Genomic DNA, 55,941 nt, shown 5'->3' with positions numbered 1-55,941 from the left:
CATGAAGATTGCTGCTTTTAACGGGGAGTAATTTACGTAATATGGTTTTGCATAAACAGATGCTTATTCGGTTTACGGAGCCAAGGTAGTGAGAGGGGTTGAACAACAGGAAGTCTTATCCACATTTTCAGTGACCAGCAAGCCTTAAAATAAGCGGAGATTTACCGGTTAGTTTGCTGAATATGGCACAGGTGGGTGTATATAAGCGGAAGATTTCCGGTTAAGCGGAGCGAAGCTGCCCATTTTCCTGTTTTTTGAATCATTAGCCGGAATTTCTCCGTCTATTTGGGCTATTTTTAGCGTTTTTTGAAATTAGAGGGAGTTTCTCCGCTTATTATTCAGCCTGTTACTGATTCCCTTTTCCGGTCTGGGTAGTTCTGCTCTTTTATGGCTGGGCGAGAAAGAAGAATGGACGGGCATGCTATTTGAATTTTGGCTAGCACAAGAAGCCTTGCCTCCCGAAAAGGATGACAAAATAGCAGCAATCTATGCAAAAAAAGAGCCCACTGAAAAAAGCTTCATAAGCATAAAAAAAGACCCCCAGACATAAGCCTGAGAGCCTTTGATAAAGCGAAGATTAACGCTTTGAGAACTGAGGAGCACGACGAGCACCTTTAAGACCGTATTTCTTACGCTCTTTCATACGTGCGTCACGAGTCAATAGTCCAGCGCGCTTTAATGTTGGACGGAATTCAGGGTCAGCTTGAAGCAATGCACGAGCGATGCCGTGACGGATTGCACCAGCTTGGCCAGTGTATCCACCGCCATTAACGTTTACCAGGATATCGTAGCTGTTTAGTGTTTCAGTAGCAACAAGCGGCTGCTTAACTACTTCACGCAAAGCTGCGAATGGGATGTAGCTTTCGATCTCACGACCATTGATGATGATTTTACCATCGCCAGGAACTAAACGAACACGGGCAACGGAGCTTTTACGACGACCAGTACCGATATATTGAACTTGTGCCAAGATAATAACCTCCCTTTAAAAATTATCCACGAAGTTCGTAAACTTCAGGTTGTTGTGCTTGGTGCGGATGTTCGCTGCCAGCATATACGTGTAATTTTTTGAACATTTGACGGCCAAGTGAATTCTTTGGAAGCATGCCTTTGATAGCAAGCTCAAGCATTTTCACAGGGTAGTTTGTACGCATCTCAAGAGCAGTTCTTGTTCTAAGACCGCCTGGGTGCATTGTGTGACGGTAATAGATCTTGTCAGTAAGCTTCTTACCTGTCAGTTCGATTTTCTCAGCGTTGATGATGATCACATTGTCACCAGTGTCAACGTGCGGTGTGAAAGTTGGTTTATTTTTGCCGCGCAGGACTGCTGCTACTTCACTTGCAAGGCGACCTAGAGTCTTGCCTTCAGCGTCAACAACATACCATTTACGCTCGATATTGTTTGCGTTAGCCATAAACGTACGCATGGATTTCCCTCCTAAATAATCAATCATATTCATGTTCTTTAATTTCGTATATTATCACACAGATAAGTTCCGGGGCTTATTTGTGGGGTTAAAATACATACCATATTATGATATATCCTATACAGTACAATGTCAAGGGAATGTTACGCCAGGTTTAGTTGTTTTGAAAAAAATAATTTTTTCCTTTTCCCTTTAATAGAATACCTTCCACAAATACAATCCCTCGGCGGGAGCTGTCTTGCCTGCCAGGCTCCTGTCCCTGCCTGATAAGATTTCCGGGAAGCTCCCCGGCTCCCTCGTTCCTGCCCCTGCTTCGAGGAGAGTGCCAGTCAGGATGCGGACCATATTATACAAAAAACCGCTGCCCGTAAAATGCAGCTCCAGCATCTCTCCAGCTTCTTCAACCCGAACCTTTCTGATCTCCCTTACTTTGTCCTCAACGTCTGTCCTGGAGGCGCAGAAGCTTGAGAAGTCATGGGTGCCGAGAAGATGTTCCGCAGCTTCCCTCATCGCTCCGATATCAAGGGAATGAGGATAGTGATAGCTATAGTGCCGTTCAAACGGGCTGCGGATTTTCCCTCTGTAAATAAAGTAGCGGTATTCCTTCCCGCATGCATCAAAGCGGGCATGAAAGCCTTCTGCGGCCTTCTCAGTGCTCTCCACAGCGATGTCCTTCGGAAGGAGGGAATTCAGGGCTGCCACCCATCTGTCCTCCGGGATGGCGAGCGGCGAGTCAAAGTGGATGACCTGCCCCCTCGCATGCACCCCGGCGTCTGTCCTGCCGGAGGCAAAGATCTTCACCGGGTTTCCTTTATGGATTTTGGCCAGTGCCCTTTCCACTTCCAGCTGCACCGTCCGCTTTCCCGGCTGCACCTGGTAGCCGGAGAACTGGGAGCCGTCATAGGCAATCTTGCATTTGAATCTTTGCATTTCTTCACCCCATTATGTGCGGAATACAGCAAGCAGTGCTGCAACAGCCAGGAGCAGGAGCAGCATGAGGGTGTCCCTTGTGCCCCAGTTCAGCTGCCGGTACTTCGTCCTGCCTTCCCCTCCGCGGTAGCCTCTTGCCTCCATTGCGGTGGCAAGCTCCTCAGCGCGTTTGAACGAGCTGACGAATAAAGGGATCAGCAGCGGAATGATCGACTTTACACGGTCCTTGATCGGCCCTCCTGAAAAATCGACTCCCCTGGCAGTCTGCGCCTTCATGATCTTATCTGTTTCCTGCATAAGGGTTGGTATGAAGCGAAGCGAGATCGACATCATCAGAGCCAGCTCATGGACAGGGAACTTCACCTTGTTCAAAGGCCCCAGCAGGCTTTCCAGCCCATCTGTAATTTCAATGGGCGTCGTCGTCAAGGTTAATAGCGATGTCATCATGATCAGCAGGAAAAAGCGCATAGAGATGAACAGACCCTGCTTCAGGCCTTCTTCATATATTTTCAGCCACCCAAGATCAAGGATAACGTCTCCGCCCTTTGTCATGAATACATGCAGCAGCAGAGTGAAAAGCACAAGCCACAGCACCGGCCGCAGCCCCATATAAATGAACCTCGCAGGCACCTTCGATGAACTGACCATCGTCAGCGTGTAGACAGTGAGGATGGCATAAGTCAGGACATTATTGGCTAAAAAGACGACACATACAAATAAAAAGATAATGGCAAGCTTGGAACGGGGATCCATCCGGTGAAGGACGGAGTCGGCCGGAACATAGCGGCCAAAAATCATTTTCTCCATCATTTTGCCTCACCCCGCTTCACTGCGCCTGCGATTGCTTCTGTCAGCTGCTCCATCGTCAGGCAGGTTCTTTCAAGCTTCAATCCGAATGCCTTCTCGAACTTCTGCTGAAATTTGACAACCTCCGGAACATCCAGGCCGAGCTCAAGCAGTCCTTCCGGATCCGCAAAGATTTCTATCGGTACGCCTTTTCTGTATACCTCGCCTTTATGCATGATCACAATCTGATCGGCGTAGGCGGCAGCGTCCTCCATGCTGTGGGTCACCAGGATAGTGGAAAGGCCTCTTTCCTTATGGAGCGAATAGAACATCTCCATGATCTCTTTCCGCCCGCGCGGGTCCAGGCCTGCTGTCGGTTCATCCAGAACGATTACATCGGGATTCATGGCAAGCACACCTGCAATGGCCACTCTCCGCATCTGCCCGCCGGATAGATCAAAAGGAGACTTCTCAAGAATGGACTCGGCCAGGCCTACCTGAATGATGGCCTTTCTTGCCCTTTCCTTGGCCTCGGCCTCACTGACGCCAAAATTCATCGGGCCGAAGCAGATATCCTTTTCGACTGTTTCTTCAAAAAGCTGGTGCTCAGGGAACTGAAAAACAATCCCGACCTTTTGGCGGACCGCCTTTAGGTTTTTTTCCTTTTTCCCTGCAGTGATTTCCCTGTCCCCTATCCTTACACTGCCTTTTGTCGGCTTTAACAGGGCATTCAAATGCTGAAGGACAGTAGACTTGCCTGAACCGGTATGGCCGATTAGGGCGAGATATGTGCCTGATGGGATATCAATTGATACATCCTGGATGGCCAGCCGCTCAAATGGTGTGTTTATCTGGTATCTATGCTCTACATTTTGGAGTGAGATGTCCATAGCTTTTCCACCAACTCTTCTTCTGTTAAATAAAATTTTGGGATGGCCAGCCCTTTTTCACGCAGTGCCTTGCTCATCTTCACAGGGAATGGGATGTCCAGGCCGAGCTTTACGAGCTCCTCGTCCATCTGGAAAATTTGCTCCGGTGTGCCTTCCCTGTATAATTGCCCCTGGTTCATAACGATGATCCGATCTGCCTTGGCCGCTTCTTCAAGATCATGGGTGATGGAGATGACCGTCATCCTGTGCTCGCTCTTTAACTCTCTTACCGTCTGCAGGACCTCTTCTCTTCCGCGGGGGTCCAGCATGCTTGTAGCTTCATCCAGTATGATCAGCGACGGACGCAGGGCAATAACCCCTGCAATGGCGACTCTTTGTTTCTGGCCGCCTGAAAGATGGTGCGGCTCTTGATCTAGAAATTTGCCCATATTGACCATCTCTAATGAGGAACTCACTCTTTCTTTCATCTCTTCCTGCGGGACTCCATTATTTTCTAAACCAAAAGCCACATCATCCTGCACCGTTGTTCCGACAAATTGGTTATCAGGATTCTGGAACACCATCCCTACAGCCCTTCTGACGTCCCAGACGGTCTCTTCTGTCAGTTCAGTCCCCTTCACCAGGATCCTGCCTTCCTGGGCATACTGCAGCCCATTTAAAAGCTTGGCCAATGTAGACTTGCCTGATCCGTTGTGGCCGACAATGGCAAGCCATTCCCCTTCCTGTATGTTAAAGGAAACGTTTCTTAAGGCATACTGGCTGCCGGCATCATATTGAAAAGAAATGTTTTCTAATTGAACAAGTGGATTTGACATAGGGATCCTCCTCTCTGCTCTTCTTGCAGCTGCATATACAGCCTTGACTTCAATGCTTCAGCGTCTGTCATTTGAAATGGGAAGAGGCATTGCATCATTATCTCCCGGAAATAAAAATAACTCGCCTTTTGGCGAGCCTGATTTGCAGAAGACATTGAATTATTAGCTGAAGTCAGATGGCTGCCGGCACATATGCGCTTGTGTCGTTAATTGCATCAAAGCTCAATAATCGCTTTAGCTGCCTCTCTAATCTGTGCTCTCTGCCAAAAAACCTGAAACTTATAAAAAAGCCTGCACCTCATTCCGGCTGCAGAATTTACATTCTGTGCGCATATAACAGTTCCGGAAGAGGTGCATGAGCTAGACGAGACAAGTCCGGGATGCGTATGCTGCATCCGTCAGTATAAAACTTGCACTGAGAGGCCAGAGATTCTGGCGCAGCGGAATCTTGCTCATCGTAACGCTCTTGTTTGGCTTGAATATAAGGCTTATGAAGAAAATGGAAGATAAGCCTTTTACAGAAAAAGGGCAAAGAACAAGTTCATGATAAACTGTCCAGCGCCCTTGTTGTCTGCTGCAGCAATTATACTAACTCGATGATAACCATTGGTGCTCCGTCTCCACGACGAGGCCCAAGCTTCATGATTCGAGTGTATCCACCTTGGCGCTCTTCATAACGAGTTGCGATGTCGCTGAATAACTTTTGTACTGCATCTTGGTTTGTCTCAGCATTAGCTACCTCATTGCGAATGAATGCAGCTGCTTGACGGCGAGCATGCAGGTCTCCGCGCTTGCCTAAAGTGATCATTTTCTCAACAACTGAACGCAGCTCTTTCGCACGAGCTTCAGTTGTTTCGATGCGCTCACTGATGATTAAGTCTGTAGCTAAGTCACGTAGCATAGCTTTACGTTGAGCACTAGTGCGTCCTAACTTTCTGTATCCCATGAAAGTTTCCCTCCTTTGTTGAAGTGATCAGTTGGTGATAGACCTAAGAGTGATAGATCCTAAGATCAGTCATCCTTGCGTAAGCCTAATCCCAGCTCTTCTAATTTATGTTTTACCTCTTCAAGAGATTTTCTGCCAAGGTTGCGGACTTTCATCATATCCTCTTCAGTCTTGTTGGCCAATTCCTGAACAGTATTGATGCCTGCGCGCTTTAAGCAGTTATATGAACGGACTGAAAGATCGAGTTCTTCAATAGTCATTTCAAGAACTTTTTCCTTTTGGTCCTCTTCTTTCTCAACCATGATTTCAGCATTTTGCGCTTCGTCAGTAAGGCCGACAAAGATATTCAAATGCTCAGTTAAAATCTTCGCTCCAAGAGCAACCGCATCTTGTGGACCAGTGCTTCCATCAGTCCATACATCGAATGTTAACTTATCATAGTTAGTCATTTGCCCGACGCGTGTATTTTCTACCTGGTAGGAAATACGCGATACTGGAGTGTAGATGGAATCGATAGGAATGACACCGATTGGTTGATCTTCTCGCTTGTTTTGATCAGCTGGTGTATAACCGCGTCCTCTTTTGGCAGTCAAGCGCATGCGCAAGTGCCCATTGGACCCAAGGGTAGCAATATGAAGATCCGGATTGAGGATCTCGACATCACTGTCATGCGTTACGTCAGCTGCAGTAACCGCACCTTCACCTTGAATATCAATCTCCAGCGTCTTTTCATCATCGGAATAGATTTTAAGAGCCAGTTTTTTAATATTTAAGATTACAGATGTTACATCTTCTACGACGCCTTCAATTGTTGAGAACTCATGAAGTACCCCATCAATTTGAATAGATGTGACAGCGGCACCAGGGAGTGAGGATAAAAGGATACGACGTAAGGAGTTACCCAAAGTAGTACCATACCCACGCTCAAGCGGCTCTACGACGAACTTTCCATACTTGGCATCATCGCTGATCTCAACCGTTTCGATTTTTGGTTTTTCTATTTCGATCATCAAAATATACCCTCCTTCAAAACGTCGAAACCCCGGCTAGCTTCTGCCTGCCGAAATTCCCCCATGTATACGTTCCCGTTTGTGCACAACAACTGGAATAAAGTTTCTGTATAACGGAAAATTGTATCATAACCCATTATAGACAAGGATACAAATTCTATACAGAAAAAATTATACGCGGCGACGTTTTGGCGGGCGGCATCCGTTATGAGGAACCGGAGTAACATCTCTGATAGCCGTTACTTCTAGACCAGCAGCCTGAAGGGCACGAATGGCAGCTTCACGTCCTGCACCAGGTCCTTTAACAGTAACTTCAAGAGTTTTCATACCATGTTCCATAGATGTCTTCGCTGCAGTTTCAGCAGCCATTTGAGCAGCAAATGGAGTAGATTTACGAGAACCTCTGAATCCAAGAGCTCCAGCACTTGACCAAGAAAGAGCGTTACCATGAACGTCTGTGATTGTTACGATAGTGTTATTGAATGTTGAACGGATGTGGGCGATACCACTTTCAATATTCTTTTTAACACGGCGTTTGCGTGTATTAGTTTTACGAGCCATTGTATATTACCTCCTTTACCGATTATTTCTTCTTGTTAGCTACAGTCTTACGAGGACCTTTACGTGTACGGGCATTGTTCTTAGTGTTCTGTCCGCGTACAGGAAGTCCACGGCGGTGACGAAGACCGCGGTAAGAACCGATTTCCATAAGACGCTTGATGTTGAGTGAAACTTCACGGCGAAGGTCACCTTCAACTTTGAGTCTGTCGATTACTTCACGGATTTTGTTAAGCTCATCTTCTGTAAGGTCGCGAACGCGAGTGTCTTCAGAAACACCAGCTTCAGCCAAAACCTTTTGAGCAGTATTTTTACCGATACCATAAATGTAAGTCAATGAGATTACTACACGTTTTTCACGTGGAATATCTACACCAGCAATACGTGCCATTCTATGCGCACCTCCTTGTTATTAGCCTTGTTTTTGTTTATGCTTAGGGTTTTCACAGATAACCATAACTTTACCACGTCTGCGGATAACTTTGCACTTTTCGCAGATCGGCTTAACTGATGGTCTTACTTTCATTATCCTAACCTCCTTGATATTACGGAGTGCAATCAGTCTATTTGAAGCGGTAAGTGATTCTTCCGCGAGTCAAGTCATATGGTGAAAGCTCAACTGTTACTTTATCTCCTGGCAGGATGCGGATGAAGTGCATGCGGATCTTGCCGGAAACATGAGCCAAAACAGTATGACCGTTTTCCAATTCTACCTTAAACATAGCATTTGGCAAAGTTTCAATAACTGTGCCTTCTATTTCGATTACATCGTCTTTCGCCATCGAACATGTCTCCCTTCTTCTTTTCAGAATCTCACCTATTCATACGCTGCTTACGCAAAACGTAATTTTCCCTTCATTGCACGGCCGGTTTCATTTTATGCTGCACTCGATTTCCGGAGAAACATAATCAGTCAGCTCCAGATGCCGGACGCTCTTCAGCAGTGGATTGCCTGACTTCCGTCTGGCCCCTTCGGCTATAGAGACAAACCGTCCATCTATCAACCTTATAATTATATCATATTCGCCGGCATCCCGCCCATTTTTAATCAAAACAATTTGACCAGAGATCAAATGATCTTGTCAGGGCCGCAGACCAGTTTCAGAATCAGCCTATGCAATCACCTGCACATCGAGCTTTAGTGAGGATCTCATAGCCTGTTTCAGTAATGGCAATGGTATGCTCAAAATGCGCACACATGCTGCCGTCCACTGTAACGACTGTCCAGTCATCAGCCAAGGTTCTTACATACCTGCTTCCGGCATTGACCATCGGCTCGATGCACAGTACCATCCCCGGCTTAAGCACCGGCCCTTTATTAGGCGGACCGTAGTGAGGGATTTGCGGTTCCTCATGTAAGTCTTGCCCGATTCCGTGGCCAACATACTCACGCACAATGGAAAAACCGTTTGCTTCCGCATACGTCTGAATCGCATGAGAGATGTTCGATAAACGTACATCCGGCTTTGACTCTTTAAGCCCTTCATACAATGACTGCTCTGTGACATCCAGCAGGTGCCGGACTTGTCTGTCAACAGTGCCTACAGGGTAGGTCCAGGCGGAATCGCCATGGTAGCCATTATATTCAGCACCTATATCGATGCTGATAATGTCGCCTTCGTTAAGCACCCGATCCCCGGGAATCCCGTGCACAAGTTCATTGTTCACAGATGCACAGATGCTGCCACGGAAACCATTATAACCTTTAAAAGATGGGATTGCATCATGTTTGCGTATAAACGCCTCGGCAATTGTATCCAGCTCTCCGGTTGTAATGCCCGGTGCAACATGCTTCTGCAGCTCCTGGTGAGTCAGGGCAACAATACGCCCGGCTTCACGCATGATTTCAATTTCACGCGGTGTTTTGCAGATGATCATTAAAGCAGGCCTCCGAGGAGTGAATCAAGATCAGTGAACACCTTGGAAATTTCCTGCTGCCCATCAATATTGCGCAGATACCCTTTTGTTTCATAGAAATCAAGAAGGGGCTTAGTCTGCTTAATGTTGACATCAAGTCGGTTTTTAACAGTTTCGGCGTTATCATCAGCACGCTGATAAAGTTCGCCGCCGCACCGGTCGCATTCGTCTGCCTTTGCAGGGGGATTGAATACCAGGTGGTAAGTTGCCCCGCAGTTCTTGCAGATGCGTCTGCCAGTCAGGCGCTCCATTAAAATGCTTTGGTCAACATCAATGTTGATGACATAATCAATCTTTTTATCCAGTTCTGAAAGAATGTCTTCAAGGGCATCAGCCTGGGCAACCGTTCTTGGGAAGCCATCAAGCAAAAAGCCTTTATTGCAATCTTCCTTGCTTAGCCTTTCGCGGACTATGCCGATTGTCACCTGGTCAGGGACAAGCTCGCCTTTATCCATGAAAGATTTAGCTTCTAAACCTAGTTCCGTGCCTTCTTTTATAGCTGCACGAAACATATCTCCTGTTGAGATATGAGGGATGCCGTACTTCTCGACAATTTTCTCGGCTTGCGTACCTTTGCCGGCACCTGGGAGCCCCATCAATACTAAATTCACAAGATTTCCCCCTCAGTCTCTAATAAGGTTAATGGGAACTAAAAGTTCCCAAAACCGAATTATTTTATGAAACCTTTATAGTGACGCTTAACCATTTGGGCTTCAAGCTGCTTCATTGTTTCGAGCGCAACACCCACAACAATCAGAAGGCTTGTTCCGCCAATCTGGGCTGATTGCGGCAGTCCGGCGAAATTAATGAAGAAAACCGGAAGGATCGCAATGGCAGTCAAGAAAAGCGCACCGACAAATGTCAAACGATATAAGACACGAGTCAGATATTCCTGAGTGTTTTTACCTGGGCGTATACCCGGGATATAGCCGCCTTGCTTTTTCAAGTTGTCGGCAACCTGCTCCGGATTCACCTGGATAAAAGCATAGAAATACGTAAAGGCAATGATCAATGCACTATACACGATCATACCAATTGGGTGGGTATAGTCGAACACTCTTTGAATCCACATCGTCACATCGTTCTGCTCGAAGAAAGAAGCAATCGTTCTAGGCGTTACGATGAACGAGACTGCAAAGATGACTGGAATAACTCCGGCAGCATTCACCTTTAAAGGCAAATGAGTTGATTGTCCGCCCGCAGGATTTCCTCCTGTGGCCATACGCTTAGCGTATTGGATCGGAATTTTCCTTAATGCCTGCTGGATGAAGATCGTTCCAACGATGATGGCAATGACTGCAACCAGGATCAGGACTACTGTAACAATGCTAAGGAAAAGCTGCTCACCTGCATCTTCAATCTTCTGGGCGTAAATCTGGTTGACCGTGGAAGGTATGGCCGCTACGATACCAGCAAAAATGATGATGGAAATGCCGTTTCCGACACCTTTTGATGTGATCTGCTCTCCAAGCCACATTAAGAAGGCTGTTCCTGCTGTCAGTACAGTGGCAATCAGAAGGTAAGTTCCGATGCCCGGATTTTCAATCAGCATGCCGCCAGCCATGTTATTAAAGCCGTAGGACATACCCAGCGCCTGGATGAAACCAAGCACGATTGTAAAGTAACGGGTGAATTGAGCCAGCTTACGGCGCCCCACTTCCCCTTGCTTTGACCATTCAGTAAACTTCGGGACAACGTCCATCTGCAAGAGCTGAATGATGATCGAAGCCGTGATATACGGCATGATCCCCATTGCAAGGATAGAGAAGTTGAGAAGCGCTCCTCCGCCGAATGTATTCAGGATCCCAAATACACTCAAGTCATCCTGTGCTTTTAACAGATCAGCATTCACATGCGGTACAGGAATGAATGTACCGATGCGGAATATGATCAGCATTAAAAGGGTGAATAGGATCTTTCGTCTTATATCACCCACGCGCATAAAATTGGAGATTGTCTGAAACATTAGATCACCTCTGTTTGACCGCCGGCAGCTTCAATAGCTTCCTTTGCAGCAGAGGAGAATTTATGAGCTTTAACAGTAAGCTTTTTCTCTACTTTGCCTTTAGCAAGAACTTTCACTCCTGCTTTTTCGTTGCTTACGACTCCTGTTTCGATAAGAAGTTCTGGTGTAACTTCTGTTCCGTCTTCAAAACGGTTAAGTGCATCAAGGTTAACAACTGCATATTCTTTGCGGTTGATGTTTGTGAAACCGCGCTTAGGCAAGCGTCGGAATAAAGGTGTTTGACCACCTTCGAAACCAAGACGTACACCGCCGCCTGAACGTGCGTTTTGACCTTTATGACCTTTACCAGCAGTTTTACCATTGCCTGAACCGATACCGCGACCTTTGCGCTTGCGTTCTTGACGAGAACCCTCTGCAGGTTTTAATTCATGAAGTTTCATTTTGGCACCTCCTTATTGAAAAAATCGAACTTATTTCTCAGAGACCTTTACAAGGTGAGCAACCTTGTTGATCATGCCGCGGATAGCAGCATTATCCTGGTGCTCAACTGTTTGGTTCATCTTACGTAATCCTAGAGCTTTAACTGTTTCGCGCTGGTCTTGAGGACGACCAATCACGCTGCGAGTGAGGGTAACTTCTAGTTTATTCGCCATTTGATTTCCCTCCTTATCCTAACAGTTCTTCTACTGATTTACCGCGTAACTTAGCTACGTCTTCAGCACGTTTTAAGTTATTTAGTCCTTCAAGAGTTGCACGAACCATGTTGATTGGTGTGTTTGTGCCTAATGACTTAGACAGGATATCAGCTACACCAGCCAATTCAAGAACCGCACGAACCGGACCACCAGCGATAACTCCAGTACCTTCAGAAGCAGGCTTCAAAAGGATTTCGCCAGCACCGAAATGACCGATGATTTGGTGTGGAATAGTTGTTCCAACCATAGGTACTTCGATAAGGTTTTTCTTAGCATCTTCAATTGCTTTGCGGATCGCGTCCGGAACTTCCTGTGCTTTACCAGTTCCAAAGCCTACATGTCCGTTCTTATCGCCTACTACTACAAGAGCAGTAAAACGGAAGCGGCGTCCACCTTTAACAACTTTCGCTACACGATTGATTGTAACTACGCGTTCTTCAAGTTCAAGTTTGTTTGGGTCAATACGAAGCATCTTTATGTGTCCCTCCTTCTATTAAAATTCTAAGCCGTTTTCACGAGCAGCATCTGCTAATGCTTTAACACGTCCGTGATACAGGTAGCCTCCGCGGTCAAAAACGACAGCTTTAACTCCTTTTTCAACAGCGCGCTTAGCAACTAGTTCTCCAACCTTAACAGCAGCATCTGTGTTTCCTGTAGCAGTCAGTTCAACTTCCTTATCAAGTGTCGAAGCACTTGCAACAGTCACTTTGTTCACATCATCGATCAGCTGAGCATAGATATGCTTGTTAGAGCGGAACACGTTTAAACGAGGACGAGCTTCAGTACCGCTAAGTTTAGAACGCACGCGGGCATGTCTTTTTTTGCGGCTTTGATTTTTATCAGCCTTCGTAATCATTTAGGTCACTCCTTTCGTTTGCCTATGCGGCATTACTTACCTGTTTTACCTTCTTTACGACGCACATATTCGCCTTCGTAGCGGATACCTTTACCTTTGTAAGGCTCTGGAGGACGAACGTCACGAATGTTAGCAGCAAGTGCACCAACACGTTCTTTGCTTGTGCCTTTTACGATAACCTTCGTGTTAGAAGGTACTTCGATCTCGATTCCTTCTTCAGGAACGATTTCAACAGGGTGAGAGTAGCCAACGTTCAGGATCAGATTCTTCCCCTGCTTCTGAGCACGGTAACCGACACCGATAAGCTCAAGGCCTCTTTCAAATCCTTTAGAAACACCTTCAACCATGTTTGCGATCAGGGCGCGAGTAGTTCCGTGCAGTGCGCGGTGCTCTTTCGCTTCTGATGGACGGGAAACATTAATGATGTTCTCTTCCACGCTGATTGCCATATCAGGGCTGAATGAATAAGACAATTCGCCTTTAGGGCCTTTAACTGTCACATTGTTATTATCTACAGTGATTGTAACACCACTTGGAATTTCAATTGGTTTTTTACCTACGCGAGACATTTATTGCACCTCCATTCTTGAGAAACTCTATTACCAAACGTATGCTAATACTTCTCCGCCAGCTTGCTTAGCGCGGGCTTCTTTATCTGTAAGAACTCCTTGAGAAGTAGATACTAATGCGATTCCTAGACCGTTTAACACGCGAGGAACTTCGTTTGATTTTGCATATACACGAAGACCAGGCTTACTGATGCGCTTAAGACCAGTGATTACGCGCTCATTGTTTGCACCGTATTTAAGGAAAATGCGGATGATGCCTTGTTTATTGTCTTCGATAAACTCAACATCACGTACGAAACCTTCACGCTTAAGGATTTCAGCGATTTCTTTCTTGATATTAGAAGCAGGAACCTCTAATTTTTCGTGACGTACCATATTCGCATTACGGATGCGTGTAAGCAAATCTGCAATTGGATCTGTCATGACCATTGTTTTTACCTCCTTCCCAGACTTTGGGTTTTACCAGCTAGCTTTTTTCACACCAGGAATTTGTCCTTTGTATGCTAATTCACGGAAACAGATACGGCAAAGCTTAAATTTACGGTATACAGAATGTGGACGCCCGCAGCGTTCGCAGCGAGTGTATTCTTGTACCGGATATTTAGGCGTGCGTTTTTGTTTCGCAATCATTGACTTTTTAGCCACGTTGTCGCCTCCCTCTATTTAGCGATTACTTTTGGAATGGCATTCCAAATTGAGTTAAAAGTTCACGAGCTTCTTCATCTGTGTTAGCTGTAGTAACGATAACGATATCCATACCACGAACTTTGCTTACTTTATCGTAATCAATCTCAGGGAAGATTAACTGTTCTTTCACACCAAGAGTGTAGTTGCCGCGGCCGTCAAAGGATTTCTTTGAGATCCCGCGGAAGTCACGTACACGTGGAAGAGATACAGATACTAATTTATCAAAAAACTCGTACATGCGCTCTCCGCGCAGAGTAACTTTAGCACCGATAGGCATGCCTTCACGAAGACGGAACCCAGCGATTGATTTTTTAGCACGGGTTACAACCGGCTTTTGGCCGCTGATAACCGCAAGCTCTTCAACAGCATTGTCAAGCGACTTTGCGTTTGCAACAGCATCGCCGACACCCATGTTGATAACGATTTTTTCAAGCTTTGGTACTTGCATGATTGATTCGTAGTTAAACTTGCTCATAAGAGCAGGTGTAATTTCATTTGAAAACTTCTCTTTTAGGCGGTTCATTCTTGTACCTCCCTTCTTCAGTTACTTATTTATCTAGAACTTCACCGGATTTTTTCGCAACGCGAACTTTCTTGCCATCAACCTCTTTGTAACCAACACGTGTCGGGTTACCTGACTTAGGGTCGATTGGCATCACGTTTGATACATGAATAGGTGCTTCTTGGCTGATGATTCCGCCTTGCGGATTCACTTGGGATGGCTTAGAGTGCTTCTTTACTACGTTCACACCTTCAACAAGCACACGGCTTTGTTTTGGGAAAGCAGCAAGGATCACACCTGATTTGCCTTTATCCTTACCAGAAATGACCATGACTTTGTCACCTTTTTTTACATGCATCTGTCGCACCTCCTTAAAGGCAATTTGTTTGAATTATAGTACTTCTGGAGCTAGTGATACGATTTTCATAAAGTTGCTGTCGCGCAATTCACGTGCAACTGGGCCAAAGATACGAGTTCCGCGTGGACCCTTATCGTCACGGATAATTACACATGCGTTTTCATCAAAACGGATGTAAGTACCGTCATCACGGCGGACACCGCGCTTAGTTCTAACGATAACTGCTTTAACGACGTCACCTTTTTTAACAACGCCACCTGGTGTTGCTTGTTTTACAGTACAAACGATAACATCACCGATATTAGCTGTTTTGCGGCCAGAGCCACCAAGGACTTTAATTGTCAGTACTTCACGAGCACCTGAGTTGTCAGCAACTTTCAAACGTGATTCTTGTTGAATCATGCGTGTAACCTCCCTTCGGGATGAAGCTTATTCCGAACCATTAGATTATAACTGCTTTTTCTACTACTTCTACAAGACGGAAGCGTTTAGTCGCAGAAAGTGGACGAGTTTCCATAATACGAACCACATCGCCAATTTTTGCTTCGTTTTGCTCGTCATGAGCTTTAAACTTTTTAGAGTACTTAACGCGCTTACCATAGAGCGTGTGCTTTTTGTATGTTTCTACAAGAACAGTGACTGTTTTGTCCATCTTGTCGGAAACAACGCGTCCAGTGTAAACCTTGCGTTGGTTGCGTTCACTCATTGTGCGAACCTCCTATCAATTATCGATTGTTAACGCCGATTTCTCTCTCACGAATTACAGTTTTCATGCGAGCAATCGCTTTGCGTACTTCACGAATGCGAGCTGTATTTTCAAGTTGTCCAGTCGCCAATTGAAAGCGCAGGTTGAATAGCTCTTCTTTTAAAGATTTTACTTTTTGTTCTATTTCAGCAGTGGTAAGGTCACGAATTTCATTAGCTTTCATTTGATTCACCACCAATTTCTTCTCGTTTTACAAACTTGCACTTTACAGGAAGTTTGTGTGATGCAAGACGTAATGCTTCACGAGCTACCTCTTCAGATACGCCGGCAATTTCAAACATGATTTTCCCTGGCTTAACTACTGCTACCCATCCTTCAGGAGCACCTTTACCAGAACCCATTCGGACTTCTAGAGGCTTTGCAGTGTAAGGCTTGTGAGGGAAGATGTTGATCCATACTTTACCGCCACGTTTCATGTAACGAGTCATCGCGATACGGGCAGATTCAATCTGACGGTTAGTGATCCAAGAAGCTTCAAGAGCTTGAAGGCCAAATTCACCGAAGTTCACTTCAGTACCGCCTTTTGATTGTCCACGCATTTTTCCGCGGTGTACACGGCGATACTTAACGCGTTTTGGCAATAACATATTATTTGCCTCCTTCCTCAGTTTTCTTCTTTGTAGGAAGCACCTCTCCACGATAGATCCATACTTTAACGCCTAATTTACCGTATGTTGTGTCTGCTTCTGCAGTAGCATAGTCGATATCAGCACGAAGTGTATGAAGTGGAACAGTACCTTCGCTGTAAGATTCAGAACGAGCGATATCAGCACCGCCAAGACGGCCAGATACCATTGTTTTGATACCTTTAGCGCCAGCGCGCATTGCACGTTGGATAACTTGCTTTTGAGCACGACGGAAAGATACACGGTTTTCCAATTGACGAGCAATGTTTTCCGCAACTAATTTCGCGTCGATGTCTGCTTTTTTGATTTCAAGAATGTTGATGTGAACACGTTTGCCAGTAAGTGAGTTAAGAGCTTTACGAAGAGCTTCAACTTCAGAACCGCCTTTACCGATAACCATACCAGGCTTAGCAGTGTGGATAGTGATGTTTAAACGGTTAGCTGCACGCTCGATCTCAACTTTAGAAAGTGATGCATCGCTTAAACGCTTCGTAATGTACTCACGCACTTTAAGGTCTTCGTGTAAAAGTTCAGCATAGTCTTTGCCTGCGAACCATTTTGACTCCCAATCACGGATGACACCGATTCGCAAACCGACTGGATTTACTTTTTGACCCACTGATTATCCCTCCTTCTTTTCTGATAAAACGATAGTAATATGACTAGTACGTTTGTTGATTGCACTTGCACGGCCCATAGCACGCGGACGGAAACGCTTCAAAGTTGGTCCCTCGTCAACGAATACTTGAGATACTACTAAATTGTTTACGTCCATTTCGTAGTTATGCTCAGCATTTGCCAATGCGGATTTCAATAATTTTTCAACGACAGGAGAAGCTGCTTTTGGCGTATGGTTTAAGATAGCCACCGCTTCACCTACTTGCTTACCTCGAATTAAATCTACGACTAAACGAGCTTTACGAGGAGCAATACGAACTGTTCTTGCAACAGCTTTAGCTTGCATCAGGATGCCCTCCTCTCATTAACGTCTTGTTTTCTTATCATCATTGCCATGGCCTTTGTAAGTACGAGATGGAGCGAATTCTCCAAGCTTGTGCCCTACCATGTCTTCTGTCACATATACAGGTACATGTTTACGACCATCATAAACTGCGATAGTGTGACCAATGAATTGCGGGAAGATCGTAGAACGGCGTGACCAAGTCTTTACCACTTGCTTGCCTTCGTTTTCATTTAGCTTTTCGATCTTTGTTATTAAATGCTCATCAACAAAAGGTCCTTTTTTTAAGCTGCGACCCATGATTGAACCTCCCTTCGTGATCGTTCTACGGTTCTCTTGTGGAACCGTAGCTCAATCCCGTTATTTTTTACGACGACGTACGATAAACTTGTCGGATTTGCTCTTCTTCTTACGTGTTTTAGCACCAAGAGTTGGTTTGCCCCATGGAGACATTGGTGATTTACGTCCGATAGGAGCGCGACCTTCACCACCACCGTGCGGGTGATCATTCGGGTTCATTACAGAACCACGGACAGTTGGGCGCTTGCCTAACCAGCGTGAACGACCGGCTTTACCGATGTTGATCAGTTCGTGCTGCTCGTTGCCCACTTGGCCTACTGTAGCGCGGCAAGTAGCAAGGATCATGCGAACTTCTCCAGAGTTTAAACGAACAAGAACATATTTGCCTTCTTTACCCAATACTTGAGCAGAAGTACCTGCTGAACGAACAAGCTGTCCGCCTTTGCCAGGTTTCAGTTCGATGTTGTGGATAACAGTACCCACTGGGATGTTTGCAAGTGGAAGTGCGTTACCCACTTTGATGTCAGCTTCAGGTCCAGACATTACTTCAGTGCCCACTGAAAGGTTCTTAGGAGCAAGGATGTAACGCTTTTCTCCATCCACGTAGTTGATTAGTGCGATGTTGGCTGAACGGTTTGGATCATATTCGATCGTAGCAACGCGTCCTGGAATGCCATCTTTATCACGTTTGAAATCGATGATACGATATTGACGTTTGTGTCCGCCGCCTTGGTGACGAACTGTTAACTTACCTTGGTTGTTACGGCCGCCTTTACGCTTTAAAGGAGCTAATAGTGACTTTTCCGGCTTGTCTGTAGTGATCTCAGCAAAGTCAGAAGTAGTCATGCCGCGACGACCGTTGGAGGTAGGTTTATACTTTTTAATCGCCATTTCGTTTCCCTCCTCTTCTAGTTATGGTTATTAGACTTCAAAGAATTCGATTTCTTTGCTGTCTGCAGTTAGTTTTACGATAGCTTTACGGCGTTTGTTCGTATAGCCGCCGAATTTACCCATGCGCTTGAACTTACCTTTGTAGTTCATGATGTTTACTTTCTCAACTTTTACGCCAAAGATTTCTTCGATAGAATCTTTAACTTGAGTTTTGTTAGCTCTAACATCAACATCAAAAGTATACTTCTTGTCAGCCATCAGGTCAGTAGAACGTTCAGTGATAACGGGGCGCTTAATGATATCGCGTGCATCCATTATGCAAGCACCTCCTCTACTTTTTCAACCGCTGCTTTAGTCATGATAAGCTTATCATGGCTTAGAACATCCAAAACATTGACGCCTGTTGCAGTTACAACAGTCACTCCAGGGATATTGCGCGCAGACAATGCTACGTTCTCATCAAGATCAGCTGTTACGATAAGAGCTTTCTTATCAACAGACAGTCCAGTAAGGACACCCTTGAAGTCTTTTGTTTTAGGAGTTTCTAAAGCAAGGTTTTCTAATACTAGAATGTTTTCTTCTGCCACTTTAGAAGATAGTGCAGATTTAATTGCTAAACGGCGTACCTTTTTAGGCAGCTTATAGCTGTAGCTGCGTGGAGTAGGACCGAATACTGTACCGCCTCCGCGCCATTGTGGTGAACGGATGGAACCTTGACGAGCGCGTCCAGTTCCTTTTTGGCGCCATGGCTTGCGTCCGCCGCCGGCTACTTCAGAACGAATTTTAGTTTTATGAGTTCCTTGACGTAAAGAAGCTCTTTGCATTACAACAGCTTCGAATAGTACGTGGTTGTTAGGCTCAATACCGAAGATGGTTTCATTTAGTTCGATTTCTCCAACTTGTGAACCAGCTTGGTTTAACAATGCTACTTTAGGCATTCTATTTCCTCCTTTCTGGCTGGATTAATTATGCTTTAACCGCAGTTTTGATTTTTAGAAGCGCTTTTTTCGCTCCAGGTACGTTTCCTTTGATCAGAAGCAGGTTGCGTTCTGCATCAATTTTAACGATTTCCAGGTTTTGAACAGTGATCTGGTCTCCGCCCATGCGTCCTGGCAATGCTTTACCTTTGAATACACGGTTAGGAGCTACAGGTCCCATTGAACCAGGGCGACGGTGGTAGCGTGAACCGTGTGACATAGGTCCGCGTGATTGTCCGTGGCGCTTGATAGAGCCTTGGAAACCTTTACCTTTAGAGATTCCTGTTACATCAACAGTATCGCCTTCTGCGAAAATATCTACTTTGACTTCTTGACCAACTTCATATGCTGCTAAGTCAACTCCGCGGAATTCGCGAACGAAGCGCTTAGGAGCAGTATCAGCTTTCGCGACATGTCCTTGTTCAGGTTTGTTGGAAAGCTTTTCGCGCTTATCTTCAAAGCCAAGCTGGATCGCTTCATATCCGTCTGTGTCGACAGATTTCACTTGAAGAACAACGTTTCCTGTAGCTTCTACAACAGTTACCGGGATAAGGTCGCCATTTTCAGCAAATACTTGAGTCATACCGATCTTTCTTCCTAAGATTCCTTTGGTCATTAGTCACACCTCCTGAGAATTTAATAATTTATTTCATTATAATTTGATTTCGATATCTACACCTGATGGCAGGTCTAAGCGCATCAGTGAATCAACTGTTTGTGGAGTTGGGTTGATGATGTCGATCAGACGCTTATGCGTACGCATTTCGAACTGCTCACGTGAATCTTTGTACTTATGGACCGCACGCAGGATTGTGTAAATTGACTTTTCAGTCGGCAATGGGATCGGGCCGGACACAGCCGCACCAGAACGCTTTGCAGTTTCAACAATCTTTTCAGCAGATTGATCAAGGATCCTGTGATCATACGCTTTTAAACGGATACGAATTTTTTGTTTTGCCATTATTTTCCCTCCTTTTCGCCTATATTGATATAGACATTCTCCGTGAAAATTTCCCACACACTCGCCATGGCAAAGCGGCCGGGTGTGTCAGCAACCTTTCACTTCATCGCAGTCAAAGACCAACATTGTCTATTATACAGAAACCATTTAAGAATTGCAACATGAAATGTTATATTCTTTTATGTTTCGCACACTTTTACTATTATAGCGGGTATATCGCTGGTTTTCAAGGGGATTGGAAGAAGTCTAACAATTCACTGTGCCTGATGTATTCTTATATATTGAAACTAAAAAAGACTGCGTCGCTCACGCTGAATCAGTTACTCTTTTGCTTCTCTGCTGAAGCAGCACAACCTGTTTCTTCTATAGTATAGAGCAGTATTGCTTCGGCTGACATTAACAGCTTCACCATTCAGCATACCGATAAGTAAACAATCAGTCCCCTGGTATTGTTATGGAACAGAATTAATTCTTGAAACGCACAGCTTATTTTACTATCCGCCGAGCCTGCTTCCACTGACGTCAGGTTGCAACCGAATTTTATGTATGACAGACCTTAGGTTAGTTTGGAGATAAAAGCAAAAAAGAAGCAGATGGAATTGATCCATCTGCTTCCTTATATATCAATCAAAGATTACTCAGTGATTGTAGCAACAACGCCAGCGCCTACAGTACGTCCACCCTCACGGATAGAGAACTTAGTACCTTCTTCGATAGCGATTGGAGCGATAAGCTCAACAGTCATTTCGATGTTGTCGCCAGGCATAACCATTTCTACACCTTCAGGAAGGTTGCAGATACCAGTTACATCAGTTGTACGGAAGTAGAACTGAGGGCGGTAGTTAGTGAAGAATGGAGTGTGACGTCCACCTTCTTCTTTAGATAGAACGTAAACTTCAGCTTTGAACTTTACGTGTGGAGTGATTGAGCCTGGCTTAGCCAAAACTTGACCACGTTGGATGTCTTCACGTGCTACACCACGAAGAAGGGCACCGATGTTGTCACCAGCTTCTGCGAAGTCAAGAAGTTTACGGAACATTTCAACACCTGTTACAGTTGTTGATTTTGGCTCTTCAGTAAGACCGATGATTTCGATTACGTCACCGACTTTAACCTGTCCACGCTCAACACGTCCTGTAGCAACAGTACCACGGCCAGTGATTGAGAATACATCCTCAACAGGCATCATGAATGGCTTGTCAGTGTCACGTGTTGGAGTTGGGATGTACTCGTCAACTGCAGCCATAAGCTCGTTGATTTTCTCTTCCCAAGCAGCGTCGCCTTCAAGAGCTTTAAGAGCAGAACCTTTGATTACAGGAATGTCATCGCCAGGGAACTCATACTCAGAAAGAAGGTCACGGATTTCCATTTCTACTAGTTCAAGAAGCTCTTCGTCGTCAACCATGTCACACTTGTTCATGAATACAACAAGGTATGGTACACCTACTTGACGGGAAAGAAGGATGTGCTCACGAGTTTGTGGCATTGGGCCGTCAGAAGCAGATACTACAAGGATACCGCCGTCCATTTGAGCAGCACCAGTGATCATGTTTTTAACATAGTCAGCGTGTCCTGGGCAGTCAACGTGTGCATAGTGACGGCTAGCAGTTTCATACTCAACGTGTGCAGTAGAGATTGTGATTCCACGCTCTCTTTCTTCTGGAGCACCGTCGATTTGATCGTAAGCGCGTGCTTCAGCTCCACCAGTCTTAGAAAGAACTGTAGTGATAGCAGCAGTTAGAGTTGTTTTTCCGTGGTCAACGTGACCAATTGTACCAATATTAACGTGGGGTTTTGAACGGTCGAATTTAGCTTTACCCATTAGGAAAATCCTCCTTTAATTTTAAAAAGTTAAGTATTTTAGAGCTGCTGACAGGCAAGCCGATCAGCAGCTTGGTTCTACAATAGTAGTTATACTTGATTATAAAGGTAAAATCAATTATTCACCTTTATTTTTTTTGATGATTTCTTCAGAAATCGACTTTGGTACTTCTTCATAGTGGTCAAAGTGCATGGAGAATACTCCACGGCCTTGTGTGCTTGAACGCAGGGAAGTTGCATATCCGAACATCTCAGACAGTGGAACCATTGCACGGACAACTTGAGCGTTGCCGCGGGCATCCATACCTTCTACACGTCCACGACGGGAAGTGACGTTACCCATGATATCTCCCAGATATTCTTCTGGAATGATAACTTCTATCCTCATGACTGGCTCAAGGATAACAGGGTTACATTTAGAAGCAGCGTTTTTCAGTGCCATTGAAGCGGCAATTTTGAACGCCATTTCTGATGAATCGACATCATGGTAAGATCCGTCGAACAGTCTTGCTTTAATATCAACTAGCGGATATCCGGCAAGAACACCTCTGTCAAGTGAATCTTCCAGTCCAGCTTGAACGGCCGGGATGTATTCACGAGGAACAACACCGCCGACGATGCCGTTTTCAAATTCAAAGCCTTTACCTTCTTCGTTTGGAGAGAATTCGATCCAAACGTGTCCGAATTGTCCGCGTCCACCAGATTGGCGTGCGAATTTACCTTCAACCTTAGCTGAAGCGCGGAAAGTTTCACGGTATGCAACCTGAGGTGCACCAACGTTTGCTTCCACTTTAAATTCACGTTTCATACGGTCAACAAGGATATCAAGGTGAAGTTCACCCATACCTGCGATGATAACCTGTCCAGTTTCCTGGTCAGTGTGCGCACGGAATGTAGGATCTTCTTCCTGAAGCTTTTGAAGAGCAGTTGTCATTTTGTCCTGGTCAGCCTTTGACTTAGGCTCGATGGACAATTGGATAACCGGCTCAGGGAATTCCATGGACTCAAGGATTACAAGGTTCTTCTCATCACAGAGAGTGTCACCAGTAGTAGTATCCTTAAGACCTACGGCAGCAGCAATGTCCCCTGCGTATACTTGAGAGATCTCTTCACGGGAGTTGGCGTGCATCTGCAGGATACGTCCTACACGCTCACGCTTGCCTTTAGTAGAGTTCTGTACATATGAACCTGAGCTCAATGTACCAGAGTATACACGGAAGAATGTAAGCTTACCGACATAAGGGTCAGTCATAACTTTAAATGCAAGAGCTGAGAATGGCTCATCGTCACTTGAAGGACGTGTAACTTCTTCTTCAGAATCCGGAAGAGTACCTTTGATCGCAGGTACATCCAGTGGAGACGGAAGGTAGTCGATTACTGCATCAAGCATTTTCTGAACACCTTTGTTTTTGAACGCTGATCCACAGATTACAGGATAGAATTCAACGTTTACAGTACCTTTACGAATAGCTGCTTTCAGCTCATCGTTAGTGATTTCTTCACCGCCAAGGTATTTCTCCATTAATTCTTCATCAAGCTCTGCTACCGCTTCAATCAGCTTTTCACGGTATTCTTCAGCTTGCGCCTTGTATTCTTCAGGGATTTCACGGTCTTCGATGTCTGTTCCAAGGTCGTTGCCGTAGAAAGTCGCTTTCATCTCGATCAGATCGATGATTCCTTCGAACTGGTCTTCAGCACCGATCGGCAGCTGGATAGCTGCTGCATTGGCTTGCAGACGATCGTGGAGTGTACCGAGTGAGTAAAGGAAATCTGCACCCAGCTTATCCATTTTGTTTACGAATACCACACGTGGTACACCGTAAGTAGTAGCCTGGCGCCAAACTGTTTCAGTCTGAGGCTCAACCCCTGATTGTGCATCAAGGACTGCTACTGCACCATCAAGTACACGAAGTGAACGCTCAACTTCAACTGTGAAGTCTACGTGTCCTGGTGTATCGATGATGTTTACACGGTGGCCCTTCCACTGTGCAGTTGTTGCTGCAGAAGTGATTGTGATACCGCGTTCCTGCTCCTGTTCCATCCAGTCCATCTGTGAAGCACCTTCATGTGTTTCACCGATTTTGTGGATACGGCCAGTGTAGTAAAGTACGCGCTCAGTCGTAGTTGTTTTACCGGCATCGATGTGGGCCATGATGCCGATATTACGAGTATTATCCAAGGAGAACTCTCTTGCCATTGGGTCTTTCTCCTTCCTAGTAAATGTAATAGTTTGTTTGTGGGTTCAATCCTACCAGCGGTAGTGAGCGAATGCTTTGTTGGCTTCAGCCATTTTATGAGTATCTTCACGCTTCTTCACAGAAGAACCTGTGTTGTTGGCAGCGTCAAGGATTTCATTAGCTAAACGCTCTTCCATTGTTTTCTCACCGCGAAGACGAGAATAGTTAACCAACCAGCGAAGACCAAGAGTCGTACGGCGGTCTGGGCGCACCTCAACTGGTACTTGATAGTTCGCACCACCTACACGGCGCGCTCTTACTTCAAGAACCGGCATGATGTTCTTAAGTGCTTGATCGAACACTTCCATTGGCTCTTTTCCGCTGCGCTCGCTGATGATATCAAATGCTGAATAAAGAATAGCTTGAGATTTACCTCTCTTGCCATCAACCATCATTTTGTTGATAAGACGGCTAACTAGCTTTGAATTGTAAATCGGATCTGGTAATACGTCTCTTTTTGCTACAGGACCTTTACGTGGCATGTAATTTCCTCCTTTCGAAAAAACTGAATATTATTTGTGGTCTATCATTATTTTTTAGCTGCTTTAGGACGCTTAGTACCGTATTTAGAACGGCCTTGCATACGGTTGTTAACACCGGCAGTGTCAAGCGCGCCGCGCACGATGTGGTAACGTACCCCAGGTAAGTCCTTTACACGTCCGCCGCGGATTAATACTACGCTGTGCTCTTGCAGGTTGTGTCCGATACCAGGAATGTAGGCAGTAACCTCGATTCCGTTAGTCAAGCGTACACGAGCATATTTACGCAACGCTGAGTTTGGTTTCTTCGGAGTCATTGTACCAACACGAGTACATACACCGCGTTTCTGTGGAGATGATACGTTAGTTTGTGCTTTTTTGAAGCTGTTGTAACCTTTGTTAAGCGCAGGTGATTTTGACTTTTCCTCTTTTGTCTTACGAGGCTTGCGCACTAATTGGTTAATTGTAGGCATGATTTTTCCTCCCTTCGTCTTTTGTGTAAGCCCACACATCCAGGTGGTTCATTTTGTTGCAAAAACAAAGTCCTTGCAGATCTTCATCTACAAAAACAGTTTTTAAATAAATATTGCAACAGCTGCCGCACCTACGTCGATTCCGCAGGCCTTTCCCAATGATTTCATCGAGCCGGCCCGGGTGACCGGAACTTTATATTCAAGCGCTGCATTGATCACTTTTTCAACAGCCCTATGGTCTGCATCTTCAGCGATCAGCACTTCGCTGATTGTTCCTGATTTCAGAGCTTTTACTGTTTGCTTTGTTCCTACTATAATATTTCTTGCCTGCAATACTTTATCATAAGACATGATATATCCTCCAAAGTATCCGGTAAATAGGAGCACCTTTGCTATAGTACCATCGCACAGGAATATTGTCAACAACACGGCTGATATTTTTTTAGAATCATGCATATTTCCAATCAGTCTATCTATGAACCTGCACCGATTCTCCTGCTATGGCTTTATTATAAAATGCGGTGCCCCCTTTTCGGCAGGCACCGCATTTCTTTTATTCCACTGTAACTGTTTCTTCGGATGCTTCTTCCGCAGTGAATGGTTCAGCCCTGCGGTAGCGCTGCATTCCAGTTCCGGCAGGGACCAGTTTACCGATGATGACATTCTCTTTAAGACCGAGCAATTCATCGCGCTTGCCTTTGATGGCAGCATCTGTAAGCACCCTTGTTGTTTCCTGGAAGGAAGCGGCTGACAGGAAGGAATCCGTCTCAAGTGAAGCTTTGGTGATACCGAGCAGCACCGGACGGCCGGTCGCAGGCATTTTGCCGTTTAACAGAGCCTTTTCATTGGCATCTGTGAACTGGTGGATATCAAGAAGCGAGCCAGGCAGCACTTCTGTTTCTCCTGCATCGATGACACGCACCTTGCGAAGCATCTGGCGGACCATTACCTCGATATGCTTATCGCCGATTTCAACACCCTGCATACGGTATACCTTCTGCACTTCGCGAAGCAGATACTCCTGTACAGCATTTACATCTCTTACTTTAATCAATTCTTTAGGGTCAATAGAACCTTCGGTCAATTCCTGTCCGCGGTCTACCCTGTCATCAACAGCCACTTTCAGGCGTGCGGTATATGGAGCAGTATATGTGCGGGATTCAACCTCGCCCTGCACCACAATTTCATGCTGGCGGTCACGGCCTTCATTGATGCCGACGACAACACCTTCAAGCTCTGAAATGACAGCCTGCCCTTTAGGGTTACGCGCTTCGAAAATTTCCTGGATACGCGGAAGACCTTGTGTAATATCGTCTCCTGCTACGCCTCCTGTATGGAAAGTACGCATAGTAAGCTGTGTTCCAGGCTCACCGATGGATTGTGCTGCGATGATTCCGACAGCTTCGCCCACTTCAACCTCCTGGCCTGTTGCCAGGTTGCGCCCGTAGCATTTCTTACATACGCCATGACGCGTGTTGCAGGTAAAGGCGGAACGGATCCATACAGTCTCAATGCCTGCTTCCACGATTTCAACAGACAAATCTTCTGTGATAAGATCATTTTCTTTTACGATTACAGCGTTTGTTTCAGGATGCTTGATATCTCTGCGCGCATAGCGGCCAATGAGGCGCTCATCCAGCGCTTCGATCACTTCTGTGCCATCCTTGAGGGCGCTGATCTGCAAGCCTCTGTCTGTTCCGCAATCATCATCGCGGACGATGACATCCTGCGCAACGTCAACAAGACGGCGTGTCAGATAGCCGGAGTCAGCTGTCTTAAGCGCTGTATCCGCCAGACCTTTACGCGCTCCGTGTGTGGAAATGAAGTACTCGAGTACTGTCAATCCTTCACGGAAGCTGGACTTGATCGGAAGTTCGATGATCCGGCCGGCCGGGTTGGCCATGAGTCCGCGCATACCGGCTAACTGTGTAAAGTTAGATGCGTTACCACGGGCACCGGAGTCACTCATCATAAAGATCGGATTGGATTTATCCAGGGATTTCATCAGCTTGGCCTGGATTATATCCTTAGCGGCACTCCAGATGGAGATGACACGGTCATAGCGCTCATCCTCAGTGATGAGACCGCGCCTGAACTGTTTAAGGACATTATCAACCTTGCCTTGTGCTTCAGAAATGATTTCCTGCTTTTCCTTAAGAACGACGATATCCGCCACACCGACTGTGATGCCGGCTTTAGTGGAATGTCTGAAACCGAGATCCTTCATGCGGTCGAGCATTTTGGATGTTTCAGTGATCTTAAAGCGCTTGAACACTTCCGCGATGATGTTTCCAAGGATTTTCTTCTTGAAAGGATCAACAAGCGGCATATTTTTAATAGCTTCTTTTACATCAGTTCCCCGTTCTACAAAGTAGCGGGCAGGCGTCTCTTCTTCAAGATTCGTCTTTGTCGGCTCATTGATGTACGGGAATGAAGTCGGCAGGATTTCGTTGAAAACGAGCTTTCCGACAGTCGTGATCAGAAGCTTTTTCCTTTGTTCCTCTGTGAACGTTTCATTGTTCAGTGTGCCTGCATTAACTGCTACGCGGGTATGGAGGTGGACATAGCCGTTCTGATAAGCAAGCAGTGCTTCGCTTGTATCGTTGAAGACCATTCCTTCTCCTACTGCCCCTTCTCTTTCCATAGTCAGGTAATAGTTACCAAGTACCATATCCTGGGAAGGTGTAACAACAGGTTTTCCATCCTTAGGGTTCAGGATGTTCTGAGCCGCAAGCATTAGAAGGCGTGCTTCTGCCTGTGCTTCAGATGACAGCGGTACGTGGACCGCCATTTGGTCACCGTCAAAGTCGGCATTGTATGCTGTACATACAAGCGGATGGAGACGGATTGCGCGCCCTTCAACCAATGTTGGTTCAAAGGCCTGGATTCCGAGCCTGTGAAGAGTAGGTGCACGGTTCAGCAGAACCGGGTGCTCTTTGATTACCTCTTCAAGCACATCCCATACTTCAGGCTGGACTCTTTCAATTTTGCGTTTTGCTGATTTGATATTGTGAGCCAGTCCTTTTTCCACCAATTCCTTCATGACGAAAGGCTTGAACAGCTCAAGCGCCATCTCCTTCGGCAGACCGCACTGGTACATTTTCAGGTTAGGGCCTACTACGATAACAGAACGTCCGGAGTAGTCAACACGCTTTCCAAGCAGGTTCTGACGGAAACGCCCCTGCTTCCCTTTCAGCATGTGTGAAAGAGACTTAAGCGGCCTGTTCCCGGGACCTGTTACAGGACGTCCGCGGCGGCCGTTGTCAATCAAGGCGTCAACAGCTTCCTGGAGCATACGCTTTTCGTTCTGGACGATGATGCTTGGAGCACCGAGATCCAGCAAGCGCTTCAGGCGGTTGTTCCGGTTGATGACACGGCGGTAAAGATCGTTCAGGTCAGAAGTAGCGAATCTTCCGCCGTCAAGCTGAACCATCGGACGAAGCTCAGGCGGAATGACAGGAAGTACATCCAGGATCATCCATGATGGTTCATTTCCAGATCCGCGGAAGGCTTCAAGTACCTCAAGGCGCTTGATGGCGCGAGTACGGCGCTGGCCCTGTGCAGTTGTCAGTTCTTCTTTAAGCGCGTCTACTTCTTTGTTCAGGTCGATATCGGAAAGCAGCTTCTTGATGGATTCTGCACCCATGGATGCCTGGAACTTATTGCCGTACTTTTCACGGTAAGCGCGGTATTCCTTCTCAGACAATAGCTGTTTTTTCTCTAATGCTGTATCGCCGGAATCAGTTACTACATATGAAGCAAAGTAGATGACTTCTTCAAGCGCACGCGGTGACATATCCAGAACAAGGCCCATGCGGCTCGGGATGCCCTTGAAATACCAGATATGCGATACAGGAGCAGCAAGCTCGATATGGCCCATTCTTTCGCGGCGAACCTTCGCACGGGTGACTTCCACTCCGCATCGGTCGCAGACTACGCCTTTATAGCGCACCCTTTTGTATTTTCCGCAATGGCATTCCCAGTCTTTCTGAGGTCCGAAAATACGCTCGCAGAATAAGCCGTCTTTTTCAGGCTTTAATGTACGATAGTTGATTGTTTCAGGTTTTTTGACTTCACCAAAAGACCAGGAACGGATCTTATCAGGTGAAGCAAGACCGATCTTCATATACTCAAAATTGTTTACATCCAGCAAGGGGCCTACCTCCCTTTCAATCTCGGGTTATACCCTTATTGCTAATCCGGCAATAATATGCCGCCCTCCGCCTTAGGCGGAGCGGCAGTCAAATTTATATAGTTATTCTATTTATTCTTTGCTAGCTACTTTTTCAGTGTTTGCTTCCTCTGTATCCGGCGCAATGGTCAGCGATTCAGCCTGCTGCACATCATCGTCGTCTTCAAGGTCGCGCATTTCAATTTCCTTTTCATCGCCTGACAGGATCTTAACATCCATACCCAAGCTCTGAAGCTCTTTCATCAATACGCGGAAGGATTCCGGCACTCCCGGCTCAGGTACATTCTCGCCTTTGACAATCGCTTCGTACGTTTTCACACGTCCGACTACGTCATCTGATTTAACTGTCAGGATTTCCTGCAATGTATAGGCTGCACCGTAAGCTTCAAGCGCCCAGACCTCCATCTCCCCGAAACGCTGTCCGCCGAACTGGGCTTTACCGCCAAGAGGCTGCTGCGTAACAAGTGAGTAAGGGCCGGTTGAACGGGCATGGAGCTTGTCATCAACCATGTGGGCCAGTTTGATCATGTACATGACGCCGACAGATACACGGTTGTCGAACGGTTCTCCCGAACGGCCGTCGTACAGGACTGTCTTAGCATCACGGGCCATGCCGGCTTCTTCAATTGTTGACCAGACATCTTCCTCGCGCGCTCCATCGAATACCGGTGAAGCAACGTGAATGCCGAGCGCCCTCGCAGCCATGCCGAGGTGAAGCTCAAGCACCTGCCCGATGTTCATACGGGAAGGAACCCCCAATGGGTTCAACATGATGTCGACAGGTGTGCCATCTGGAAGGTAAGGCATATCTTCTTCCGGAAGGATCCGGGAGATAACCCCTTTATTTCCGTGGCGTCCTGCCATTTTATCTCCCTCGGAGATCTTACGCTTCTGAACGATATAAACACGTACAAGCTGGTTCACGCCTGGAGGCAGCTCATCTCCATCTTCACGGTTGAAGACTTTGACATCAAGCACGATTCCGCCTCCTCCGTGAGGAACACGAAGGGAAGTATCACGCACTTCACGGGCTTTCTCGCCAAAGATGGCATGCAGAAGGCGTTCTTCGGCTGTCAGCTCTGTTACACCCTTAGGAGTAACCTTACCGACAAGCAGGTCGCCATCCTTTACTTCAGCACCCGTACGGATGATTCCGCGCTCATCAAGATTGCGGAGGGCATCTTCACCGACATTCGGGATGTCGCGGGTGATTTCTTCAGGCCCAAGCTTTGTATCTCTTGATTCTGATTCATATTCTTCAATGTGGATGGAAGTATAAACGTCGTCTTTTACAAGGCGTTCGCTCATGATGATCGCATCCTCATAGTTATAGCCGTCCCATGTCATGAAGGCAACAAGCACATTGCGGCCAAGCGCAAGCTCGCCAAGCTCCATGGAAGGTCCGTCAGCAAGGATCTCGCCTTTTGTCACACGGTTCCCGACAGCAACAATCGGACGCTGGTTATAGCATGTTCCCTGGTTGGAACGGATGAATTTCAGCATCCTGTATTTATCAAGGTCGCCTTTGACTTCCTGGCCATTGACCTCGGAAATGCGGCGCACCCAGACTTCACGAGCTTCAACATGCTCGACGATTCCTTCGTGCTTGCAGATGACAGCTGCACCGGAGTCTTTCCCGGACACATACTCCATTCCTGTACCTACACGAGGTGCTTCAGGCTGCAGCAATGGCACAGCCTGACGCTGCATGTTCGCTCCCATGAGGGCACGGTTGGAGTCATCGTTCTCAAGGAAAGGAATACAAGCTGTTGCAGCTGATACTACCTGTTTAGGAGAAACATCCATATAGTCGACGCGGTCTTTCGGCACAACTGTATTTTCCCCGCGGAAACGCGCAACGACTTCATCGTCAAGGAAAGTACCATCATCGCCAAGACGCGCATTCGCCTGTGCAACAACATAGTTATCTTCTTCATCAGCTGTCAGGTAATCGATTTGGTCTGTCACTCTGCCAGTCTCAGGGTTGATGCGGCGGTAAGGCGTTTCGATGAATCCGAAGCGGTTTACCTTTGCAAAGGATGACAGTGAGTTGATCAGACCGATATTCGGTCCCTCCGGCGTTTCAATCGGACACATACGGCCATAGTGTGAATAGTGAACGTCACGGACTTCAAAGCCGGCGCGCTCACGAGTCAGACCGCCAGGCCCCAATGCAGATAGACGGCGCTTATGCGTCAGCTCGGCAAGCGGGTTTGTCTGGTCCATGAACTGTGAAAGCTGTGAGCTGCCAAAGAACTCTTTGATAGAAGCGATCACAGGCCTGATGTTGATCAGCTGCTGCGGTGTAATTGTATTTGTATCCTGGATGGACATCCTCTCGCGGACAACACGTTCCATCCTGGAAAGTCCGATTCGGAACTGGTTCTGGAGCAGTTCGCCTACTGAACGAAGACGTCTGTTCCCCAGGTGGTCGATATCATCGGTATCGCCGACTCCATGAAGAAGGTTGAAGAAATAGCCAATGGACGCAATGATATCAGAAGGTGCGATATTCTTGACCGCTTCCTCGACATAAGCATTGCCGATGATATTGATCTCTTTCTCTCCGTCTTCATTAGGGGCATACACCTTGATGGATTGAAGAAGGACCTCGTCCTCCACCACTCCGCCTGAAGGAGCTGCTGTCCTGAAGCCGATATTGTTCTCGAGATTAGGGATGATGCGGTCCAGGTTGCGGCGGTCCAGCATAGTCCCTTTCTCAGCGATGATTTCGCCTGTTTCAGGATCAACCAGAGTCTCAGCAAGGCGCTGATTGAACAGTCTATTTTTAATATGAAGCTTCTTGTTGATCTTGTAGCGTCCAACATTCGCTAAATCATAGCGTTTTGGATCAAAGAATCTTGAAACGAGCAGGCTTTTTGCATTTTCTACAGTCGGCGGCTCGCCCGGACGAAGACGCTCATAGATTTCCAGAAGGGCTTTATCTGTACTTTCTGTGTTGTCTTTTTCCAGCGTATTGCGGATATATTCATTGTCTCCGATCAAATCAATGATTTCTTGATCAGAGCCGAACCCAAGTGCACGCAAAAGAACCGTAACGGGCAGTTTCCGAGTACGATCTATTCTAACGTATACGACATCCTTGGCATCTGTTTCATATTCAAGCCAGGCGCCGCGGTTCGGGATAACAGTAGCAGAGAAGCCTCTTTTCCCGTTTTTATCCAGCTTTCCGCTATAGTATACACTCGGTGAACGTACTAACTGAGAAACGATGACGCGTTCTGCTCCATTGATCACAAACGTACCTGTTTCTGTCATAAGCGGGAAGTCACCCATAAAGACATCCTGGTCTTTAACTTCGCCTGTTTCTTTGTTTACAAGACGCACTTTAACACGCAAAGGTGCCGAATATGTAACATCTCGTTCTTTCGATTCCTCAACGGAATACTTTGGATCGCCAAGGCTGTAATCAATAAATTCAAGCGATAAGTTACCAGTAAAGTCTTCAATTGGCGAAATGTCCTGGAACATTTCACGAAGACCCTCATCAAGAAACCATTGATAAGAAGAGGTTTGGATTTCAATTAGATTAGGCAAATCCAAAACTTCACTGATTCGTGCGTAACTTCTACGTTGGCGGTGTCGTCCATACTGAACTAGTTGACCTGTCAACTGATTCACCCCTCAAATCAAGCGTTATTTATCGAAAAGCGCAAGCACCCTGTCCAAAAGAGAAACCGGCATTGATACAAACCGGCATTGCCAATCCCCCTCGGGCGCAGACAGCTTTTACTTTTCATAAGACAAAAAGAAAAAGGGTTTTCAACTCAAAAACCACATTTTCACATTTCGACTATTATTTTATTAGCTTTCCCATTATAGCCAAATTTATACAGAACGACTGCAAAATAGCAAATAAATCGGAAAGTATTATGTTGGCATTTTACAATACTATCATAGAGAAAAAGTCAAGTCAACTTTTTTTCGCTTTTAAAATAAAGTAGCCTTTTTTCTTCTCTACGGTTTCCACATCTGAAAAAAGCGAGCCCAGTTTCTCGATCGCCGAAGGGGCACCCTGCTTTTTCTGGATGACAACCCAGAGCTCTCCGCCCGGCAGCAAGTGCTCAAAGCTTTGTTCAAAAATGTCATGGACAACCTGTTTTCCGGCACGTATGGGCGGATTTGTCAGGATGGCCGCAAACTTGCCCCCGCCAACACCGGTTAAGCGGTCACTTTCATAGATGGCAGCATTGCTGACTGAATTCCCGGCTGCATTTTCCTTTGCCAATTCGATCGCCCGGAGATTCACATCAACCATGTGGACCGTCCTTTCCGGAAAGCTTTTGGCGATGGACAAGCCGATCGGACCGTAGCCGCAGCCAACATCCAGAATATTTCCTTCCAGCTCCGGCAGTTCGAACGCTTCAACAAGAAGCCTTGAACCGAAGTCCACTTCTTTTTTTGAAAATACACCATTATCGGTTTTAAACCGGAAGGAATGCCCTCTTAGAGAAAAATCCCAATAAGCAGGGTCACTTTCCGTTTTTGATGTGCGGGAATAATAATGTTCGGTCATAGAATCACCTCCAACCTGAGGAAACACTTTGAGGATCATGCATCCTGTTCGGACGAATTATAAATCATACAAAAGAAAAAAGCAAAAAGCCCGCTAGGCAGCGGGCTTTTCAAAGTTGGCATTACTTAACTTCAACGCCAGCTCCAACTTCTTCAAGCTTAGCTTTGATTTCTTCAGCTTCTTCTTTAGAAGCGCCTTCTTTAACAGGCTTAGGAGTGTTGTCAACAAGTTCTTTCGCTTCTTTAAGACCAAGACCTGTGATTTCACGAACAACTTTGATAACTTTGATTTTTTGGTCGCCTGCAGATGCAAGAACAACGTCAAATTCAGTTTTCTCAGCTGCAGCATCTCCGCCAGCAGCGCCACCCATTACAGCTACAGGAGCTGCAGCAGTTACGCCAAACTCTTCTTCGATTGCTTTTACTAGGTCGTTAAGTTCTAGAACAGTCATGCTTTTGACTGCTTCAATGATTTGTTCTTTAGTCATGATAATATTTCCTCCTTATGATTGTTTGTTTTTTTATGAAAAGACTAGCTTACGCGCCTTGTTCTTCTTTTTGGTCTGCAACAGCTTTTGCAGCAAGAGCAAGATTGCGGATAGGTGCTTGAAGTACGCTGAGTAGCATAGACAGCAAGCCTTCGCGTGATGGAAGTTCAGCAAGAGCTTTAACTTCATCGACAGAAGCGATGTTGCCTTCGATTACACCAGCCTTGATTTCAAGAGCCTCATGTTTTTTAGCGAAATCGTTTAGGATTTTCGCAGGTGCAACTACATCTTCATTACTGAATGCAATTGCATTTGGACCTGTCAGTGCTTCGTTCAAGCCAGAAAGCTCAGTAGCATCTGCAGCACGGCGAGCCATGCTGTTTTTGTAAACCTTGAACTCGATGCCCGCTTCGCGAAGCTGCTTACGAAGTTCAGTTACTTCTGCAACAGTCAGTCCGCGGTAGTCAACTACAATCGTTGATTTGCTTGCTTTGAATTTATCGGCAATCTCATCAACGATCAATTTCTTTTGTTCAATAGCGCTGCTCATCCTTACACCTCCTGTAGATTTTTTCATTCATACCGTCCAAAGAAAAACCTCCACATCTTGCAGACATGGAGGAAGTATACAATAGCCGTTCAAGAGAAAATCTATCGTATGACCTCGGCAGGATATTAAGCTTGCGCACCTGCTGTCTACGGTACAAATGTTATTTTATTTTCACAACAGTTTAGATTATATGAAATAAACCAGCTGCTGTCAATTGGTATTATTTTACTGCAGCTGTAGAAGGATCAACTTTGACGCCAGGGCCCATAGTTGTTGTTACAGTAACAGATTTTACGTAAGTTCCTTTTGCAGCAGCAGGCTTAACCTTCAGCATAGTATCGTAGATCGTGTTGAAGTTTTCAGCAAGCTTCCCATCTTCGAATGAAGTCTTTCCGATTGGAACGTGGATGATCCCAGCTTTGTCCAGACGGTACTCAACTTTACCAGCTTTGATTTCGTTTACTGCTTTTTCTACGTCAAAAGTAACTGTTCCAGTTTTAGGGTTTGGCATTAAGCCTTTAGGACCTAATGTACGTCCAAGCTTACCAACTTCACCCATCATGTCTGGAGTAGCAACGATTACATCAAATTCGAACCAGCCTTGGCTGATTTTGTTGATGTACTCGGAATCGCCTACGTAGTCAGCTCCGGCAGCTTCAGCTTCCTTCGCTTTTTCACCTTTAGCGAATACTAATACACGCTGAGTTTTACCAGTTCCGTTTGGAAGCACGACTGCTCCGCGGATTTGCTGGTCAGCTTTCTTAGGGTCAACCCCAAGACGGAAAGCCACTTCAACAGTTGCATCGAATTTCGCATAGTTTGTTTTCTTAGCAAGCTCAATCGCCTCAGCGACTGGGTAAGCTTTAGAACGATCTACAAGCTTAGCAGCTTCTAAATACTTCTTACCTTTTTTAGCCATTATTATTTCCTCCTTGAATTGTGGTTTTAGCGGAATAACCTCCCACGTCCCAAAAGCAGGGGCGCCCTCCCTCGAAAAGGCCGGGCGCCCGGGCTTTACAGAACAAAGGTTGCGAGTGAATCCAATTCAGCCGCAACCCCGTTAGAACCTAATCTTCGAGCATGGATCAGTCTTCGATGACGATACCCATGCTGCGTGCAGTACCTTCTACCATGCGCATAGCGGATTCAACGCTAGCAGCATTTAAGTCAGGCATTTTAGTCTCAGCAATCTCGCGTACTTTATCACGCTTAACTGTTGCTACTTTATTACGGTTTGGTTCACCAGAACCAGACTCGATTCCAGCCGCTTTCTTAAGAAGAACGGCAGCAGGAGGAGTTTTCGTAATAAATGTAAATGAACGGTCTTCAAAAACCGAGATTTCAACAGGGATGATCAGTCCAGCCTGTTCAGCTGTACGAGCATTAAACTCTTTACAGAATCCCATGATGTTAACACCGGCTTGACCCAATGCAGGACCAACTGGCGGCGCTGGATTTGCTTTACCAGCAGGGATTTGCAACTTAACTACCTTGATAACTTTTTTAGCCACGAGACACACCTCCTTAAAGTCCGTGATGTGGTAATAGGGAATTTCCCTCCCACTCAACTTGTAGTCTTTATATTAAAAATAAAGAACATAATCAATTTGTCCAGCCTCGTTGTCCGAGACATACTGACCTATGAAATAGTAACATTTTTAAAAGCGGATTTCAAGTTTTTCAGGCTATAATTTTTCAATTTGTGTAAAATCGAGTTCAACTGGTGTTTCCCGGCCGAACATATTAACCAGAACTTTGATCTTCGCTTTGTCTTTATCGATCTCTTCGATCGAGCCTGTGAAGTTCGCAAAAGGACCTTCGTTCACCTTGACGGTTTCGCCGATTTCAAAGTCGATGTCCACGCGCTTTTCATCAACGCCCATGCGCTTAAGGATAACATTCACTTCCTCAGGGAGCAATGGCGTCGGCTTTGAGCCCGATCCTGCCGAACCGACGAATCCTGTGACGCCCGGCGTATTCCGGACTACATACCAGGAGTCGTCCGTCATGACGATCTCGACAAGCACATAACCTGGGAATACCTTTCGCTTCACCACTTTTTTCTTGCCGTTCTTAATATCTGTTTCTTCTTCTTCAGGCACAATCACGCGGAAGATCTTATCTTGCATCGCCATTGTTTCCACCCGTTTTTCCAGGTTGGCTTTTACTTTGTTTTCATAACCTGAATAAGTATGGACTACATACCAGTTTTTTTCCATTCAAGAGGACTGTTCGTCCTTCCCTCCCTGTCTAAATAAAATCAAACTTCCCTCTGTAGGTTTCCAATATACCTGTGAACACGGCCGGATCTCCTCCGGCTCCCTTAAAGAGTTCCGCTCTTCCCAGGCCAAAACAGGCGCGGATGCCTGTCTTTTTTTAAGCAAATGAAAAAACCCGTTTCCGGGCTTTGCAGAAGTTTCCTGTGTTATTCTCCATTATACCATGAGATTACAGGAGTTATTCAAGAATTAAACGAATCAATTCAGAAATACCTAAGTCAAGAACGGCGAAGAAAAGGGCGAAGAACGTTACTGTCACAAGGACTGTTATCGTATAGCTGGTGAGCTCCTTGCGCTTTGGCCAGCTGACCTTTCTCATTTCGCGTCCAATATCACGGAAAAAATTCACGGTTCGTAACCTCCAACTTTCAAGGGTTGCTTGCTGATCTATGAATGAGTGCTATTGCTATTTTGTTTCCCGGTGGACAGTATGAGCCTTGCATGTATCACAGAACTTTTTTAATTCCATACGCTCTGATTCTTTATTGCTCATGGTCGAATAGTTGCGGGACCCGCATTCTGCACAAGCCAGTACAACTTTTTTCCTCATATCGGCACCTTCTTATTGCTTGTCTGTTTCCTTACAAACTTTAACATGGCACCCCTATCATGTCAATAAGAGTCAGAATCATAGGAAATAAGGATCTATTTGTAATAATTGGCTTTACAATGAAAATTCGCGGACTTCAAGATATCTCTCGAGCTTCCTCTTGACCCGCTGCAGGGCGTTGTCGATCGACTTCACATGCCTGTTCAGCTCCTCGGAGATTTCCTGATAGGACTGCCCGTCAAGATAGAGGGCAAGGACTTTCCTTTCCAGATCGCTCAGGAGCTCGGACATTTTCACTTCAATGTTGTCGAATTCCTCCTGGTTGATGATCAGCTCTTCCGGGTCCATTACCTTGGCGCCGGAGATCACATCCATCAGCGTCCTGTCCGATTCTTCATCATAAATCGGCTTATCAAGCGAAACATAGGAATTGAGCGGTATATGCTTTTGCCGGGTGGCGGTTTTGATCGCTGTTATGATCTGCCGGGTGATGCACAGCTCGGCAAACGCCTTGAAGGAAGACAGCTTGTCCTCTTTGAAGTCCCTGATGGCCTTATAGAGGCCGATCATGCCTTCCTGGACGATGTCTTCTTTATCAGCGCCTATCAGGAAATAGGACCTTGCCTTGGCACGCACGAAATTCCGGTACTTTTGGATCAGATAATCCAAAGCCTCGCTCTCGCCCCTGTGAACCAATTCAATTATCTCTTCATCTTCGAGCTGAAGATAATTCTTTTCCTCTTCGTTGATCATCGTCTTGAAATCGGTACTCACACAGATCCCCCTGACCGCACAAACCACTGGATAGAAATATTATACAGCAGGAAAATTTTGAGCGTCAACCGCTCATTTCTGTCCCCTGCGCCATTTTTCAAAAATTTCTGCCACTTCATCAGTGAGCGGGATCTTTGAAACCGGCTTTTTTTCCTGGATTTTCTTCACCTTTTTTTCGATTCTTTTTTCCGTGCTCTCCATCTCGATCAGCAGCTCCCGCGCGGATATGCGCAGGGCGCCCTGTCCGAAAATGGCCCATTGCTCGGTATAATCGGACGTGGCGACATGGATTTGAGTTTTGATGTTGTTCAGGCTGATGGCGAGCTTTTCAATGCGTTCATCTGCTGACTCATTTTCTTTTGTAAAAACGACCTCGACTTTATAATTCTTGAACTTTTTCTCTGTCCCTTTGACATAATGGGCATCAAAGACGATGATGACCCGGTATCCTGAGTAACCCTGGAATTCCGCCATCTTTTCTACAAGCTTGTCCCTTGCTGCACCAAGATCCTTGTTCTTCAGCTCCCTGAGATCAGGCCAGGCGCCAATGATGTTATAGCCGTCCACTATAAGGATGTCCATCTTTTATCCCTCTAGCGGATGGCGTTTGCGGTATACCTCATACATTAAAAGTGCTGCTGCGACAGAAGCGTTCAGAGATGTTACATGCCCGGCCATCGGCAAATGGATCAGAAAATCGCACTTGTCGCGGATCAGGCGGCCCATCCCCTTTCCTTCACTGCCGATCACAAGGCCCAGCGGCATAGTCCCGTCAAAACGGCGGTAATCCTCGCTTCCCTTTGCATCCGTTCCGGCGATCCAGACACCTTTTTCCTTCAGCTCATCAATCGTCCTGGCCAAATTGGTCACTCTTGCGACGGGGATATGCTCGATTGCACCGGTCGATGCTTTCGCCACGGTGGCGGTCAGCCCCACTGCCCTTCTTTTCGGAATGATGATGCCATGTGCACCGACAGCATCTGCCGTCCTCATGATGGAGCCCAGGTTATGGGGGTCTTCAATCTCATCCAGCAGCAGGAAAAACGGAGCTTCATTCTTTTTCTCCGCTGCCGCGAAGAGATCATCCACCTCTGCGTACTCATAGGCCGCGACGGCTGCCACGACGCCCTGGTGAATTCCTTCTGCCATCTGGTCAAGCTTCTTCTTCGGCACAAACTGCACAAGCACCCCGTTTGTTTTGGCAAGGCCGATCACCTGCTGCATTTGCCCGCCCTGGGATCCTTCTGCTATAAAAATCTTGTTGATATCCCGCTCTGCCCTTAAGGCTTCCAGCACGGGGTTTTTCCCAATAATAAAATCCTGGCTCACTTTCCTTGCCCCCCTTTCCTTTCTTCGGCGTGAAGGAAGGCGGCAGAGATGATTTCCTCCAGCCGCTCCTCCGCTCCAGATAAATATAGATAGCCAATCAGCGCTTCAAATGCAGTGCTGTACCGGTATGTCTGCACATCAGTGTTTTTCGGGATGGTTCCGGACTTGGCGTTCCGCCCCCTCCTGACAACGGCAGCTTCCTCATCGTCCAGAAAATCCGCTTCAAGGAACTTATGGATCACATAGGACTGCGCCTTGGCGGATACATAAGCCGTCGCCTCTTTATGAAGGAAGTTCGGCCTCACGGTCCCCTTCTGGATCAAGTGATTCCGTACATACTGCTCAAATACAGCGTCGCCCATATAGGCAAGCGCAAGGCTGTTCAGCTGCTTTTCATTGACTTTATTTTCATAGCGGAGCATGACGTCAGCCTCTTTTCCATCTTGTGCCCTGGGCCGTATCTTCCAGAATGATGTTCATTTCCTTCAGCTGGTCGCGGATCTGGTCGGAAAGCTGGAAGTTCCGTTCTTTCCTCGCCTGGTTGCGCTTTTCAATCAGCGCATCGATCTCATCATCCAGCAGTTCTTCGCCGCCAAGCGACAGCCCGAGGACATCGAACAGAATTTCAAATTCTTTCATGAAGGCTTCGATTACTTCGACGCTCGTATTCTTTTCCAGCAGATAATAATTCGCCTGCCTTGAAAGCTCGAACAGGACGGAGATCCCGTTTGCTGTATTGAAGTCATCATCCATTTCCTTGATGAATTCCCCGTGGAGATCTTCAATCTTTTTCAGCCATTCGCTGTTGTTGTCTGTCAGCTCGGCGCTTGCTTCCTTCCGGTGCGCAAGGTTCTGATAAGAAGTTGTGATTCTTTCCAGCCCGCTGCGTGTATTTTCAAGCAGCTCGTCGCTGTAATTGATCGGGTGGCGGTAATGGACAGAAAGCATGAAGAATCTCAATACCTGCGGATCATGCTTTTTGATGATGTCATGCACAAGGACAAAGTTGCCAAGCGACTTGGACATCTTTTCATTATTGATATTAATATACCCGTTATGCATCCAATAGCGCGCAAATGTCTTTCCTGTCAGCGCTTCGGACTGGGCGATTTCATTTTCGTGGTGCGGGAACGAGAGATCCTGGCCGCCGGCATGGATATCAATCGTGTCGCCAAGATATTTCCTCGCCATGGCAGAGCACTCGATATGCCAGCCCGGACGTCCTTTGCCCCATGGGCTTTCCCAGGATATCTCCCCTTCTTTCGCCGTTTTCCAGAGTGCAAAGTCAAGGGCATCCTGCTTTTTCTCCCCTACAGCAATCCTGGCGCCGACACGGAGCTCATCAATGGATTGCTGTGACAGCTTGCCGTATTCATCGAATCTTCTGGTGTGGAAATACACATCCCCATTCGATTCATAGGCAAATCCTTTTTCAATCAGCGCCTCGATGAACTGAATGATAAGATCCATGCTCTCAGTTACGCGCGGGTGCACATCCGCCCGTTTGCATCCCAGCGCTGAAACATCCTCAAAGTAAGCATCGATGAAACGCTCGGCAATGGATGGAACATCCTCCCCAAGCTCTTTGGCAGCTCTGATCAGCTTATCATCCACGTCTGTAAAATTGGAGATATATTGTACATCATAGCCTCTGAACTCCAGATATCTTCTTACCGTATCAAAAACGATCGGCGGACGGGCATTTCCTATATGGATATAGTTATATACGGTCGGTCCGCATACATACATTTTGACTTTCCCTTCTTCAAGGGGAATAAACTCTTCCTTCTGCCTGGACATTGTATTATAGATAGCAATAGCCATTATTTAAGGCTCCTTTCTCTTCTCAAATCCTCCAGTTCAACCTGCATCTCCTGAAGCTTCATCTCCATCTCGACCAGCCTGTCGCTCACTGGATCGGGCAGATCGCTGTGGTTGAGATCCTTCTTAAGCTTCACACCGTCTTTGATGACGACCTTGCCCGGAATACCCACTGCCGTTGAATTGGGGGGAACATCCCTTAGGACGACCGATCCCGCTCCCACTTTCGAGTTCTCGCCGATGGTGATGGAACCCAAAACCTTCGCACCCGTGGCTATCAGGGCATTATCTTTAATGGTCGGGTGGCGCTTCCCTTTTTCCTTGCCGGTCCCGCCAAGGGTGACCCCCTGGAACACTGTCACATTATCACCGATTTCGCATGTCTCGCCGATCACTACGCCCATGCCGTGGTCAATGAAGAAACGCCGGCCGATTTTTGCACCAGGATGGATCTCGATACCGGTAAAAAATCGGCTGATCTGGGAAATAACCCGGGCCCAAAAATAGAATTTCCTTTTGAACAGGGCATGTGCCAGCCGATGTGCCCATATGGCATGGACTCCGGAATACGTAAGTATAACTTCAATATAGCTCCTGGCTGCAGGGTCCTGGTCAAAAACTACCTCTATATCCTCTTTAAGCCTTCGGAACATTTGTTCTCCCCTCCCTGTTTTTGCATATCTGATGGTTGAAATTTATCTTCCAGACAGCCAGCATCCTTCCGGGAAATCCTTTCCGGAGCGGCTCATATACGAGGGACCGGGCGCTGGAGCAGGCCTTAAGCTGTTTACTTCAAGCCCGGCAAACTTTTGATCCTTAACAACAAAAAAGCGCCCCTGTCATAATGACAGAGACGCTGAATGCGCGGTTCCACTCTGTTTAGGCACATGTAAAAAAGGCCTCAACTCTGCCCTGTTAACGGAAGGAAATCCGCCCAAATCTACTCTGCATTTTCGAAATGGGACTCAGAGGGGCACTTCAAAAAATGAGGGGCCTGAACCACTTTCAGCCGGTGATGGTTCTCTCTTTCAGCCTTATCCCGTTATGGGCCAGGCTATAAAGCATCATTTTTCTACTCTTCCTCTTCAACACTTTTGAATCATGAAATTTGAATTACTCTTACTATATTACATTTTTGCCAAGATGTTAATCATTAATGCTTGCCAAACGATTTTTTACCTTGTCTTTTCCTAAAAGAGCGATGGCCTTAGGAAGATCCGGTCCATGTGTCTGGCCTGTAATGGCTGCACGTACAGGCATGAACAGCTTCTTGCCTGTATGGCCTGTGCCTTTCTGGACTGCCTTCAGGGCTGCTTTGATTTCTTCCGCTGTAAAAGCTTCCAGGGAATCAATCTCGGTCAGGAAGGCAGAAAGCACTTCCGGCACCTGCTCTTCGCTCAGGACTTCTTTCGCTTCTCCATCATAGCTGACGTCCTCTGTGAAGAAGATGCCTGAAAGGTCAACGATTTCAGCGCCATAGCTCATTTGGTCCTGGTAAAGGGAAATAAGCCCGCGCACCCACTCTTCATCCGCGGCTGTCAGGTTTTCACTTACTTTTCCTGCCTTGATGAGATGAGGAAGTGAAATTTCCACCAGCTTATCGAGTTCTTCCTGCTTGATGTATTGGTTATTCATCCATGTCAGCTTCTGCTTATCAAACAGAGCCGGCGACTTTGAAAGCCGGTCCGCTTCAAAGATATTGATCAGCTCTTCCTTCGTGAAGATCTCCTCTTCTCCGGCAGGCGACCAGCCAAGCAGGGCGATGAAGTTGAATAATGCTTCCGGAAGATAGCCAAGGTCTTCGTACTGCTCGATGAACTGGATGATGGATTCATCCCGCTTGCTGAGCTTCTTGCGGCTTTCGTTGACGATGAGCGTCATATGGCCAAAGACAGGAGGCTCCCAGCCGAATGCCTCATAGATCATCAGCTGCTTCGGTGTATTTGAAATATGGTCGTCCCCGCGCAGTACGTGGGAAATTTTCATCATATGGTCATCGGCAGCCACCGCGAAATTATAAGTCGGAATTCCATCTTTCTTTACGATGACAAAATCGCCGAATCCGTCAGACTCAAAGGAAACCTCGTCCTTCACCATGTCATTGAATGCATAAACCTTCCCTTTCGGCACGATGAAACGGATGCTCGGCCTGCGGCCTTCAGCCTCCAGCTTTTCCCGGTCCTCCTGGCCCAAATGGCGGCATTTGCCGGAATATTGGGGGTTATCTCCCCTTGCCATCTGCTCTTCACGCTCTGCTTCGAGCTCTTCCTCTGTGCAATAGCATTTGTAAGCAAGACCCTTATCGAGCAGCTCCTGATACAGCTTTTGATAGATATCATTCCGCTCTGACTGGCGGTATGGGCCGTATCCTCCATCTTTATCGATGCTTTCATCCCAGTCGATACCTAGCCACTGCAGATACTTCAGCTGGCTTTCCTCTCCGCCTTCAATATTCCTTTTAAGGTCGGTATCCTCGATCCTGATGATGAATTTCCCGCCTTTTGAGCGCGCAAACAAATAGTTGAACAGCGCTGTGCGGGCATTGCCTATATGTAAATGTCCGGTTGGGCTTGGCGCATAGCGGACCCTGATTTCATTAGACATGAATAAGCCTCCTATTGTAGTCATTTTCCTTCTTCTTTGCTATATTCTAACACCGTGTTTTTGCCTTATAAAGCTAATTTTTCCGGGGGCTCAGTCCTTTTTCTGCAGCAGGACGGCAGCCTGTGAAGCGATCCCTTCGCCCCTGCCCGGAAAACCAAGCTTTTCTGTTGTGGTTGCCTTGACATTGATGCGGTCCGCATCTGCCTGCAGCAGCTCTGCAATCCGCTCTTTCATCTGACCGATATAAGGCGCCATTTTCGGCATTTGCGCAATGATGGTGCAATCGGCATTCACAAGCTTATATCCTTTCTCATCTACAATCTTCCATACATGCTCCAGCAGCTTGGCTGAATCAGCATCCTTGAATTCAGGATCTGTATCCGGAAAATGCCTGCCGATATCGCCTTCCCCTATTGCCCCGAGACACGCGTCTGCAATGGTATGAAGAAGCACATCCGCATCAGAATGGCCCAGCAGCCCCTTTTCATAGGGAATTTCAATACCGCCGATAATCAGCGGCCTTCCTTCGGTTAATTGATGTACATCAAAGCCCTGTCCAATACGAAACATAGTATATTCCCCTTTATGTCAGTTACTTCGAGCTTCACGTTTCCGGATAATCGCTTCTGCAAAATAAAGATCCTCCGGGGTTGTAAGCTTGATATTATCATAATTTCCTTCAACGATTTTTACAGGAATGCCGAGCCGTTCTGCCAGGCTGGCATCATCTGTGCCGAGGTAATCCTCCTCAGCCGCTTTCTGATGAATGTGCAGGAGGGTGGAAACACGAAAAGCCTGTGGGGTTTGGACTGCCCACAGACTTGATCGTTCAACTGTTTCCAGGATTTGATTGCCGTCAGCCTTTTTCACAGTATCCTTCACTGGCACGGCCAATACGGCGCTGCCATCCTGATCCGCAGCCTCCGTCAGCTCCCTGATCAGGTGCTGGTCGATGAAAGGGCGGGCCGCATCATGCACCATGGCAATGCCATCGCCCTGCAGCTCCTTCACCGCATTATAGACGCTGTATTGGCGTTCAGATCCCCCGGGAACGAGCCCAGTGACTTTCTTGATATCGTAAAAGGCAAGAAGCTCTTGGATCTCCGCTTTCTCGGAAGGATTGACCGCAAGCAGGATGCCGGTACAATCCGGATCGCTTTCAAACACTCTGAGCGTGTGTATGAATACCGGCACACCGCGGATCTCAAGCAAAAGCTTATTTTTGCCGGCACCCATCCTTTTCCCCTGGCCTGCAGCAGGAATAATTACCTGATAAGGCATAAACAGTCTCCCAACTCTCTTTTATAAAGCTTTTTCAAGCAGCTTAGGCTTTGCAAATATCATGCGGCCCGCAGAGGTCTGCAGCACGCTGGTGACAAGGACGTCGATGTGCTTGCCGATATAATCGCGGCCATCTTCGACGACAATCATTGTGCCGTCATCCAGATAAGCAACACCCTGATTATGCTCTTTCCCGTCCTTGATGACCTGTACCTTCATCTCTTCGCCAGGCAGCACCACCGGCTTGACCGCATTGGCCAAATCGTTGATATTGAGCACAGATACCTTCTGGAGCTCGCATACCTTGTTAAGATTAAAGTCATTAGTCACCACAACACCGTTCGTCAGCTTTGCCAGTTTCACAAGCTTGCTGTCCACTTCCTGGATCTCCTCGAAGTCCCCTTCATAAATCTCGACCTTGATGGAAAGCTCCTTCTGGATACGGTTCAGGATATCCAGCCCACGCCTCCCCCTGTTCCTTTTCAATACATCTGAAGAATCAGCTATATGCTGAAGCTCCTCAAGGACAAACTGGGGGATGACGATGGTTCCTTCAAGGAAGCCCGTCTGGCAGATATCCGCAATCCTGCCGTCAATGATTACACTTGTATCCAGAATCTTTAATGCGTTTTTCTCAACTGGTTCTGCTTCCTCTTCACCGGATTTCTTTTTCCGGCTTGTAAATAATCCCAGAAGCTCATCGCGCTTTTTAAAGCCCACCTGGAAGCCAAGATAGCCAAAAATCAGCGTCAGCAGGATCGGAGCGACCGTATTGACAATCGGAAATTCGATTGCATTGAGCGCAAAGCCGATCAAAAATGCCACTATCAGGCCGAAAGCAAGGCCCACACTGCCAAAAATAATATCTGTTATAGGCGCTTTCACCAATGATTCCTCTACCCATCTCACGAAATTGGTTACATAATCAACTGCCCAAAAAGATATAAGATAAAAAATAATGGCACCTAAAATAGCGGACACATATGGATTATTTAAAAGAGGAATGTCGTCTAAAGCAACTAGCCCGAGCAAGTCCGGAATCAAAAAGATCCCAAGGGTCCCCCCGGTAATAAGAAAGCATGCCTGTACAATGCGTTTTAACATTCCTTCACCTCCTTTTAATCATTATAAACAAATTCCCTGAATTGAAACCTGCAGAATATGTTAATTTGGTTTTTTGTAACATTATTTAAAAATAATAATATTGGAGGTTTTATATACTGATACACCTTAAGCGTAGCACCGTGCAAACATAGTGTCAAATAATATAAAACCACCATTTTAGCATACTGTATAGCCCAATTCAATGGGCAATTAAAGCTGACGGTCCGCAAACAGCTGCTCCTTGACCAGCTTGAGGCCCTCACGGATTTTTCTCGCCCTGACTTCACCGATGCCTTCCACCTCATCAAGATCCTCTACTGAAGCTGCTGTGATTTCAGGAAGCTCCTGGAATCTGGTGATAAGATTTTCAATAATGATTGGCGGGAGACGGGGGATTTTATTAAGCATCCGGTAGCCTCTTGGACAAATCCCTTCATCCAGGTGGACATAGCCGCTATAACCGATCAGCTTCAGGAGGATGCTGTCCTCGATCGTTTCGCCGCTTGCCAGCTCCTGCATTTTGCTGATTGCTTCCTTCGTGCTGACATCCTTATCAAAGGCATAGTCTTTAATGATCAAAGACGTTTCCTTTTCCATGTCAGTCAAGAGCTCGTTCATCTGCAGGCGGATCAGCCTGCCTTCCGTGCCCAGTTCACTCAGGTAGGACATCAGTTCCTGCTTGATCTTCAGCACCATCTCATAGCGGTGCAGCACCTGAAGAACATCGCTGTAGGTCACAAGCTCTTCAAACTCAAGGATCCCGAGGCTTGCGATGCTCTGCTCCAGCACCACTTTGTATTTCTCAAGCGTCTGGACTGCCTGGTTGGCTTTTGCGAGAATGACGGCGATGTCTTTCAATGCATACCTGAAATGGCCCTGGTAGAGTGTGATGACAGTCCGCCGCTGTGAAATGGCAACGACCAGCGCACCTGTCTCCTTTGCCACCCGCTCTGCCGTCCGGTGCCGCATCCCGGTTTCCGAGGAAGGGATGCCCGGGTTCGGGGCAAGCTGGGCATTGGCTATAAGGATCTTGCTGCCTGTCTCATTCAGGACGATGGCGCCGTCCATTTTGGCCAGCTCATACAAGTAACTAGGCGTGAAAGGGCAATTGATCTGAAAGCCCCCGTCTACAATCGCCTTCACCTTCTCATTGCAGCCCAGTACAATCAGTCCGCCTGTGTTTGCACGCAGGACATTATCGATTCCTTCGCGTATCGGTGTTCCCGGTGCCAAAAATTTCAATATATCGCTCCGGGTCTTTTCCCCCAGCTTTTTATTGTCCATATCTTATCCTCCTAATGCCGCTTTTAAGGCCTCGCTGACTGTATTAACCCCGATTAGCTGCACACCCGGCGGAGAGTCCCAGCCTCCAAGGTTCTTAGCAGGAAGGATGATCCGTTCAAACCCTAGCTTAGCAGCTTCCTGGACACGCTGTTCGATCCTGGAGACACGGCGGACTTCGCCGGTCAAACCTACTTCCCCGATGATGCAATCAGAGGCCTGTGTTGGCTTATCCCTGAAGCTTGAGGCAATGCTGACGGCAATTGCCAGGTCAATCGCAGGTTCATCCAGCTTAACGCCGCCTGCCACCTTCAAATAAGCATCCTGATTTTGCAGAAGCATCCCGACACGCTTTTCAAGCACGGCCATTAAAAGCGGGACGCGGTTATGATCGATCCCGGTTGCCATCCTCCGCGGATTCCCGAAGCTCGTCGGAGAAATGAGCGCCTGGATTTCAACCAGCACCGGCCTCGTCCCTTCCATGGAGGCAACAACTGTAGATCCGGATGCCCCCTGGGAGCGCTCTTCAAGGAATATTTCCGATGGATTTTCCACCTCTTCAAGGCCGAATTCCTTCATTTCAAAAATGCCCATTTCATTGGTCGATCCGAAACGGTTCTTCACAGCCCTGAGAATGCGGTACGTATGATGCCTTTCACCTTCAAAGTAAAGGACTGTGTCAACCATATGCTCGAGCAGCCTTGGACCGGCAATCGATCCTTCCTTCGTGACATGTCCAACGATAAAGATCGCAATGCCTTTTGTCTTCCCAATCCTCATCAGTTCTGATGTACATTCCCTTACCTGCGAGACACTTCCCGGGGCCGAGGTAATGTCCGGATGAAAAACAGTCTGGATTGAATCAATGATCACAAAACTGGGATTTTCATTTTCGATGGTCCGGCTGATTTCCTCGAGATTCGTTTCTGCATATACCAGCAGGTTATCTGACACTACCCCTAGCCTGTCAGCCCTGAGCTTTGTCTGCCTCATGGATTCCTCTCCGGAAATATAAAGGACCGAATGATCCTTCCGGGCCAGCTGGTTAGATACCTGCAGAAGAAGCGTCGACTTCCCGATACCGGGATCGCCCCCGATCAGAACAAGGGAGCCCCTTACCACCCCGCCGCCCAGAACGCGGTTGAGCTCCTTCAGGTCTGTATAGATCCGCGGCTCATTGACTGTCTCAATTGAGGTGATCGGCGTCGCTTTAGAAGCAAGGGTTACGCCAGCCGAATGGGCAAAAGCCCCCCTTCTTCCTCCAGCTGCAGGCTTTTCCGTTTCCTCCACCATTGTATTCCACTGCCCGCAGGCAGGACATTTGCCCATCCACTTGGCGGACTCATAGCCGCATTCCTGGCAGATGAATTTGGTCTTTCTTTTTGCCATCCGTTTCTCCCTTTCTATTTCATTCTCTTCTATTGTGAAAAGTGCACCATTAGTTTCATTATAGGGAAAGTATATTATACTTCCCCGCTTATATAAAAATGCCTGTCCAAGGAAAGTAGTGGAAATGGCTGATTTTTTATATAAGGGCAGTTTGAAATGCCTTCAATGGAAAAAGGTACACGCATTGTGCACCGTGTACCTTTTTATTATATAATATGACGTTTATTTAGATAAGTTTGTTGCAGTTTCAGGAGATTCTTCTGTTTTCACGACAAATTCCCCATCTTCTACATCGATGATGACATTCTGCCCTGTCAGCACCTGTCCCTTCAGCAGCTCCTCTGATAAGCGGTCCTCGATATGCTTTTGGATCGCACGGCGGAGCGGCCTTGCACCATACTCAGGGTCGTACCCTTCCTCGGAAATTTTCTCTTTTGCTTTATCGGTCAGGCCAAGGACGATTTCCTGTTCCTGCAGGCGTTTAACCAATTGATCGGAAAGCAGTGTAACGATTTCCTTGAGATGTTTTTTCTCAAGGGCATGGAACACGATGATTTCATCGATCCGGTTAAGGAATTCAGGGCGGAAAGCCTTCTTAAGCTCTTCCATTACCTTGCCTTTCATATCCTTATAGTCCTGCTCTCCATCCTGGATATTAAAGCCGACATATTTATTGCGTTTCAGCGCTTCTGCCCCGACATTGGATGTCATGATCAGGACTGTATTGCGGAAGTCGACTGTCCGGCCTTTAGAATCTGTCAGGCGTCCATCCTCAAGAACCTGAAGGAGGATATTGAATACATCCGGATGTGCTTTCTCGATCTCATCCAGAAGGACAACTGAGTATGGCTTCCTGCGGACTTTTTCTGTCAGCTGGCCGCCTTCCTCATATCCTACATACCCCGGAGGTGAACCAACAAGACGGGAAGTTGAATGCTTCTCCATATATTCAGACATATCAATGCGGATCATTGCATCTTCATCGCCGAACATCGCCTCTGCAAGCGCTCGTGCAAGCTCAGTCTTACCGACGCCGGTAGGGCCGAGGAATACGAAGGAGCCGATCGGGCGCTTAGGATCTTTCAGGCCGGCACGCGCACGGCGGACCGCTTTGGAGATCGCCTTGACCGCTTCTTCCTGGCCAATGACACGGGAATGAAGAATTTCTTCCATGTTCAGGAGCTTGGCTGTTTCTGTCTGAGCCAGCTTCGCTACAGGAATTCCAGTCCAGCTTGCCACGACATGTGCAATATCATCCACTGTGACTTCGCTGTTTTCCTTCCCCTGCTTCTCTTTCCAGCTCTTCTTTGTTTCCTCCAGCTGCTCGCGCAGGCGCTGTTCAGAGTCTCTGAGGGATGCAGCTTTCTCAAACTCCTGGCTTTGGACGGCAGCATCTTTTTCCTTCCTTACTTCCTCAAGCTTCATTTCAAGCTCTTTCAGGTTAGGAGGAGTAGTGTAAGACCGCAGGCGTACTTTCGAACCTGCTTCATCAATCAGATCGATCGCCTTATCCGGAAGGAAGCGGTCTGAGATATAACGATCAGAAAGCTTAACAGCTGCCTCAATGGCTTCATCTGTGATGGATACTCTGTGATGGGCCTCATAGCGGTCGCGCAGCCCTTTAAGGATCTGGACAGACTCATCAGCTGTCGGTTCATCTACCGTGATCGGCTGGAAACGCCGTTCAAGCGCAGCATCCTTTTCGATATACTTTCTGTATTCATCCAGGGTCGTGGCGCCGATGCACTGCAGTTCGCCCCTTGCAAGGGATGGCTTCAGGATATTGGAAGCATCGATTGCCCCCTCTGCTCCTCCTGCACCAATCAAAGTATGAAGCTCATCGATGAAGAGAATGATATTGCCAGCCTGGCGGATTTCATCCATCACTTTCTTTAAGCGGTCTTCAAATTCGCCGCGGTACTTTGTTCCGGCTACTACTGTTCCCATATCCAGTGTCATAACCCTTTTGTCGCGGAGAATCTCCGGCACTTCATTGTTGATGATCTGCTGTGCAAGTCCTTCAGCGATGGCTGTCTTACCGACGCCAGGCTCCCCGATCAGGACCGGATTATTCTTTGTCCGGCGGCTCAGCACTTCAATGACGCGCTGGATTTCCTTGCTTCGGCCGATGACCGGATCAAGGCTGCCTTCTCTGGCAATGGCTGTCAGATCTCTTGCAAGGCTATCAAGGGTCGGCGTATTGGCGCTTGCCGCCGATCCTCCCTGATGGCTTCCTGAATCATTGCTGCCCAGAAGCTGGAGCACCTGCTGCCTTGCTTTATTCAAGCTGACTCCCAGATTGTTCAGCACCCGTGCGGCAACACCCTCGCCCTCGCGGATCAAGCCGAGCAGGATATGCTCTGTGCCGACATAAGAGTGGCCCAGTTTTCTGGCCTCATCCATTGAGAGCTCAATGACCTTTTTGGCCCTTGGTGTATAGTGGGGAGTCTGTGAGGAATCCTGGCCGCGGCCAATAAGGTTCTCCACCTCTTTTTGGATCTTTTCAGAGCCCAGCCCGAGTGCATAAAGCGCCTTTGCAGCAATTCCCTCTCCTTCACGGACGAGGCCGAGCAGGATATGCTCTGTGCCGATATTGCTGTGTCCTAAGCGAATGGCTTCCTCCTGTGCTAATGCCAATACTTTTTGAGCTCTTTCAGTAAATCGTCCGAACATCATAATTTCATCCTCCCGACTATTGTTTTTCCATTTTCAATCTTTCGCGTATAAGTGCAGCCCTTCTAATATCACGTTCTTCAGGCCGGAGCGGCCCGCCGGCATATTGCTGCAGGAAACCGGGCTGTGTAAGAATCATCAATTCATTTAAAATATTTTTGGGAATATCTTTGATGTATCCCATATCTATACCCAGCCGGACATCAGATAAGCATTTTGCCGCTTCTTTTGATTCAATGATCCGGCTGCTGGAGAGAATCCCATAGGAACGGTACACTCTGTCTTCTAATTGTATGTTTGAAGTCTTTGCTAATGCTTCCCGGGCATATCTTTCCTGGGCGATGAGCTGGCCCACGACACTCTTCAGATCTTCTACGATGTCTTCCTCAGACTTTCCGAGCGTGATCTGATTGGACACTTGAAAAATATTGCCCAGCGCCTCGCTTCCTTCGCCATATGTCCCCCTCACCACAAGCCCCAGCTGATTGATGGCCGGGATGATCCTGTTCATCTGATGGGTAATCATCAGACCTGGAAGGTGCATCATGACTGAAGCCCTAAGCCCTGTTCCGACATTGGTCGGGCAGCTGGTAAGATACCCGTAGTCTTCATCAAAGGCAAATTCAAGATTTTCCTCCAGCCAGTCATCCAGCTTATTGGCCATCTCAAGCGCCTCGGTCAGCCTGAATGCAGGAAACAGGCATTGAATCCGGATATGGTCTTCCTCGTTGACCATGATGCTGACCTCTTCATTTTCTGAAAGGAGGCAAGCACCGTAAGGAGACTGTTCTGCCAGATTTGGGCTGATCAGATGCTTTTCGACAAGCACCCTTTTTTGGAGAGGCTGGAGACTTCCCATTTCTAAAAGTTCCATTCCGCCAAGCCCTGTGAAAGGCTTCTCGGTTGAAATCTTCCTCAGATCTTCAATGATGCTCTGACCTTCTTCATTTGAAAAAAGAGTAGGAAACTTATATATATTCATATTCCTTGCCAGACGGATGCGGGAGCTTAGCACAATATCAGAATCAGGGCCTTCCGCACTCATCCAGGAACTGACCGCCTGGCTGATAAAACGTTCCAGTGACATGATATCAGTCCCCCTCCCTGCCGCTGCTCAGCTGCTTTTCAAGGGACCGTATCTCATCCCGGCGCTCGGCAGCTTTTTCAAACTCTTCCTGCAGGATCAATTCCTTCAATTCTTTTTTCATGTCTTCAATCTTTCTCCTGAGCTGAATGCTCCCGCCGGCTCTTGCCGGTACCTTCCCTCGATGGGACCAGTTCCCGCTGTGAAGCCGCTTCAGGATCGGGTCAAGCTGCCCCTTGAATTCCGAATAGCAGTCGGCACAGCCAAACCGTCCGATTTTAATGAACTGCTTAAAAGTCATCTGGCATTTGCTGCACTGCAGAATTTGCTCCTGCGGCCTTTGCTCTTTTTTCGGCTGCTGCAGACCCGGCTCAATATTCAAAAGCCCCGCCAGCAGGCTATTGAGGGAAAAGCCTGAAGCCTGATTATTGATCATGAACATTTCGCCTTTTTCCTTGGCGCAGACCTCGCAAAGATGGAATTCGGTCTTCCCGCCATTTATGCTTTTTGTAAAATGCAGCGTTGCCGGTCTCTGATTACATTCTTGGCAAATCATGCACTCACCTCTCCAGCTGCTTAATCTTTATTTATACTTCAACGAAGTCAGCATTGCTCTCAGCATTCTTGATCGCAATTCATCGCGGAACGGAAGCTCTATATATAAAACCGACCGGTCGATTACACTGAGCATGATTTTAGCTTCGCGGCGTGTGATGACTTCCTCTTCCACCAGGCGCAAGATGACACTCTCAGCGCTGCCCTGCGATATCCTGCTTTGGATCAGCATCAGCAGCTGATCAATCAGGTCCGCATGATCATAGGACTGTACCTTCATGATCCGGATATATCCTCCGCCGCCCCGCTTGCTTTCAACAATATATCCTTTTTCGATTGTAAATCGGGTATTGATGACGTAATTGATCTGCGAGGGGACACATTGGAATTTATCAGCCACTTCGCTTCTTTTGATCTCGACACTTTCCCGTTCACTCAGCTCCAAGACTTCCTTCAGATATTTCTCGATTATGTCGGATATATTCCTCACCAGGCCTCCTCCTCCCTGACTTTGACTATATTTGACTTTAATTATAAATGAATTATGTAAAAAGTTGCAAGATGGATGCCTTATTAATTTTCCCATTTAATAAATATCTCAAACGTAACAAGAGCAAAATCTTCCAGCTGTATAGAGTATTCAGTTGATGGGCTTTTGGGTGCTTGTCATGGGGGGGAAAGTTGGTTTTGATGAACGGGGATGTGTATGCGGGGGACGTTGGCAGCTGGGTGGGGAGGGATACGGGTGAAGGAGGGAGAGTGAATGAGAGTGGGGATGATGGGAAGTTGAATCGGTGCTAATTTGGGTGGGGTGGGTTGAGGGAGGATTGGCTGGTTTCTTTGCTTGGGCAATGGTGTGTGTTAAGCGGATGAGTGAGAAGATTGTTTGACTAGAAGATTTGATTAGACGCAGGAGTTCGTAAACTATCTGGCAGAACGGTTAGATATGACGTTAGGTTGATAGGATATTGGGAGGAGGGATTAAGATCGTATATACCTGAACGAAGATGGCAATCTATTGATAGAGCTTGCGAATGGTATCCCGCTGATATTTGAGGCAAATGGTAAATTAAATGAGGGATTCGGTAAATTAAGTGGGGAATTCGGTAAATTAATCGGTCGTTTGATTGAATAAACCATTAAGCCGGTAGATTAATCGGTCATTTGATTAAATTCTCAGTTTAAGCGCCTGCTAGCTCATATATTTGATTCAAAACACTGCTAGTTTGCCCGCCTGGTATCTATTTTTCGGCCGTATGAGGAAATTTCCGGGCGGGTTATGGCTGTTTTATGGCAAATGGTAAATTAAGTGAGGGATTCGGTAAATTAAGTGGGGTATTCGGTAAATTAATCGGTCATTTGATTAAATTCACAGTTTAAGCGCCTGCTAGCTCATATATTTGATTCAAAACACTGCTAGTTTGCCCGCCTGGTATCTATTTTTCGGCCATATGAGGAAATTTCCGGGCGGGTTATGGCTGTTTTATGGCAAATGGTAAATTAAGTGAGGGATTCGGTAAATTAAGTGGGGTATTCGGTAAATTAATCGAACGTTTGATGAAATTAACCGCTGAGTCGGTAGATTATCGAGCCAATTGATGAATTTCCTTTTTCGAACAGCCGCTCTCCCCTATTTTCATACAACAAACCCCGCTCATAAGCCCCTCCGGCTAATCACTTCCACCAAACGATCCCTTTTCTGATCAAAAACCCAAAAAAAACACAAAAAAGAACAGTCTCACAGACTGTTCTTCGTTTCGCCCGGCAGCGTCCTACTCTCACAGGGGGAGAGCCCCCAACTACCATCGGCGCTGAGAAGCTTAACTTCCGTGTTCGGTATGGGAACGGGTGTGACCTTCTCGCTATCGCCACCAGACTATTTGATTGAGGTTTTGTTCCCTCAAAACTAGATAATGCAGAAGAAGAATGACAGAGTAATCAATTGTGGTTAAGTCCTCGATCTATTAGTATCTGTCAGCTCCACGTGTCACCACGCTTCCACCTCAGACCTATCAACCTGATCATCTTTCAGGGATCTTACTAGCTT

The 55,941-nt window shown here is 46.8% G+C and carries 67 protein-coding genes, 2 rRNA genes and 1 other annotated feature; all 69 genes read right to left on the bottom strand.

The genetic code is table 11. The annotated features are described in order from the left end of the window. Positions 1 to 577: 577 nt before the first annotated feature. Positions 578 to 970: a 30S ribosomal protein S9 gene (gene rpsI / locus FZD51_RS24090; RefSeq protein WP_009791292.1), complete on the bottom strand. Its 393-nt coding sequence runs from the start codon at positions 968 to 970 to the stop codon at positions 578 to 580. Between the two features lie 22 nt (positions 971 to 992). Next, a complete protein-coding gene (rplM, locus tag FZD51_RS24085) occupies positions 993 to 1,427 on the bottom strand; it encodes a 50S ribosomal protein L13 (protein WP_148977015.1) in 435 nt (144 codons plus the stop codon). A gap of 192 nt (positions 1,428 to 1,619) precedes the next feature. Beyond that, entirely contained in the window at positions 1,620 to 2,357 is a 738-nt protein-coding gene (gene truA, locus FZD51_RS24080; RefSeq protein ID WP_148977014.1) for a tRNA pseudouridine(38-40) synthase TruA, read from the bottom strand. 12 nt (positions 2,358 to 2,369) lie between these two features. After that, complete coding sequence (locus tag FZD51_RS24075) at positions 2,370 to 3,167, bottom strand: energy-coupling factor transporter transmembrane component T family protein (RefSeq protein ID WP_148977013.1); 798 nt, start codon at positions 3,165 to 3,167, stop codon at positions 2,370 to 2,372. Next, on the bottom strand, positions 3,164 to 4,033 hold the full coding sequence (locus tag FZD51_RS24070; RefSeq protein WP_148977012.1) for an energy-coupling factor ABC transporter ATP-binding protein: 870 nt from the start codon (positions 4,031 to 4,033) through the stop codon (positions 3,164 to 3,166). The genes FZD51_RS24075 and FZD51_RS24070 overlap by 4 nt, the downstream gene beginning before the upstream one ends. Next, positions 4,009 to 4,848, bottom strand: coding sequence for an energy-coupling factor ABC transporter ATP-binding protein (locus FZD51_RS24065; RefSeq protein WP_148977011.1), 840 nt, complete (start codon positions 4,846 to 4,848; stop codon positions 4,009 to 4,011). Before FZD51_RS24065 ends, FZD51_RS24070 begins: the two co-directional genes overlap by 25 nt. A 583-nt stretch (positions 4,849 to 5,431) precedes the next feature. Continuing rightward, positions 5,432 to 5,794, bottom strand: coding sequence for a 50S ribosomal protein L17 (gene rplQ, locus FZD51_RS24060; protein ID WP_009791300.1), 363 nt, complete (start codon positions 5,792 to 5,794; stop codon positions 5,432 to 5,434). A gap of 65 nt (positions 5,795 to 5,859) precedes the next feature. Beyond that, on the bottom strand, positions 5,860 to 6,804 hold the full coding sequence (locus FZD51_RS24055; RefSeq protein WP_009791301.1) for a DNA-directed RNA polymerase subunit alpha: 945 nt from the start codon (positions 6,802 to 6,804) through the stop codon (positions 5,860 to 5,862). 171 nt (positions 6,805 to 6,975) lie between these two features. After that, the gene (gene rpsK, locus FZD51_RS24050) at positions 6,976 to 7,365 is read right to left on the bottom strand and encodes a 30S ribosomal protein S11 (RefSeq protein WP_009791303.1); all 390 of its coding nucleotides are present in this window, start codon (positions 7,363 to 7,365) and stop codon (positions 6,976 to 6,978) included. Between the two features lie 22 nt (positions 7,366 to 7,387). Further along, a complete protein-coding gene (rpsM, locus tag FZD51_RS24045) occupies positions 7,388 to 7,753 on the bottom strand; it encodes a 30S ribosomal protein S13 (RefSeq protein ID WP_009791304.1) in 366 nt (121 codons plus the stop codon). A gap of 21 nt (positions 7,754 to 7,774) precedes the next feature. Then, complete coding sequence (gene rpmJ / locus FZD51_RS24040) at positions 7,775 to 7,888, bottom strand: 50S ribosomal protein L36 (protein WP_000868344.1); 114 nt, start codon at positions 7,886 to 7,888, stop codon at positions 7,775 to 7,777. A gap of 37 nt (positions 7,889 to 7,925) precedes the next feature. Further along, positions 7,926 to 8,144: a translation initiation factor IF-1 gene (gene infA, locus FZD51_RS24035; protein WP_009791305.1), complete on the bottom strand. Its 219-nt coding sequence runs from the start codon at positions 8,142 to 8,144 to the stop codon at positions 7,926 to 7,928. A gap of 325 nt (positions 8,145 to 8,469) precedes the next feature. Further along, complete coding sequence (gene map / locus FZD51_RS24025) at positions 8,470 to 9,240, bottom strand: type I methionyl aminopeptidase (protein ID WP_148977010.1); 771 nt, start codon at positions 9,238 to 9,240, stop codon at positions 8,470 to 8,472. Further along, positions 9,240 to 9,890 carry an adenylate kinase gene (locus tag FZD51_RS24020; RefSeq protein WP_148977009.1) on the bottom strand — a complete coding sequence of 217 codons (651 nt, stop codon included), beginning with the start codon at positions 9,888 to 9,890 and terminating at the stop codon, positions 9,240 to 9,242. The genes map and FZD51_RS24020 overlap by 1 nt, the downstream gene beginning before the upstream one ends. Before the next feature lie 59 nt (positions 9,891 to 9,949). Further along, on the bottom strand, positions 9,950 to 11,245 hold the full coding sequence (secY, locus tag FZD51_RS24015; protein WP_009791309.1) for a preprotein translocase subunit SecY: 1,296 nt from the start codon (positions 11,243 to 11,245) through the stop codon (positions 9,950 to 9,952). After that, the gene (rplO, locus tag FZD51_RS24010) at positions 11,245 to 11,685 is read right to left on the bottom strand and encodes a 50S ribosomal protein L15 (RefSeq protein ID WP_022543220.1); all 441 of its coding nucleotides are present in this window, start codon (positions 11,683 to 11,685) and stop codon (positions 11,245 to 11,247) included. The genes secY and rplO overlap by 1 nt, the downstream gene beginning before the upstream one ends. A 30-nt stretch (positions 11,686 to 11,715) precedes the next feature. After that, on the bottom strand, positions 11,716 to 11,898 hold the full coding sequence (rpmD, locus tag FZD51_RS24005) for a 50S ribosomal protein L30 (protein ID WP_009791311.1): 183 nt from the start codon (positions 11,896 to 11,898) through the stop codon (positions 11,716 to 11,718). Positions 11,899 to 11,911: 13 nt separating this feature from the next. Continuing rightward, positions 11,912 to 12,412 (bottom strand): 30S ribosomal protein S5, encoded by a 501-nt coding sequence (gene rpsE / locus FZD51_RS24000; protein ID WP_009791312.1) that lies wholly within the window; start codon positions 12,410 to 12,412, stop codon positions 11,912 to 11,914. Positions 12,413 to 12,433: 21 nt separating this feature from the next. Next, positions 12,434 to 12,796 (bottom strand): 50S ribosomal protein L18, encoded by a 363-nt coding sequence (gene rplR / locus FZD51_RS23995; protein ID WP_148977008.1) that lies wholly within the window; start codon positions 12,794 to 12,796, stop codon positions 12,434 to 12,436. Positions 12,797 to 12,828: 32 nt separating this feature from the next. Further along, entirely contained in the window at positions 12,829 to 13,365 is a 537-nt protein-coding gene (gene rplF, locus FZD51_RS23990) for a 50S ribosomal protein L6 (protein ID WP_148977007.1), read from the bottom strand. Between the two features lie 30 nt (positions 13,366 to 13,395). Beyond that, a complete protein-coding gene (gene rpsH, locus FZD51_RS23985) occupies positions 13,396 to 13,794 on the bottom strand; it encodes a 30S ribosomal protein S8 (RefSeq protein ID WP_148977006.1) in 399 nt (132 codons plus the stop codon). Between the two features lie 30 nt (positions 13,795 to 13,824). Beyond that, positions 13,825 to 14,010, bottom strand: a complete 186-nt coding sequence (locus FZD51_RS23980; RefSeq protein ID WP_009791316.1) for a type Z 30S ribosomal protein S14 — start codon at positions 14,008 to 14,010, stop codon at positions 13,825 to 13,827. Positions 14,011 to 14,035: 25 nt separating this feature from the next. Then, positions 14,036 to 14,575, bottom strand: a complete 540-nt coding sequence (gene rplE, locus FZD51_RS23975) for a 50S ribosomal protein L5 (RefSeq protein WP_009791317.1) — start codon at positions 14,573 to 14,575, stop codon at positions 14,036 to 14,038. Between the two features lie 25 nt (positions 14,576 to 14,600). Next, the gene (gene rplX, locus FZD51_RS23970; RefSeq protein ID WP_009791318.1) at positions 14,601 to 14,912 is read right to left on the bottom strand and encodes a 50S ribosomal protein L24; all 312 of its coding nucleotides are present in this window, start codon (positions 14,910 to 14,912) and stop codon (positions 14,601 to 14,603) included. 33 nt (positions 14,913 to 14,945) lie between these two features. Beyond that, a complete protein-coding gene (gene rplN, locus FZD51_RS23965) occupies positions 14,946 to 15,314 on the bottom strand; it encodes a 50S ribosomal protein L14 (RefSeq protein WP_009791319.1) in 369 nt (122 codons plus the stop codon). Positions 15,315 to 15,354: 40 nt separating this feature from the next. After that, the gene (rpsQ, locus tag FZD51_RS23960) at positions 15,355 to 15,618 is read right to left on the bottom strand and encodes a 30S ribosomal protein S17 (protein ID WP_009791320.1); all 264 of its coding nucleotides are present in this window, start codon (positions 15,616 to 15,618) and stop codon (positions 15,355 to 15,357) included. 19 nt (positions 15,619 to 15,637) lie between these two features. Then, complete coding sequence (rpmC, locus tag FZD51_RS23955) at positions 15,638 to 15,841, bottom strand: 50S ribosomal protein L29 (RefSeq protein ID WP_003351417.1); 204 nt, start codon at positions 15,839 to 15,841, stop codon at positions 15,638 to 15,640. Next, positions 15,831 to 16,265, bottom strand: a complete 435-nt coding sequence (rplP, locus tag FZD51_RS23950; RefSeq protein ID WP_009791321.1) for a 50S ribosomal protein L16 — start codon at positions 16,263 to 16,265, stop codon at positions 15,831 to 15,833. The genes rpmC and rplP overlap by 11 nt, the downstream gene beginning before the upstream one ends. Position 16,266: 1 nt before the next feature. Then, positions 16,267 to 16,923, bottom strand: coding sequence for a 30S ribosomal protein S3 (gene rpsC, locus FZD51_RS23945; protein ID WP_009791322.1), 657 nt, complete (start codon positions 16,921 to 16,923; stop codon positions 16,267 to 16,269). 3 nt (positions 16,924 to 16,926) lie between these two features. After that, positions 16,927 to 17,268, bottom strand: a complete 342-nt coding sequence (rplV, locus tag FZD51_RS23940; RefSeq protein ID WP_009791323.1) for a 50S ribosomal protein L22 — start codon at positions 17,266 to 17,268, stop codon at positions 16,927 to 16,929. Between the two features lie 18 nt (positions 17,269 to 17,286). After that, positions 17,287 to 17,565 (bottom strand): 30S ribosomal protein S19, encoded by a 279-nt coding sequence (gene rpsS, locus FZD51_RS23935; RefSeq protein WP_148977005.1) that lies wholly within the window; start codon positions 17,563 to 17,565, stop codon positions 17,287 to 17,289. A gap of 60 nt (positions 17,566 to 17,625) precedes the next feature. Further along, positions 17,626 to 18,456 carry a 50S ribosomal protein L2 gene (gene rplB, locus FZD51_RS23930; RefSeq protein WP_009791325.1) on the bottom strand — a complete coding sequence of 277 codons (831 nt, stop codon included), beginning with the start codon at positions 18,454 to 18,456 and terminating at the stop codon, positions 17,626 to 17,628. 30 nt (positions 18,457 to 18,486) lie between these two features. Continuing rightward, positions 18,487 to 18,774, bottom strand: a complete 288-nt coding sequence (rplW, locus tag FZD51_RS23925; RefSeq protein ID WP_187445883.1) for a 50S ribosomal protein L23 — start codon at positions 18,772 to 18,774, stop codon at positions 18,487 to 18,489. Beyond that, entirely contained in the window at positions 18,771 to 19,394 is a 624-nt protein-coding gene (gene rplD / locus FZD51_RS23920; protein ID WP_009791327.1) for a 50S ribosomal protein L4, read from the bottom strand. The genes rplW and rplD overlap by 4 nt, the downstream gene beginning before the upstream one ends. 28 nt (positions 19,395 to 19,422) lie before the next feature. Beyond that, positions 19,423 to 20,049: a 50S ribosomal protein L3 gene (rplC, locus tag FZD51_RS23915; RefSeq protein ID WP_009791328.1), complete on the bottom strand. Its 627-nt coding sequence runs from the start codon at positions 20,047 to 20,049 to the stop codon at positions 19,423 to 19,425. Between the two features lie 36 nt (positions 20,050 to 20,085). After that, positions 20,086 to 20,394 (bottom strand): 30S ribosomal protein S10, encoded by a 309-nt coding sequence (rpsJ, locus tag FZD51_RS23910; protein ID WP_009791329.1) that lies wholly within the window; start codon positions 20,392 to 20,394, stop codon positions 20,086 to 20,088. A gap of 634 nt (positions 20,395 to 21,028) precedes the next feature. Continuing rightward, on the bottom strand, positions 21,029 to 22,216 hold the full coding sequence (gene tuf, locus FZD51_RS23905) for an elongation factor Tu (RefSeq protein ID WP_148977003.1): 1,188 nt from the start codon (positions 22,214 to 22,216) through the stop codon (positions 21,029 to 21,031). 117 nt (positions 22,217 to 22,333) lie between these two features. Next, complete coding sequence (fusA, locus tag FZD51_RS23900; protein ID WP_148977002.1) at positions 22,334 to 24,412, bottom strand: elongation factor G; 2,079 nt, start codon at positions 24,410 to 24,412, stop codon at positions 22,334 to 22,336. Positions 24,413 to 24,463: 51 nt separating this feature from the next. Beyond that, positions 24,464 to 24,934, bottom strand: a complete 471-nt coding sequence (gene rpsG, locus FZD51_RS23895; protein WP_009791333.1) for a 30S ribosomal protein S7 — start codon at positions 24,932 to 24,934, stop codon at positions 24,464 to 24,466. A gap of 47 nt (positions 24,935 to 24,981) precedes the next feature. Next, a complete protein-coding gene (gene rpsL, locus FZD51_RS23890; protein ID WP_009791334.1) occupies positions 24,982 to 25,404 on the bottom strand; it encodes a 30S ribosomal protein S12 in 423 nt (140 codons plus the stop codon). 102 nt (positions 25,405 to 25,506) lie between these two features. Beyond that, the gene (locus FZD51_RS23885; RefSeq protein ID WP_148977001.1) at positions 25,507 to 25,755 is read right to left on the bottom strand and encodes a 50S ribosomal protein L7ae-like protein; all 249 of its coding nucleotides are present in this window, start codon (positions 25,753 to 25,755) and stop codon (positions 25,507 to 25,509) included. A 202-nt stretch (positions 25,756 to 25,957) separates the two neighbouring features. Beyond that, complete coding sequence (rpoC, locus tag FZD51_RS23880) at positions 25,958 to 29,557, bottom strand: DNA-directed RNA polymerase subunit beta' (RefSeq protein ID WP_148977000.1); 3,600 nt, start codon at positions 29,555 to 29,557, stop codon at positions 25,958 to 25,960. Between the two features lie 111 nt (positions 29,558 to 29,668). Further along, on the bottom strand, positions 29,669 to 33,229 hold the full coding sequence (gene rpoB / locus FZD51_RS23875; RefSeq protein ID WP_035401163.1) for a DNA-directed RNA polymerase subunit beta: 3,561 nt from the start codon (positions 33,227 to 33,229) through the stop codon (positions 29,669 to 29,671). A gap of 301 nt (positions 33,230 to 33,530) precedes the next feature. Beyond that, positions 33,531 to 34,133, bottom strand: coding sequence for a class I SAM-dependent methyltransferase (locus tag FZD51_RS23870; RefSeq protein WP_148976999.1), 603 nt, complete (start codon positions 34,131 to 34,133; stop codon positions 33,531 to 33,533). Between the two features lie 121 nt (positions 34,134 to 34,254). Then, positions 34,255 to 34,620, bottom strand: a complete 366-nt coding sequence (rplL, locus tag FZD51_RS23865) for a 50S ribosomal protein L7/L12 (RefSeq protein WP_022543217.1) — start codon at positions 34,618 to 34,620, stop codon at positions 34,255 to 34,257. Positions 34,621 to 34,669: 49 nt separating this feature from the next. Next, entirely contained in the window at positions 34,670 to 35,170 is a 501-nt protein-coding gene (rplJ, locus tag FZD51_RS23860) for a 50S ribosomal protein L10 (protein ID WP_148976998.1), read from the bottom strand. A gap of 32 nt (positions 35,171 to 35,202) precedes the next feature. After that, positions 35,203 to 35,340: a sequence feature (ribosomal protein L10 leader region), on the bottom strand. A 50-nt stretch (positions 35,341 to 35,390) separates the two neighbouring features. Then, positions 35,391 to 36,089, bottom strand: coding sequence for a 50S ribosomal protein L1 (gene rplA, locus FZD51_RS23855; protein ID WP_148976997.1), 699 nt, complete (start codon positions 36,087 to 36,089; stop codon positions 35,391 to 35,393). Between the two features lie 166 nt (positions 36,090 to 36,255). Further along, entirely contained in the window at positions 36,256 to 36,681 is a 426-nt protein-coding gene (gene rplK, locus FZD51_RS23850) for a 50S ribosomal protein L11 (RefSeq protein ID WP_141195060.1), read from the bottom strand. A 174-nt stretch (positions 36,682 to 36,855) separates the two neighbouring features. Further along, positions 36,856 to 37,389, bottom strand: a complete 534-nt coding sequence (gene nusG, locus FZD51_RS23845; protein WP_009791553.1) for a transcription termination/antitermination protein NusG — start codon at positions 37,387 to 37,389, stop codon at positions 36,856 to 36,858. 238 nt (positions 37,390 to 37,627) lie between these two features. After that, entirely contained in the window at positions 37,628 to 37,798 is a 171-nt protein-coding gene (secE, locus tag FZD51_RS23840; RefSeq protein WP_009791552.1) for a preprotein translocase subunit SecE, read from the bottom strand. Between the two features lie 57 nt (positions 37,799 to 37,855). After that, positions 37,856 to 37,999, bottom strand: coding sequence for a 50S ribosomal protein L33 (rpmG, locus tag FZD51_RS23835; RefSeq protein ID WP_009791551.1), 144 nt, complete (start codon positions 37,997 to 37,999; stop codon positions 37,856 to 37,858). Between the two features lie 114 nt (positions 38,000 to 38,113). After that, entirely contained in the window at positions 38,114 to 38,752 is a 639-nt protein-coding gene (gene sigH, locus FZD51_RS23830) for an RNA polymerase sporulation sigma factor SigH (RefSeq protein WP_009791550.1), read from the bottom strand. Between the two features lie 93 nt (positions 38,753 to 38,845). Further along, positions 38,846 to 39,355, bottom strand: a complete 510-nt coding sequence (locus FZD51_RS23825) for an NYN domain-containing protein (RefSeq protein ID WP_009791549.1) — start codon at positions 39,353 to 39,355, stop codon at positions 38,846 to 38,848. Between the two features lie 3 nt (positions 39,356 to 39,358). Next, positions 39,359 to 40,102 carry a 23S rRNA (guanosine(2251)-2'-O)-methyltransferase RlmB gene (gene rlmB, locus FZD51_RS23820; protein ID WP_009791548.1) on the bottom strand — a complete coding sequence of 248 codons (744 nt, stop codon included), beginning with the start codon at positions 40,100 to 40,102 and terminating at the stop codon, positions 39,359 to 39,361. After that, entirely contained in the window at positions 40,099 to 40,524 is a 426-nt protein-coding gene (locus FZD51_RS23815; RefSeq protein WP_148976996.1) for a Mini-ribonuclease 3, read from the bottom strand. The genes rlmB and FZD51_RS23815 overlap by 4 nt, the downstream gene beginning before the upstream one ends. A gap of 4 nt (positions 40,525 to 40,528) precedes the next feature. Next, entirely contained in the window at positions 40,529 to 41,926 is a 1,398-nt protein-coding gene (gene cysS, locus FZD51_RS23810) for a cysteine--tRNA ligase (protein WP_009791546.1), read from the bottom strand. Continuing rightward, positions 41,926 to 42,576 (bottom strand): serine O-acetyltransferase EpsC, encoded by a 651-nt coding sequence (gene epsC, locus FZD51_RS23805; RefSeq protein WP_148976995.1) that lies wholly within the window; start codon positions 42,574 to 42,576, stop codon positions 41,926 to 41,928. The genes cysS and epsC overlap by 1 nt, the downstream gene beginning before the upstream one ends. A 493-nt stretch (positions 42,577 to 43,069) precedes the next feature. Further along, complete coding sequence (gltX, locus tag FZD51_RS23800) at positions 43,070 to 44,527, bottom strand: glutamate--tRNA ligase (protein WP_148976994.1); 1,458 nt, start codon at positions 44,525 to 44,527, stop codon at positions 43,070 to 43,072. Positions 44,528 to 44,617: 90 nt separating this feature from the next. Then, positions 44,618 to 45,097: a 2-C-methyl-D-erythritol 2,4-cyclodiphosphate synthase gene (gene ispF, locus FZD51_RS23795; protein WP_148976993.1), complete on the bottom strand. Its 480-nt coding sequence runs from the start codon at positions 45,095 to 45,097 to the stop codon at positions 44,618 to 44,620. An 18-nt stretch (positions 45,098 to 45,115) separates the two neighbouring features. Then, positions 45,116 to 45,808, bottom strand: coding sequence for a 2-C-methyl-D-erythritol 4-phosphate cytidylyltransferase (ispD, locus tag FZD51_RS23790; protein WP_148976992.1), 693 nt, complete (start codon positions 45,806 to 45,808; stop codon positions 45,116 to 45,118). A gap of 21 nt (positions 45,809 to 45,829) precedes the next feature. Next, positions 45,830 to 46,912: a PIN/TRAM domain-containing protein gene (locus FZD51_RS23785; RefSeq protein ID WP_009791540.1), complete on the bottom strand. Its 1,083-nt coding sequence runs from the start codon at positions 46,910 to 46,912 to the stop codon at positions 45,830 to 45,832. Positions 46,913 to 47,122: 210 nt separating this feature from the next. Continuing rightward, the gene (gene disA / locus FZD51_RS23780; RefSeq protein WP_009791539.1) at positions 47,123 to 48,196 is read right to left on the bottom strand and encodes a DNA integrity scanning diadenylate cyclase DisA; all 1,074 of its coding nucleotides are present in this window, start codon (positions 48,194 to 48,196) and stop codon (positions 47,123 to 47,125) included. Positions 48,197 to 48,199: 3 nt separating this feature from the next. Next, positions 48,200 to 49,582 (bottom strand): DNA repair protein RadA, encoded by a 1,383-nt coding sequence (gene radA, locus FZD51_RS23775; protein ID WP_148976991.1) that lies wholly within the window; start codon positions 49,580 to 49,582, stop codon positions 48,200 to 48,202. 222 nt (positions 49,583 to 49,804) lie between these two features. After that, entirely contained in the window at positions 49,805 to 52,258 is a 2,454-nt protein-coding gene (clpC, locus tag FZD51_RS23770) for an ATP-dependent protease ATP-binding subunit ClpC (protein WP_148976990.1), read from the bottom strand. A gap of 16 nt (positions 52,259 to 52,274) precedes the next feature. After that, positions 52,275 to 53,342: a protein-arginine kinase McsB gene (locus FZD51_RS23765; RefSeq protein ID WP_148976989.1), complete on the bottom strand. Its 1,068-nt coding sequence runs from the start codon at positions 53,340 to 53,342 to the stop codon at positions 52,275 to 52,277. A 4-nt stretch (positions 53,343 to 53,346) separates the two neighbouring features. Next, on the bottom strand, positions 53,347 to 53,895 hold the full coding sequence (locus FZD51_RS23760; RefSeq protein WP_148976988.1) for a protein-arginine kinase activator protein McsA: 549 nt from the start codon (positions 53,893 to 53,895) through the stop codon (positions 53,347 to 53,349). Between the two features lie 27 nt (positions 53,896 to 53,922). Next, the gene (locus tag FZD51_RS23755) at positions 53,923 to 54,387 is read right to left on the bottom strand and encodes a CtsR family transcriptional regulator (RefSeq protein WP_263623464.1); all 465 of its coding nucleotides are present in this window, start codon (positions 54,385 to 54,387) and stop codon (positions 53,923 to 53,925) included. Between the two features lie 1,266 nt (positions 54,388 to 55,653). After that, positions 55,654 to 55,770, bottom strand: a 5S ribosomal RNA gene (gene rrf / locus FZD51_RS23750). 68 nt (positions 55,771 to 55,838) lie between these two features. Next, a 23S ribosomal RNA gene (locus FZD51_RS23745) occupies positions 55,839 to 55,941 on the bottom strand; the annotation flags it as partial.

The organism is Bacillus infantis (genome assembly GCF_008180445.1).
GTDB classification, from domain to species: domain Bacteria; phylum Bacillota; class Bacilli; order Bacillales; family Cytobacillaceae; genus Bacillus_AB; species Bacillus_AB infantis_B.
The sequence above is the reverse complement of the archived record's forward strand: the minus strand, read 5'-3'. Positions and strand labels throughout refer to the sequence as shown.

What these genes read in the sequence shown, in the direction of transcription:
- rplM (WP_148977015.1), bottom strand. Translation starts at nt 1,427, where the DNA reads ATGCGTACGTTTATGGCTAACGCAAACAATATCGAGCGTAAATGGTAT.
- truA (WP_148977014.1), bottom strand. Translation starts at nt 2,357, where the DNA reads ATGCAAAGATTCAAATGCAAGATTGCCTATGACGGCTCCCAGTTCTCC.
- FZD51_RS24075 (WP_148977013.1), bottom strand. Translation starts at nt 3,167, where the DNA reads ATGATGGAGAAAATGATTTTTGGCCGCTATGTTCCGGCCGACTCCGTC.
- FZD51_RS24070 (WP_148977012.1), bottom strand. Translation starts at nt 4,033, where the DNA reads ATGGACATCTCACTCCAAAATGTAGAGCATAGATACCAGATAAACACA.
- FZD51_RS24065 (WP_148977011.1), bottom strand. Translation starts at nt 4,848, where the DNA reads ATGTCAAATCCACTTGTTCAATTAGAAAACATTTCTTTTCAATATGAT.
- rplQ (WP_009791300.1), bottom strand. Translation starts at nt 5,794, where the DNA reads ATGGGATACAGAAAGTTAGGACGCACTAGTGCTCAACGTAAAGCTATG.
- FZD51_RS24055 (WP_009791301.1), bottom strand. Translation starts at nt 6,804, where the DNA reads ATGATCGAAATAGAAAAACCAAAAATCGAAACGGTTGAGATCAGCGAT.
- rpsK (WP_009791303.1), bottom strand. Translation starts at nt 7,365, where the DNA reads ATGGCTCGTAAAACTAATACACGCAAACGCCGTGTTAAAAAGAATATT.
- rpsM (WP_009791304.1), bottom strand. Translation starts at nt 7,753, where the DNA reads ATGGCACGTATTGCTGGTGTAGATATTCCACGTGAAAAACGTGTAGTA.
- rpmJ (WP_000868344.1), bottom strand. Translation starts at nt 7,888, where the DNA reads ATGAAAGTAAGACCATCAGTTAAGCCGATCTGCGAAAAGTGCAAAGTT.
- infA (WP_009791305.1), bottom strand. Translation starts at nt 8,144, where the DNA reads ATGGCGAAAGACGATGTAATCGAAATAGAAGGCACAGTTATTGAAACT.
- map (WP_148977010.1), bottom strand. Translation starts at nt 9,240, where the DNA reads ATGATCATCTGCAAAACACCGCGTGAAATTGAAATCATGCGTGAAGCC.
- secY (WP_009791309.1), bottom strand. Translation starts at nt 11,245, where the DNA reads ATGTTTCAGACAATCTCCAATTTTATGCGCGTGGGTGATATAAGACGA.
- rplO (WP_022543220.1), bottom strand. Translation starts at nt 11,685, where the DNA reads ATGAAACTTCATGAATTAAAACCTGCAGAGGGTTCTCGTCAAGAACGC.
- rpmD (WP_009791311.1), bottom strand. Translation starts at nt 11,898, where the DNA reads ATGGCGAATAAACTAGAAGTTACCCTCACTCGCAGCGTGATTGGTCGT.
- rpsE (WP_009791312.1), bottom strand. Translation starts at nt 12,412, where the DNA reads ATGCTTCGTATTGACCCAAACAAACTTGAACTTGAAGAACGCGTAGTT.
- rplR (WP_148977008.1), bottom strand. Translation starts at nt 12,796, where the DNA reads ATGATTACGAAGGCTGATAAAAATCAAAGCCGCAAAAAAAGACATGCC.
- rplF (WP_148977007.1), bottom strand. Translation starts at nt 13,365, where the DNA reads ATGTCTCGCGTAGGTAAAAAACCAATTGAAATTCCAAGTGGTGTTACA.
- rpsH (WP_148977006.1), bottom strand. Translation starts at nt 13,794, where the DNA reads ATGGTCATGACAGATCCAATTGCAGATTTGCTTACACGCATCCGTAAT.
- rplE (WP_009791317.1), bottom strand. Translation starts at nt 14,575, where the DNA reads ATGAACCGCCTAAAAGAGAAGTTTTCAAATGAAATTACACCTGCTCTT.
- rplX (WP_009791318.1), bottom strand. Translation starts at nt 14,912, where the DNA reads ATGCATGTAAAAAAAGGTGACAAAGTCATGGTCATTTCTGGTAAGGAT.
- rplN (WP_009791319.1), bottom strand. Translation starts at nt 15,314, where the DNA reads ATGATTCAACAAGAATCACGTTTGAAAGTTGCTGACAACTCAGGTGCT.
- rpsQ (WP_009791320.1), bottom strand. Translation starts at nt 15,618, where the DNA reads ATGAGTGAACGCAACCAACGCAAGGTTTACACTGGACGCGTTGTTTCC.
- rpmC (WP_003351417.1), bottom strand. Translation starts at nt 15,841, where the DNA reads ATGAAAGCTAATGAAATTCGTGACCTTACCACTGCTGAAATAGAACAA.
- rplP (WP_009791321.1), bottom strand. Translation starts at nt 16,265, where the DNA reads ATGTTATTGCCAAAACGCGTTAAGTATCGCCGTGTACACCGCGGAAAA.
- rplV (WP_009791323.1), bottom strand. Translation starts at nt 17,268, where the DNA reads ATGCAAGCTAAAGCTGTTGCAAGAACAGTTCGTATTGCTCCTCGTAAA.
- rpsS (WP_148977005.1), bottom strand. Translation starts at nt 17,565, where the DNA reads ATGGGTCGCAGCTTAAAAAAAGGACCTTTTGTTGATGAGCATTTAATA.
- rplB (WP_009791325.1), bottom strand. Translation starts at nt 18,456, where the DNA reads ATGGCGATTAAAAAGTATAAACCTACCTCCAACGGTCGTCGCGGCATG.
- rplD (WP_009791327.1), bottom strand. Translation starts at nt 19,394, where the DNA reads ATGCCTAAAGTAGCATTGTTAAACCAAGCTGGTTCACAAGTTGGAGAA.
- rplC (WP_009791328.1), bottom strand. Translation starts at nt 20,049, where the DNA reads ATGACCAAAGGAATCTTAGGAAGAAAGATCGGTATGACTCAAGTATTT.
- rpsJ (WP_009791329.1), bottom strand. Translation starts at nt 20,394, where the DNA reads ATGGCAAAACAAAAAATTCGTATCCGTTTAAAAGCGTATGATCACAGG.
- tuf (WP_148977003.1), bottom strand. Translation starts at nt 22,216, where the DNA reads ATGGGTAAAGCTAAATTCGACCGTTCAAAACCCCACGTTAATATTGGT.
- fusA (WP_148977002.1), bottom strand. Translation starts at nt 24,412, where the DNA reads ATGGCAAGAGAGTTCTCCTTGGATAATACTCGTAATATCGGCATCATG.
- rpsG (WP_009791333.1), bottom strand. Translation starts at nt 24,934, where the DNA reads ATGCCACGTAAAGGTCCTGTAGCAAAAAGAGACGTATTACCAGATCCG.
- rpsL (WP_009791334.1), bottom strand. Translation starts at nt 25,404, where the DNA reads ATGCCTACAATTAACCAATTAGTGCGCAAGCCTCGTAAGACAAAAGAG.
- FZD51_RS23885 (WP_148977001.1), bottom strand. Translation starts at nt 25,755, where the DNA reads ATGTCTTATGATAAAGTATTGCAGGCAAGAAATATTATAGTAGGAACA.
- FZD51_RS23870 (WP_148976999.1), bottom strand. Translation starts at nt 34,133, where the DNA reads ATGACCGAACATTATTATTCCCGCACATCAAAAACGGAAAGTGACCCT.
- rplL (WP_022543217.1), bottom strand. Translation starts at nt 34,620, where the DNA reads ATGACTAAAGAACAAATCATTGAAGCAGTCAAAAGCATGACTGTTCTA.
- rplJ (WP_148976998.1), bottom strand. Translation starts at nt 35,170, where the DNA reads ATGAGCAGCGCTATTGAACAAAAGAAATTGATCGTTGATGAGATTGCC.
- rplA (WP_148976997.1), bottom strand. Translation starts at nt 36,089, where the DNA reads ATGGCTAAAAAAGGTAAGAAGTATTTAGAAGCTGCTAAGCTTGTAGAT.
- nusG (WP_009791553.1), bottom strand. Translation starts at nt 37,389, where the DNA reads ATGGAAAAAAACTGGTATGTAGTCCATACTTATTCAGGTTATGAAAAC.
- rpmG (WP_009791551.1), bottom strand. Translation starts at nt 37,999, where the DNA reads ATGAGGAAAAAAGTTGTACTGGCTTGTGCAGAATGCGGGTCCCGCAAC.
- sigH (WP_009791550.1), bottom strand. Translation starts at nt 38,752, where the DNA reads ATGATCAACGAAGAGGAAAAGAATTATCTTCAGCTCGAAGATGAAGAG.
- FZD51_RS23825 (WP_009791549.1), bottom strand. Translation starts at nt 39,355, where the DNA reads ATGGACATCCTTATAGTGGACGGCTATAACATCATTGGCGCCTGGCCT.
- FZD51_RS23815 (WP_148976996.1), bottom strand. Translation starts at nt 40,524, where the DNA reads ATGCTCCGCTATGAAAATAAAGTCAATGAAAAGCAGCTGAACAGCCTT.
- cysS (WP_009791546.1), bottom strand. Translation starts at nt 41,926, where the DNA reads ATGGCTATTGCTATCTATAATACAATGTCCAGGCAGAAGGAAGAGTTT.
- epsC (WP_148976995.1), bottom strand. Translation starts at nt 42,576, where the DNA reads ATGTTCCGAAGGCTTAAAGAGGATATAGAGGTAGTTTTTGACCAGGAC.
- gltX (WP_148976994.1), bottom strand. Translation starts at nt 44,527, where the DNA reads ATGTCTAATGAAATCAGGGTCCGCTATGCGCCAAGCCCAACCGGACAT.
- ispF (WP_148976993.1), bottom strand. Translation starts at nt 45,097, where the DNA reads ATGTTTCGTATTGGACAGGGCTTTGATGTACATCAATTAACCGAAGGA.
- ispD (WP_148976992.1), bottom strand. Translation starts at nt 45,808, where the DNA reads ATGCCTTATCAGGTAATTATTCCTGCTGCAGGCCAGGGGAAAAGGATG.
- FZD51_RS23785 (WP_009791540.1), bottom strand. Translation starts at nt 46,912, where the DNA reads ATGTTAAAACGCATTGTACAGGCATGCTTTCTTATTACCGGGGGGACC.
- disA (WP_009791539.1), bottom strand. Translation starts at nt 48,196, where the DNA reads ATGGACAATAAAAAGCTGGGGGAAAAGACCCGGAGCGATATATTGAAA.
- radA (WP_148976991.1), bottom strand. Translation starts at nt 49,582, where the DNA reads ATGGCAAAAAGAAAGACCAAATTCATCTGCCAGGAATGCGGCTATGAG.
- clpC (WP_148976990.1), bottom strand. Translation starts at nt 52,258, where the DNA reads ATGATGTTCGGACGATTTACTGAAAGAGCTCAAAAAGTATTGGCATTA.
- FZD51_RS23765 (WP_148976989.1), bottom strand. Translation starts at nt 53,342, where the DNA reads ATGTCACTGGAACGTTTTATCAGCCAGGCGGTCAGTTCCTGGATGAGT.
- FZD51_RS23760 (WP_148976988.1), bottom strand. Translation starts at nt 53,895, where the DNA reads ATGATTTGCCAAGAATGTAATCAGAGACCGGCAACGCTGCATTTTACA.